Origin of the sequence: Micromonospora sp. NPDC005324 (genome assembly GCF_040607155.1) — a bacterium.
Classification (GTDB): Bacteria; Actinomycetota; Actinomycetes; order Mycobacteriales; family Micromonosporaceae; genus Micromonospora; species Micromonospora trifolii.
Genome location: NZ_JBEXGE010000033.1, coordinates 1 through 54,958 on the forward strand (window position 1 = coordinate 1; position 54,958 = coordinate 54,958).

Consider the following 54,958-nt stretch of genomic DNA (forward strand, 5'->3'; position numbering starts at 1 on the left):
CCCGCGTTGCAGACCCCCCCAAAACCCACCCCCCCCCCCCCCGCCCCACCGGAGTTGGCCCGCCCCGCCCCCGCCGCCCGGTTGGGGGGCGGCGCCGGTGGGTCTGGTCGATCAGAAGAAACGGCGGCGCTTGGCCTTCTGCGGACGCATCAGGTCCGCACCCTTTGTCAGCAACCGGGTCGCCCCGGAGGGACCACGACGGGCCTCCAGGGTGTGGCTGAGCCGGCGGGCGCCGGCCGCGGCCAGCGGCACCGCGATCGCCATCACCGCCCACTGGGCAATGCGCTTCTGGATCATGTGGGTTCACCTCCGTCAGTGGTTTCTGACGTCTCTGATACCCAGAGTGACGTGCGGGTAAGCGCGTCGGCTCAGATAACCGGGGCGACCGGGTTGGGCAGCGCACCGCCGAAGCGTCGGTCCCGCTGGGCGTACAACTCGCACGCGTACCAGAGGTGGCGGCGGTCGAAGTCGGGCCAGAGCGTGTCCAGGAAGACCAACTCGGCGTACGCGGTCTGCCAGAGCAGGAAGTTGGAGATCCGCTCCTCCCCGGAGGGGCGCAGGAACAGGTCCACCTCCGGGATCTCCGGGTGGTAGAGGTACTTCGCCACGGTCTTCTCGGTGACCTTCGCCGGGTCCAGCCGGCCGGCCGCCACGTCCCGCGCGATCGCGGCGGCGGCGTCACCGATCTCGGCCTGCCCGCCGTAGTTCACGCAGAACTGCAGGGTCAGCGTCGAGTTGTCGCGGGACATCTCCTCAGCGGTCTGCAACTCGGAGATGACGCTCTTCCACAGCCGACCGGGCCGCCCCGACCACACCACCCGTACGCCGAGGTCGACCAGCTGGTCACGGCGGCGACGGATCACGTCCCGGTTGAACCCCATCAGGAACCGGACCTCGTCGGGCGAGCGTCGCCAGTTCTCGGTGGAGAACGCGTACGCCGACAGGTACGGGATGCCCATCTCGATGGCGCCCTCGATGGTGTCGAAGAGGCTGTGCTCCCCCGCCTCGTGCCCCTTGGTGCGGGGCAGCCCGCGATCCTTGGCCCAGCGACCGTTGCCGTCCATCACCACCGCCACGTGCTTCGGCACCGCCTCGGTGGGCAGCGCCGGGGGGCGGGCCCCGGACGGGTGTGGCACCGGCGGCGTCGGCTCGCGCCGGCCGGCCTTCTTCGATCGGATCACTCGGTCACTCCCTGTTCGCGCCGTCCGCCCCGGCCTCGACGTCGCCGCGTGGCCGGAGCACCACGGCCCCGGTGCCCTCCGGCGGCGGGGCCGTGCCGGCCGCCGAGGAACCCCGGTCGACCAGCGGCAGCGAGCGTAGCGCGCGCTCCAGGTGCCACTGCAGGTGAGCCGCGACCAGCCCACTGCACTCCCGACGTACGGCGGCGTCGGTGGCGTCGGCGATCACCCAGTCGCCGGTGGTCAGCGCGGACATCAGATCGATGGTGGCCGGTGCGGGATGAGCCGCACCGGGTGGCCGACAATCCGGACAGACCGCGCCACCGGCCGGTACCGAGAACGCCCGGTGCCGCCCGGGTGTGCCGCAGACCGCGCAGGCGACCAGCGCCGGCGCCCAGCCGGCCAGGGACATCCCACGCAGCAGGTACGCGTCGAGCACCAGGGTGGTGGCGTGCTCGCCCCGGGACAGCGCCTTCAGCGCGCCGATGGTGAGCTGGAACAGCCGCAGCGACGGCTCCCGTTCCACCGGGGTCAGCCGCTCGGCGGTCTCGGCGATCGCGCTGGCCGCCGTGTAGCGCGGATAGTCGCCCAGGAACCGTTTGCCGTACAGCTCGATGCCCTCGACCTGGCTCACTGTGTGCAGGGAGCTGCCGTGGTTGCCCTTCGGGTCACCGGCGAGTTGGAGGTCGACGTGGCCGAACGGCTCCAGCCGGGCACCGAACTTGCTGGTGGTGCGGCGGATCCCTCGCGCCACCGCGCGCAGCCGGCCGTGCCGGCGGGTGAGCAGGGTGATGATCCGATCGGACTCGCCGAGCTTCTGCACACGCAGCACCACCGCGTCGTCGCGGTAGAGCTGTCGGCGATACCCGGCCATCGGGCCATTCTCCCTCGGGGTGTGAAATCAGGGTTGGTTCGGGGTGCAAGCGCGGATGAACCCCGATGCGGCCGACTCGTGCTCGGTCGTAGCGTGCTGGTCATGGCACTACAGCTGACCACCACCCCCCGCCGTCGTCGCGTCGCCGCTCCGGTCGCGCTAGGGCTCGCCACCACCCTCATCGTGCTCGCGGGGTGCGACAACCTGTCGTTCCGTCGGCTCGACTACGACAACACCGAGGCGGTCCGGATCACCACGGTCCGGCTCTCCGGAGGCTCGGGCGACGTGGTGATCCGCGGCACCGGCCCGGCGTCCGAGGTGCGGATCAAGCGGGTGGTGCGCTACCAGGGCGGCGAACCGGACAACGCCCGCTACGAGATCAAGGGCAGCGAGCTGGTGCTGGACACCGACTGCGGCTCGCGGTGCAGCATCTCCTACGAGGTGACGGTGCCCGAGGGCGTGGCGGTGCAGGGCGAGACCAGCTCCGGCAACGTCGAGCTGAGCCGGGTCGGCACCGTGGAGCTGCAGGTGAGCTCGGGCGACGTGCGGATCTCCGGCGCGTCCGGCGCGGTCGGGGTGGAAGCCCGCTCCGGCAACATCGAGGTGAGCGAGGCCGCCGCGGCGGTACGGCTGCGCGCCTCGTCCGGAGACATCACCGCACGCCGGCTGGGCGGCGCGGTCGACGCCGAGGCCAGCTCCGGCAATGTCAACGTGGAGCTGGACAAACCCGCCTCGGCCCGGGTCCACGCCTCCAGCGGTGACGTCACGCTGGTGGTGCCGCAGGGCAGCTACCGGGTCCGGTCCAACGCCGACTCCGGCGACGAGACCGTCACCGTCGCCGACAACCCGGCGGCGTCCCTGGTGCTCGACGGTTCGGCCGACAGCGGCAACCTCACGATCAGCGCGCGTTGACCTGAACCGCACGTGAACATCCAGCCGCCCGACCGAAGGCGATCGTGCCGCCGGTCGGGCACCACGACGAGGTGGGTCAGAAGCCCAGCTTGCGCAGTTGCCTCGGGTCGCGCTGCCAATCCTTCGCGACCCGCACGTGCAGGTCGAGGTAGACCCGACCGCCGAGCAGCTCCTCGATCTGCTTGCGGGCGTTGGTGCCGACCTCCTTGAGCCGACTCGCCTTGTGGCCGAGCACGATGGCCTTCTGGCTGGGCCGCTCCACGTACAGGTCGGCGTAGATCTTCATGACCTGACCCTCGGGGATCATCTCCTCCACCACCACGGCGATGGAGTGCGGCAGCTCGTCGCGGACCCCCTCCAGGGCTGCCTCCCGGATCAGCTCGGCGACCAGCACCTGCTCGGGATCGTCGGTGAGCATGTCGTCCGGGTAGAGCTGCGGCGACGGCGGCAGATATTTGGTCATCACCTCGACGAGGGTGTCCACCTGGTGCCCGGACACCGCGCTCACCGGCACGATCTCGGCGAACTCCCCCATCTTGCTGACCGCCAGCAGCTGCTCCGCCAGGCGACGCTTGTCCACCAGGTCGGTCTTGGTGACCACCGCCAGCACTGTCGCCTTCAACTCGGCCAGCTCGCCGGTGATGAACCGGTCACCGCGCCCGACCGGCTCGTCCGCCGGGATGCACAGGCCGATCACGTCGACCTCGGTCCAGGTGGACCGGACCAGGTCGTTGAGACGCTCGCCGAGCAGCGTACGGGGGCGGTGCAGGCCCGGCGTGTCGACGAGGACCAGCTGCGACTCCGGTCGGTGCAGCACCGCCCGGATGACGTGCCGGGTGGTCTGCGGCTTGTTCGAGGTGATGGCGATCTTGGTGCCGACGATGGCGTTGGTCAGCGTCGACTTGCCGGCGTTGGGACGACCGACGAAGCAGCCGAACCCGGCCCGGTACGGACGCGCCTCCGGATCCTGCACCGGGCTCACTGGGTCACCGTGCCGAGGACCGTGCCGTCCGGAGCGGCCACGTGGACCGGCGCGTCCGCCGCGAGGTCCCGTACCGCCGCGTGCCCGGCGCCGTCCAGCGTCGACGCCTCGGTCACCACCACCGCGGCCTCCAGCCGACTCGCCCCGGCCGCCACTGCCGAGGCGACCGCCAACTGCAACGCGGTGAGCGTCAGCGACGGCAGCGCGACACTGGCCGCCGCGTACGTCCGGCCGTCCTGGTCGCGGACCGCGGCGCCCTCCACGGCGCCGACCCGCGCGCGGGCTCCCCGGGCCAGGACGACGAGCTTGCCGTCCTCGGCGCTCAGTGCGCCCGACGCGGTGGGGGTGGGCCGGGCGGCAGGCGCGGCGGGTGTGTCAGGCATCGGCGGGTTGCCTCTCGTCGTCTCGATAGTTGTCCGTGTCGTCCCCGGGGCCGGCGTGCTCGCCGCGCCCCGCGGTGTCCTGCTCATCGCCCGGCTCCACCCGACTGACCAGGACGGTGTCGATCCGGTTGCGCCGGCCGGTGGTGCCCTCGGCGACCAGGCGGAGACCGGCGACCTCGGCCTCGGCACCCGGGATCGGCACCCGCCCGAGCGACTGGGCGAGCAGACCGCCGACCGTCTCCACCTCATCGGTGGGCAGGTCGGTGTCGAACATCTCGCCGAGATTCTCCACCGGCAGGCGGGCGGTCACCCGCACCGAGGAGTCCGCCAGACGTTCGACGGGCGGGCGCTCGACATCGTACTCGTCGGTGATCTCACCGACGATCTCCTCGAGGATGTCCTCGATGGTGACCAGACCGCCGGTGCCGCCGTACTCGTCGACCACGATGACCAGGTGATTGCGGGCTGCCTGCATCTCGGACAGCAGGTCGTCGACCGGCTTGGACTCCGGTACGAAGGTCGCCGGGCGCATCAACTCGGCCACCGGCAACTGCTCGGCCCCCGGGTCCCCGCCACGGGAGCGCCGGATCAGGTCCTTGAGGTAGAGCACCCCCAGCACGTCGTCGACGCTCTCGCCGATCACCGGGATGCGGGAGAAGCCGGAGCGCAGGAAGAGCACCAGCGCCTGCTCGAGCGTCTTGCCCTCCTCGATCCACACCATCTCCGTACGCGGCACCATCACCTCACGGGCGATGGTGTCGCCGAGCGCGAAGACGGAGTGGATCATCTGGCGCTCGCCGTGCTCGACAACGCCGCGCTGCTCGGCCAGGTCGACCAGCTCCCGCAACTCCACCTGGGTGGCGAACGGACCTTCCCGGAAACCGCGCCCCGGGGTGACCGCGTTGCCGATCAGGATCAGCAGCGACGCGAGCGGGTTGAGCGCCCGGCCCAGCCAGCGGACCAGCGGCGCCACCGCACGACCCACGGCGTAGGCGTGCTGCCGGCCGATGGTGCGCGGGGCGACGCCCACCACCACGAAGCTGACCACTGTCATCGCGCCGGCGGTCACCAGTGCGGCCCGCCAGCCGGCGCCGAAGCTGTCCACCGCCACGAGCGCCACCAGCGTGGTGGCGGTCAGCTCGGCGAGCAGCCGCAACAGCAGGAGCAGGTTGAGGTGCCGGACGACGTCGCCGGCGACGACCTGGAGGGTACGGGCGCCGCGCACGCCGTCGCGGGCCAGCTCGGCGGCTCGGGCCGGTGAGACCGCGGCGAGGGCCGCCTCGGTCATCGCGATCAGGCCGGCCAGCACCACCAGACCGGCCGCGAAGACGATCAGCTGAAAGTCGGGAAGGCCGGCGGTGGCGCCGGCCGCCAGTAACGGAGGAGTGGACATCACTGGGTGCGGGTCGACCGCCAGCTCGCCAGCAGCCGAGCCTGGAGTGCGAACATCTCCCGCTCCTCCTCCGGCTCGGCGTGGTCGTAGCCGAGCAGGTGCAGCACCCCGTGCACGGTGAGCAGGTGCAGCTCGTCGGCCGGCGCGTGCCCGGCGGTCGCGGCCTGCTTGGCCGCCACCTCCGGGCAGAGCACGATGTCGCCGAGCAGGGCGGGCTCGCCGCCGGCCGGTGCGGACTCACCCGGGCCGTGGTCGACGCTGCCCTCGTCCATGGGGAAGGCGAGCACGTCGGTCGGGCCGTCGCCACCCATCCAGCGGTGGTTCAGCTCGGTCATGTAGTCGATGTCGACCAGCAGCACTGACAGCTCGGCGAGGGGGTTGACCCCCATCTCGTCGAGGGCGTGCCGGGCGACGGCGAGCACGGCGTCGGTGTCGACGTCGACACCGGACTCGTTGGCGATCTCGATGGACAACTGCTTTCCTCTGCTTTAGCGGCGGCGGCCGGCCCGGCCGCCCTGGGCGGGTCGCCCAGGCACGGCGTGAACGCCCTGCGCCTGCTGGTTCTCCCGCTCGGCGTCCCAGCGGGCGTACGCGTCGACGATCTCCCCGACCAGCTGGTGGCGGACCACGTCGGAGCTGGACAACTGGGAGAAGTGCACGTCATCGACGTTTTCCAGGATCTCCCGAACCACCCGCAGGCCGCTGCTCGTCCCGCCGGGAAGGTCCACCTGGGTGATGTCACCGGTCACGACGATCTTGGAGTTGAAGCCGAGTCGGGTGAGGAACATCTTCATCTGCTCGGGCGTCGTGTTCTGCGCCTCGTCCAGGATGATGAACGCGTCAGAGAGCGTACGGCCCCGCATGTACGCCAGCGGGGCGACCTCGATCGTCCCCTGGGCCATCAGCTTGGGGATCGTCTCCGGGTCGAGCATCTCGTGCAGCGCGTCATAGAGAGGGCGCAGGTACGGGTCGATCTTCTCGTTGAGCGTGCCGGGCAGGAAGCCCAGTCGCTCGCCGGCCTCGACCGCCGGCCGGGTGAGAATGATCCGGTTGACCTGTTTGGCCTGCAACGCCTGGACGGCCTTCGCCATCGCCAGGTAGGTCTTTCCGGTGCCGGCCGGGCCGATGCCGAAGACGATGGTGTGGGTGTCGATCGCGTCGACGTATTTCTTCTGCCCGAGCGTCTTGGGGCGGATGGTGCGCCCGCGCCGGGAGAGGATGTTGAGTGTCAGGACCTCGGCGGGCCGCTCGGCGCTGCCCTGCTCGAGCATGCCGACGGTACGCCGGACGGCGTCACTGGTCAGGGTCTCGCCTTTCTCGATGAGTTCGAGGAGTTCGCTGAAGACCCGCTCGGCGAGGGCGTTGTCCGCGGGGTCACCGGTGATGGTGATCTCGTTGCCGCGGACGTGCACGTCACTGGTGACCGAGCGTTCGACGAGTCTGAGGATCTCGTCGCCTGCGCCGAGCAGATTGACCATGATCTTCGGGTCGGGCACGGTGATCCTGGTCTGCACCCGGGGCGGGCCGGGAGGTGGGGTGCCGGTCATAGGTTGGGCCGAAGGGCCCTGCGCCACCTGCTCTCGATCTCGGCGCCGGCCTGGTGGCCTGGCGTGCGGACGTTACACCCATCGTATCGGTTCAACGCCTGCCGCATCGCGCCCATTTCCGCTGGCCGCGATCAACTCCCGGCCCGGAAGTCGTACCGGTCGAAGGTCTCCTGATGGCGGGTGAACCGGTACGTCGCCCAGTGCATCCGGACCACCGCGCCGGCCTCGTCCCGGGTCAGCCGCAGCAGCTCACCGACCTCCCGACCGGAGACCACCCGGAACACGTCCGGCTGGTCCGGCAGCGGGGTGAAGATCGCCGGCGGACGTCCGGCCGGGTCACCGACCCCGCGCGCCCGCAGGGTGCCGTCGTGCCAGGAGAAGACGTACTCGGAGCCCTCACCCCACCAGCGGCCGAGCGCACCCCGCAGGGCCGCCGGCGCGGGCGCGCCGGCTCGCCAGGGCTCGATCTCTGCCGGATCGTGCTCGACCGCCGCGGCGAGCAGCCGGTGCGGCAGATCGAACACTTCGGTCGCCGTACCGGACGAGCCGAGCACCGCGGCACCCATCGCGCCTGCAGTGCCCTCACCGCCGCGGCGGCCGTACACCCCGGCGAGGAAGCCGGGCATCGCCCCGTCGTGCCCCACGTGCATCACCCGCTCCCCCTGCGGGATCAGGATCAGCCCAAGCCCGAAGCCCGCCCCCCAGAGCGTCTCGTCGGTGGTGGTCAGCGGCCAACGCATCTCGTCCAGCGTGGCCGGGGCGAGGACAGCGCCGGCCGGGTCCAGCGCCGCCGGGTCGGCCAGGAACGCCGCCCACCTGGCCATGTCGGTCGCGGTGCTCCAGAGCTGGGCGGCTGGGCCGACAGCGCCGAAGTCGGTCGGCGGTTCCGGGTACGCCTCGTCGGAGTACGCGTCGACCAGGAACCCGGTGGCCGCCGACGACCGTGGGGTCACAGTGGTGTCGGTCAGCCCCAGCGGCGTCAGGATCCGCTCGGTGAGCGCCTGCGCCCAACTCCCGCCCCGCAGCCGGGCGACGAGTTGCCCGAGTACGGCAACGCCCAGGTTGGAGTAGTGGAACCGCCGGCCGGTCGGCAGCACCCGCTCGGCCCGGTCCAACTCGGCGACCAGTTGGTCGTCGTCCGGTGCGCGCAGGCTGTCCCACACATCGCCGAACGGCTCGCGTTGCAGGCCACCGGTGTGCGACAGCAACCGGCGTACGGTCAGCTCGCCGTGCGCCGGAAGGTCCAGGTGCCGGCCCACCGGGTCGTCCAGGTCCAGCAAACCGTCGTCGCGGCACTGGAGGACCAGCACCGCGGTGAACGTCTTGGTGACCGAGCCGATCCGGAACTGGGTGCCCGGCCCCAGCGGGCTGTCGGTGCCGGTCTCGCCGACGGTGCGGCTCCAGAGCGGTCGGTCGGCCCGGTGCAGCGCCGCCGACACCGCCGGCACCCGGGCCTCGGCCTGCACCCGCCGGACCAACCGGTCCAGGTGGTCGTGCCCGCTGATGTTCGGCCCGCTCACGCCAGGTTCCGGGCGAGCATCGGGCCGAGCGGCGCACCACCGAGCAGGTGCGCGTGCGCGTGGAACACCTCCTGCCCGCCGTACGCGCCGGTGTTGAACATCAGCCGGAAACCGTCGCCGAGCAGGCCCTCGTCCTCGGCCACGGCGGCGGACGTCGCCAGCACGTCGGCGGCCAGCGCCGGGTCGCCCTGGGCCAGCGTGGCGACGTCGGCGTAGTGCTCCTTCGGAATGACCAGGACGTGCACCGGCGCCTTCGGGTCGATGTCGCGGAAGGCGAGTGTGGTGTCGGTCTCCCGGACCACGGTGGCCGGGATCTCCCCGGCGACGATGCGGCAGAACAGGCAGTCGGATCCCATCGGGGCAGTGTAAGGACCAACGGGCCGGGGTCGCGCCGGCGCCGCACGCGCCGACGGCCCGTTCGCAGGGACGGTACGGCTGAGGCAGGATGGCCGGCATGACGGATCGGGCGGTACTCGTGACCGGGGCCTCGCGCGGGATCGGCCGCGCGGTGGCGAAGGCGTTCGCAGCCGGCGGCGACCGGGTGGCCATCCACCACCGCGACTCCGCCGACGCGGCCGAGGAAGTGCGCGCGCAGCTGCCGGGCACCGGGCACGTGGTGGTCCGCGCCGACCTCACCGATCCGGACGCGGTCCGGGTCATGGTCGACCGGGCCGCCGAACAGCTCGGCGGGCTGGACGTGCTGGTCAACAACGCCGGGACGTACGGCGACCGCGACGACCCGCACCCGATCTTCGGCGCCTCGTACGAGGAGTGGCAGCAGCGCTGGCGGCAGGTGCTGGAGACCAACCTGACCGGCGCCGGCAACGTCATCTGGTGCGCCGCCCAGCACATGCGCGAACGCGGCGGGCGGATCGTCAACGTCTCGTCCCGTGGCGCGTTCCGCGGTGAGCCGCACCAGCCGGCGTACGGCGCCAGCAAGGCGGGGCTGAACGCGCTGGGTCAGTCCCTCGCGGTGGCGCTCGCGCCGTACGGCATCGCTGTCGCCACCGTCGCGCCGGGCTTCGTGGCGACCGACATGGTCACCGGGTACCTGCGCGGTGAGGAGGGCGCGGCAATCCGGGCGCAGAGCCCGTTCGACCGGGTGGGCCAACCGGAGGAGATCGCCGCCGCCGTGCACTGGCTGGCCTCGCCGCAGGCCGAGTGGGCCTCCGGCACGATCGTCGATCTCAACGGCGCCTCCTACCTGCGCAGCTGAGGTCGACATCGCAGGCATTCCACCCGCCCGGGGAGGTGGTTGACGGTTCGCGGGAGGGTAAGTCTCCTCGACATGGCCGACTCCGCGCTGCTGGACCTGACCGCCGACTACCGGGTGGCCGATGGCCACGACGACGACCCCGTCCTGCTCCGCCCCGACGGCACCCCCGTCGAGACCTGGCGCGAGGACTACCCGTACGACGAGCGACTGGACCGCGAGGAGTACGACCGCGACAAGCGGCTGCTCCAGATCGAGCTGCTGAAGCTCCAGGACTGGATCAAGGAGTCCGGCGAGCGCTTGGTGGTAATCTTCGAGGGCCGGGACGCCGCCGGCAAGGGCGGCACCATCAAACGCTTCATGGAGCACCTCAACCCGCGGGGCGCGTCGGTGGTGGCGCTCGCCAAGCCGGACGAGCGGGAAGCCGCCCAGTGGTACTTCCAGCGGTGGCTGGCGCACCTGCCGGCGGCCGGTGAGATCGTGCTGTTCGACCGTTCCTGGTACAACCGGGCCGGCGTGGAGCGGGTCATGGGCTTCTGCAGCCGCAAGGAGTACCTGGAGTTCCTGCGGCAGGCCCCGGAGCTGGAACGAATGCTGGTGCGTTCGGGCATCCGGCTGGTCAAGTTCTGGTTCTCCGTCTCCCAGAACGAGCAGCGCACCCGGTTCGCGATCCGCCAGGTCGACCCGGTCCGGCAGTGGAAGCTGTCCCCGATGGACATCGCCTCGCTCGACCGCTGGGACGAGTACACCGAGGCCAAGGAGGCAATGTTCTTCTGGACCGACACGGCCGACGCGCCGTGGACGGTGGTGAAGAGCAACGACAAGAAGCGGGCCCGCCTTGAGGCGATACGGCACGTGCTGCACCGCTTCGACTACACCGGCAAGGACCCCGAGGTGGTCGGCGCACCGGACCCGGAGATCATCGGGCCGGCGGGGCTGGATCTAGGGCCGGAGGAAGAGGTGGTGCCGGTGTTTCCCCGGCCCTAAATGGGCCCGAAGCCCACTGTCACCAGCGGCCGAGGCGGGCGGCGAGCACGCTGAGGGCCGCCACCCCGGCGGTGGAGGTGCGCAGCACGGCCGGCCCGAGGCGTACGGGTCGCCCGCCGGCCTCGGCGAAGGCGGTCAGCTCGGCCGGCGCGATGCCACCCTCCGGGCCGACCACCAGGACGATCTCGCCGGTGGCGGGCAACTCGGCTGTGGTGAGCCGGTCCTCGGCCTCCTCGTGCAGCACGAACCCGGCGGCGGCACCGGCGATCCGACGGGCCACCGTGGCGGTGGACTCGTCCGGCGCACCGGCCACCACCGGCAGCCACGGCCGGCGGGCCTGCTTGGCCGCCTCCCGGGCGGTGGCCACCCACTTCTCCCGGGCGCGTACGCCCCGGTCGCCGCGCCACTGGGTCACCGAGCGCGAGGCCGCCCAGGGCACGATCTCGTCGACCCCGACCTCGGTCATCGCCTGCACGGCCAGTTCGCCCCGGTCGCCCTTGGCGATGCCCTGCACTGTCACCAGCCGGGGTACTGGCGCGTCCGCGTACCCCCGGGAGGTGATGGTGACCTCCAGGCTGCCCCGGCCGACGGCCGTCACCACGGCGGCGGCCGTGCCACCCCGGCCATCGGCGAGCAGCAACTCCTCGCCGACGCGCAACCGCTGGACGGTGGCGGCGTGGTGCCCCTCCGGGCCGTCCACTGTCAGCGCGTCGCCGGTGGGCAGCGCCTCGACCAGGAACAGCGGTGCGGACACCTCAGGCGTGCCCGTTGAACGCATCGCGCATCCGGGAGAAGAAGCCGCCCTGCTTGGATAACTCGGCGACCTCCTCACCACGGGTCTTGGCGAAGTCGCGCAGCATCTTCTCCTGGTCCGGGTCGAGCTTGGTGGGCGTCCGCACGTCCAGGTGCACGTAGAGGTCGCCTCGGCCGGTGCCGCGCAGATGCGGCACGCCCCGGGCGCGCAGTCGCAGCGTGCTGGCCGGCTGGGTGCCGGCCTTGACGTCGACGGTCTCCTCGCTGTCCAGCGTCTTGATGGTCAGCCGGGTGCCCAGCGCCGCCGCCGTCATCGGCACTGTGACCCGGCAGTGCAGGTCGTCGCCCTTGCGGGAGTACACGTCGTGCGGGCGCTCGTGGATCTCCACGTAGAGGTCACCGGCGGTGCCGCCGCCGGGGCCCACCTCGCCCTGCTGGGCCAGCCGGATCCGCATGCCGTCCTCGACGCCGGCCGGGATCTTGACGGTCAGCGAGCGGCGGGTCCGCACCCGGCCGTCGCCGGCGCAGGTGGGGCAGGGGTGCGGGATGGTGGTGCCGTAGCCCTGGCACACGGTGCACGGCCGAGCGGAGACCACCTGGCCGAGGAAGGTGCGCTGCACCGACTGCACCTCGCCCCGACCGCCGCACGCCTCGCAGGTCGCCAGGTGCGTGCCGGCGGCCGTGCCGGCACCGGAGCAGGTGGTGCAGAGCACGGCGGTGTCGACGGTGATCGGGGCCTCGACGCCGAACGCCGTCTCGTGCAGGTCGAGTTCGAGCCGCAGGATCGCGTCGGCGCCCGGGCGGGTACGCGGGCGTGGGCCACGGGCGCCACCTCCGGCGCCACCGAAGAACGCGTCCATGATGTCCTGGAAACCGACGAACGGGCCGGCGCCTCCGGGGCCACCCGGGCCGCCGGCGCCGCCACCACCCGGGGCGAGCGGGTCGCCGCCGAGGTCGACGATCTGCCGCTTCCGGTCGTCCGAGAGGACCTCGTACGCGGCGTTGATGTCCTTGAACTTCTCCTGAGCCTCCGGGTCCGGGTTGACGTCCGGGTGGAACTGGCGCGCCAGCTTGCGGTAGGCGCGCTTGATCTCGTCATCGGAGGCTTCCCGGCTCACACCGAGAATGCCGTAGTAGTCCCTGGCCACTGCGTTCCGTGTCCTCATGTTCGTCTCGCGTTGCGCCGGTCGGCGGCCGCAGCCGGCCGCATCGGCCCTGACCAATCAGTTCTGGGCCAGCAACTCGCCCACGTAGCGTGCCACGGCGCGCACCGTGGCGATGTTGCCGGGGTAGTCCATCCGGGTGGGCCCCAGCACCCCCAGACCGCCCAGGATGGTGGTGCCCGGGCCGTACCCGGTGCTGACCACCGAGGCGGCGCGCAGGTTGTCGAACTCGTTCTCGTCGCCGATCAGCACCCGGGTCGTGCTCGGCTCGGTCTCACCGATGAGCTTGAGCAGCACGACCTCCTCCTCCAGAGCCTCGAGGATCGGCCGCAGGGAGCCCTGGAAGTCGAGCAGGCCGCCCCTGGTGAGGTTCGCGGTGCCGGCGAGCGCGATCCGCTCCTCGTGCCGCTCGACGAGCGTCTCCAGCAGGACTGTGGCGAGCGTGGTCATTGTCGGACGCAGCCCGGTCGGCGCTTCCTCGACCAGCGCCTGCACCAGCGGTGGCGTCTCGGACAGCCGAGCGTTGGCGAGCTTCTCGTTGATCAGGCGGCGCAGGTCGGTGACGTCGTCGGCGGGCACCGGCCCGGGCAACTCCACGAGTCGCTGCTCGACCCGCCCGGTGTCGGCGATCATGACGAGCATCAGCCGGGTGGTGGAGATCGGCACCAGCTCCAGGTGACGCACCGAGGAGCGGGCCAGGCTCGGGTACTGCACGACGGCGACCTGCCGGGTCAGCTGGGCGAGCAGTCGCACTGTGCGGTGCACCACGTCGTCGAGGTCGACCGCACCGACCAGGAAGCGCTCGATGGCCCGGCGCTCGGCCGGGCTGAGCGGCTTGACCCGAGACAACCTGTCGACGAAGAGGCGGTAGCCGCGGTCGGTGGGCACCCGGCCGGCACTGGTGTGCGGCTGCCGGATGTAGCCCTCCTCCTCCAGCACGGCCATGTCGTTGCGCACAGTGGCCGGGGAGACCCCGAGCTGGTGCCGCTCGACCAGCGCCTTGCTGCCGACCGGCTCCTGGGTGGAGACGTAGTCTTCGACGATGGCGCGGAGCACGGCGAGTTTCCGGTCGTCGAGACCCATCCTCCGCACCTCCTGTCGCACGTCGGCCGCCGGCGCTGTGGGCCGGCCGGGCCGTCCTGGCACTCGACTGTAACGAGTGCCAGTCTACGTCGGCGGACCCGCCGACGCGATGATCAACGGCCACCCGTCGGTGCGGCCCACGCCACCGGCGTTGAGCCGATCGGCCCGCACTGCCAGGCGGTGTCGCTCTGGTGCGGCGTTGCCACGGGCCCCTACCGTGACATCCATGACTGAACCTCCTCGCCCTCCCGGGTCGGGCGACCCCGGCAACTACCCGCCGGAGCCCACCTCCCCAGGCCCGTTCCCGTCCGCCGAGCCGCCCACCGCACCACTGTCCGGGGCGCCCGGCCCGGCCGGCTATCCCCCGGCCGGTGGCTATCCGCCGCCCACCGGTGACCAACCGCCGTCAGGCGGCTACCCTCCGGCAGGCAGCTACCCCCCGCCCGGGGGCTACCCCCCGCCCGGCGGCTACCCGGCCGGTGGGGCCTACGGCGGCCCCGGCGGCGGCTACGCCAACAACGAGGACAAGACCTGGGCGCTGGTCGCGCACTTCGGCGGCGCCCTCGGCGCGCTGGTCAGCTTCGGCCCGCTGGGCTTCGTCGCCCCGCTGATCGCCTACCTGGCCCGCGGCCAGCAGTCGCCGGCCGTCCGGGCGCACGCCCTCGCCGCCCTGAACTTCCAGATCCTCTGGTCGATCATCGCGTTCGTGCTGCTCTTCGTGAGCTGGTGCCTGCTCTTCCTGCCCAGCATCGCCGTCGTGGTGATCCAGATCCTGTTCGGGATCATCGCCGGCATGAAGGCCAACGAGGGCACCCCGTACCGCTACCCGATGACGGCCAACTTCATCAAGTGAACCGGGCCGGCCGCTCCCCCGGCCGGACCGGTTCACCGCTGCCCCTCCTCCGGGGCTGGGCCACTCAGGGCAGCAGGTCGCGGACGACCGCGTCGGCGAGCAGCCGCCCGCGCACTGTGAGCACCGCCCGGCCGGCGGCGTACTCGTCGGCGGCCAGCAGGCCGCCGGCGAGCGCCTGTTCGGCGCCGGCCCGGCCGGTGGCGTCGAGCACCGCCAGCGGGAGGCCGCTGGCCAGCCGCAGCCGGAGCATCACGTCCTCCATGTGGGCCTCGTCGACAGTGAGCACCTCCCGCGCCAGGCCGGGAGACGCGCCGGCGGCCAACCGCTGAGCGTACGCCGAGGGGTGCTTCACGTTCCACCAGCGCACCCCACCGACGTGGCTGTGCGCCCCCGGCCCCAGCCCCCACCAGTCCGCGCCGGTCCAGTAGAGCAGGTTGTGCCGGCAGCGGGCCTCCTCGGTGCGGGCCCAGTTGGAGACCTCGTACCAGGAGAGCCCGGCCGCGTCGAGCGCGGCCTCCGCGGCCAGGTAGCGGTCCGCGGCCACGTCGTCACTGGGGTACGCCAGCTCGCCGCGCCGCATCCGGGCGGCGAGCCGGGTGCCGTCCTCGACGATCAGGGCGTACGCGCTGACGTGGTCCACCCCGGCGGCCACGACCTGCTCCAGCGAGGCGGCGAAGTCCTCGGCCCGCTCCCCGGGGGTGCCGTAGATCAGGTCAAGGTTGACGTGCTCGAACCCGGCGTCACGCGCCTCCAGGGCGGCGGCGGTGGCCCGGCCGGCGCTGTGTTTGCGGTCGAGGATCGCCAGCACCCCCGGGGAGGCGGACTGCATGCCCAGCGAGATCCGGGTGTAGCCGGCGGCCCGCAGCAGCTTCAACGATTCCGGGGTGACCGACTCGGGGTTGGCCTCGGTGGTCACTTCGGCATCGGCGGCCAGCCCCCAGGTGCTGTCGATGCCGTCGAGGATGCGGGCCAGGTCGTCGGCGGGGAGCAGAGTGGGCGTGCCGCCGCCGACGAAGACGGTGTCGACCCGGGGCGGCGGGGTGTCGCCGAGCACCCGGGCGGCGAGCGTCAGCTCGGCCAGGACGGTGTCGGCGTACCCCTCGCGGCTGGCGCCGCCGCCCAGTTCGGAGGCGGTGTAGGTGTTGAAGTCGCAGTAACCGCAGCGGCTGGCGCAGAACGGGACGTGCACGTACACGCCGAAGCCACGCGCGCCGACCGCCGTGGTGGCGGTGGCGGGCAACGATCCGTCGACGGGGACGGTCTCACCATCTGGAAGGACGCCGGGCATGGCCACTAGTGTGCCCGGCATGACCTCTCCCGACGTCCTCGTGCGGGTCGCCACGGCCCGCGGGGTGACCACCCTCACCCTCGACAGCCCGCACAACCGCAACGCGCTCTCCACCGGCCTGATGACCCAACTGCTGGCCGGGCTGGCGGACGCGGTCGCCGACGAGGCGGTCCGAGTGATCGTGCTCGACCACACCGGCCCGGTCTTCTGCTCCGGCGCGGACCTGAAGGAGACCGCCGCGGCGTACGCCAGCGGCACGGTGCCGGCCGGAATGCTGGGTGACGTGCTCGCGGCGCTCTGGGAGTGCCCGAAGCCGGTGCTGGCGCGGGTCGGCGGTCCGGCGCGGGCCGGTGGGCTTGGCCTGATCGCCGCCGCCGACCTGGCGGTCTGCGCCGACGAGGCGACCTTCGCGTTCACCGAGGTACGCATCGGGGTGATCCCGGCGGTGATCTCGGCGACCGTGCTGCCCCGGCTGCACGCCCGCGCCGCCGCCGAGCTGTACCTGACCGGCGACACCTTCGACGGCCGCCGCGCCGCCGAGATCGGCCTGGTGACCGCCTCGGTCCCGGCGGACGGGCTGGACGACGCGGTACGGGGCTACTGCGACTCGCTGGTGCGCGGCGCGCCCGGGGCGCTGGCCGGCGCGAAGGAGCTGCTGCGCCGACCGGGTACCGCCGAGCTGCGCGCCGACCTGGCCCGGCTCTCCGCCGTCTCGACCGGCTACTTCCTGTCCGACGAGGGACGCGAGGGGGTGACGGCCTTCCGCGAGAAGCGATTGGCACGATGGGTGGCCGCGCTGGACGGCGGCTCCGCCGGTCAGGCCGGGTAGGCGTTGCTGTTCGTCGTCCTTTGCTCTGCTTCAACCAGCGCAACACTCGCCGTCCGGATAGCGGACAGATGGTGTTGCGTCCGCTGAAGCAGAGCAAAGGACACACGGGTCACCAGGCGGTCGCGCCGCCGTCGACCGGGTAGTTCGCCCCGGTGATGTACGACGCCCGATCGGAGGCGAGGAAGACCACCAGCTCGACGACCTCCTCGGGGCGCGCGAAGCGCTTGAGGAGCGTCTTGGCGGTGATGGCGTCCCGCGCCTCCTGGTTGTCACCGAGGTCGCGTTCGCTGGCCGGGGTGAGGGTGGGCCCGGGGCTGACCGCCACCGCCCGGATGCCGTGGGGCGCGCCTTCGAGGGCGAGCTGTCGCGTCATGCCGATGATGCCGGCGTTCGCGGCGGTGTGACCGACCATCGGCGGGACGTGGCCGCCGATCGAGCCGGCCATGGAGGCGGCGCTGATGATGACACCGCCACCGCGCCTGACCAGGTGCGGCCAGGCGAACTTCGACACGAAGTACGGAATGTCGAGTTCTCCGGTGATGGTGTAGCGCCAGTCCTCCACCGAGAAGTCGGGCATCGGGCCGAAGCGGAGCGCGGCTGCGTTGTTGTAGACCACGTCGAGCCCGCCGTAGGCGGCCGCGGCGTCGTCGACGAGCTTGCGTACCTGCTCGGGGTCGGTGAGGTCGACCGGTGCGATGCCGGTCATCTCGCCGCCGGCGCGACGGACGAGTTCGACGGTCTCGTCGTTACCGGCGACCTGGAGGTCGGCCCCGACGACACTGGCGCCCTCGCGGGCGAAGGTCAGCGCCGCGACGCGGCCCAGCCCACCGCCGGTGCCGGTGATCAGGACGACCTTGCCATCGAGCGTTCCCATGGAACTCCTCCTCGGTTGACGACCGACGCGCCCGGTATGGGTGGTAGGTCGGATTGATATGTCAACTGGGTCAAGTCCTTGACCGGTCAAACGCTTCCCGTTGTCGCTTACCCGGTGACGCTCACGACAGCCCCGCACCGGGGCCTGTGACAGATCGTTGCGGCAGGTGAGATCGCGACCGGAGCGGGAACGTCGCCAACCGGTACGCGACAGCGGAGCCGCCCCCGAACCGGTCGGAGTCGGCCAGGCTGGGCCCGAACCACTCGGACGACCCGCAGAGGGCCTGCGGGGACGTACGCTTGGCGAACTGTCGATCTGGGGGTGTGGGTGCGAACTCGGGCAACCGTGGCGGGTGGAGTGGTGCTCATCCTCGTCGCCGTGATCGCGATCTGGCTCGTCGTACGGCAGGTGGGCGACAACCTCAGGTTGCCGTTGGTGGCACGGAAGTGCACAGTGCAGGCCGACGGACGGGTCGCGCTGGACGCCGACCAGATGGCCAACGCCGCGACCATCGCCGCGATCGGCGCGAAGCGCGGAATGCCCGAGCGGGCCGTCGTGGTCGCGCTCGCCACCGCCTACCAGGAATCCGGGCTGCGCAACCTCGCCGACGGCGACCGCGACTCGATCGGCCTGTTCCAGCAGCGGCCGAGCCAGGGCTGGGGCACGCCGGCGCAGATTCGCGACCCGCGCTATGCGGCCAACCGGTTCTACGCGGCCCTGAAGAAGGTGCGCGGCTGGGAGAAGATGCGGGTCACCGATGCCGCCCAGCGGGTGCAGCGCTCGGCGTTCCCCGAGGCGTACCAGAAGTGGTCCGACGACTCCGAGGTGCTCAGCCGGGCCCTGCTCGGCGACGCCAGCGGCGCGGTCGCCTGCTCGGTGGGTCGTATCCCGGCGATGCACGGCGCGGCGGCGGCCGCGCAGCTGACCCGCAACCTGGTGCTCGACTGGGGGTTGAAGGGCACCGACCCGACCGACCCGACCGGCTTGGCGGTGACTCCGGGCGACCAGCGCGACGGCTGGCGCTACGCGCACTGGCTGGTCTCGCACGCCCAGGACCACGGGGTGAAGTGGGTCCGCTTCGGCGACCTGGAGTGGACCGCCCGCGACGGCTCGTGGGGCCGGGTGGACGGTCGGCAGAGCCCTGCCGGCCAGGTGGTCGCCGAGGTGTTCAACGAGGGTTGACCGACCCGGATCTCTTAACCGGCAGTCACCGCACAATCGGGCAATAATCGCCAAATCGCACTATTGATCACCCCGATCTCACCCTGTGCGTTTCTCTCACTGCGTGGGGTCCCACCGTGGCCCAATCCCGCACCACACCCTCCCCGACGTCGGGACAGCCGCGTTACGATCGGCGGCCTGTGCCAGAAAAGGTTTCACCTCATGGGGAGGGGTACGACGCGGTGTTCGATTACGGCGACCGGACCGGTTACGAACCGATCAGCGACACTGACCGCAAGGAGTTCCACGAGCAGGGCTTCCTCCTGCTGCGCAACGTCCTGACGGAGGACCACCGGGCGGCGCTGGAGGCGGCGGTCGACCGCGTCTACGCGGAGGAGCAGGCGAAGGGCACCACCAAGAAGGACGGGACCCTGCACCTGCTGGGCTTCCTGGAGCGCGACGAGCTCTTCGGTGAGCTGCTGACCCACCCGATCGCCTTCCCGTACATGTGGGGGCTGGCCGGCTGGAACATCTACACCCACCACAACCACCTGGACGTCACCCCGCCGGCCGCCGAGCCGGAGAAGCCGTACTGGGGTTGGCACCAGGACGGGTACCGGCAGAACTCCGACCCGGAGACGATGGACCCGAACCTGCCTCGGCCGATGTTCTCGCTGAAGGTCGCGTACGTGCTGTCGGACCTCTCCGAGACCGGCCGCGGCGCCACCAAGGTCATCCCGGGCAGCCACCTGAAGAACTCGCTGCCCCGGCCGGCGGACCTCACGGTCCAGAACCCCGACCCGGAGGGCACGGTGGAGATCACCGCCAACCCGGGCGACGCCTTCATCTTCGACCGCCGGCAGTGGCACTCGCGGTCGACGAACCTGTCGGCCATCACCCGCAAGATGCTCTTCGTCGGCTACACCTACCGGTGGATCCGTCCGCTGGACGAGCTGCACCCCGACGTGAACGGCGAGTGGTACCGCAACCGCACCCCGGTGCAGCGCCAGCTGATCGGTGAGGGCACCCACACCGCCAACTACTGGGGCATCAACTGGGACGGGTACGTCGACGACGAGATCCCGCTCCGCAAGGAGCTCATGGAGCGCGGTCAGCTCGACCGCAACATCCCCTGGCTCCGCTGATCCACTGCTCGTAGGACGGCCCCCTGCCAACGTTCAGCGATGGCGGGGGGCCGTTCCACTCGATCCTGGATCGAGCGGGATCTTGCCGATGGATGCCGGCCGCGTGGGGCGCGTCGGCCGGTCAGCTCCGGGAGGCGAGGCGTCGTCGGGCCTTCTCCCGGATGGGCTCCGGCAGGTCCTCGGCGTCGAGCAGCCGGGGCAGCAACTCCGGCTCCAGGCTGGTCGCCCGGAACACCTCGCCGATGGTCACACCGTGCGGGGGCCGGTCCACCACCTCGATCGGGTCGCCCGGGCCCACCTCCCCCTCACGCAGCACCCGCAGGTAGGCCCCGGGCAGCGCCCGGGCGGTGAACCGCTTGATCAGGTCCGGTACGCCCCAGAACCCGGCGAAGGTGGTGCAGGGTGTGCGCGGCTTGGTGACCTGGAGCAGGGCGGAGCCGACCTGCCACTGCTCGCCGATCACCGCACCGGTCACGTCGACCGCGTAGGTGGTCAGGTTCTCGCCGAAGCCGCCGGGCGGTATGGCGCGGCCCAGCTCGGCCACCCACCAGGCGGCGTCCTCCTCCGCGTAGACGTAGACCGCCTGGTCCGGGCCACCGTGATGGGCCCGCTCGCCGATGAAGTCGCCCGCCAGACCGCCGGTGAGCACCGACACCGGGCCGTCGACCGGCCGCTTGTCGATGCCGCTGCGACCGCTCGCGTCGCCGGCCCACCCAGCCTCGGTCATGATGCCCAGGTTCACCGCTGCCACCCTGCCCGTCATGACCGTCAGCCTAGTTGGCGGTCCACCGCCGGTCAGCCCTGCCGGCGGGGGTCAGCACCGGCGTCAGCCGTCGCGGGGCGGGTCAGCCCTTGACGGCGCCGGCCACCAGACCGGAGACCATCCGACGCTGCACCAGCAGGAAGAAGATGATGACCGGCAGGGTGAACAGGGTGGACGCGGCCATCACCGGCCCCCAGTTGGTGTCGTCCCGACCGAAGAAGAAGGTCATCGCCACCGGGAGCGTGTAACTGCCCTGGTCGTTGATGAACGTCAACGCGAAGATCAGCTCGTTCCACGCCGTGATGAAGGAGAAGATGCTGGTTGCCACCAGGCCGGGCGCGACCAGCGGGAAGAGCACCCGGCGGAAGATCTGGGCCCGGCTGGCCCCGTCGATCGCCGCCGCCTCCTCCAGCTCCTTGGGCACCGCGGCGACGAAGCCGCGCAGCATCCAGACCGCGAACGGCAGCGAGAAGCCGAGGTACGTGAGGATCAGGCTGGGCAGGGTGTTGTAGAGCCCGAGCCGCTGGATCATCAGGAACAGCGGGATGACCAACGCCTCCAGCGGGATCATCTGCACCACCAGCAGCATGATCAGGAAGCTGGTCCGCAGTCGGAACCGGAACCGGGCGACAGCGGTCGCGGCGAGCAACGCCACCAGGCCGCTGAGCACCACAGTGGAGACGGCGACCAGCGCGCTGTTGAGGAAGAAGTCGAGGAAGCTGACACCGGGGATCAGGTTGCCGGTCAGGATCTCCCGGTAGTGCGCCAACGTCGGGTGGGTCGGCACCGGCTGCGGGGTGGCCGAGAAGATCTCGTCGCTCGGCTTCAGCGAGGTGGAGATCATCCAGTAGACCGGGAACGCCGCGAAAAGCGCGACCAGCAGCCCGGCGCCGTTGAGGGCGATTTTCTTCACGACTCGTCCTCCTGCCTGAGCACCATCCGTACGTAGAAGCCGGTGACCACGAGCAGGATCAGCGTGAGGATCACCGCGATGGCCGCGCCGAGCCCGTACTTCGGCGGCGGTGAGAAGGCTTCGGCGTACGAGTAGATGGCGAGCATGAACGTCGGCCGGTCCTGGGTGCCGCCGGCCAGCACGAACTGCTGGGTGAAGACCTTGAAGTCCCAGATCGTGGAGAGCACGATCAGGATCCCGAAGACCGGGCGCAGCAACGGGAAAGTGATCTTCCAGAAGACCCGCCACGGGCTGGCACCGTCCACCCGGGCCGCCTCGTGCAGCTCACTCGGCACGCTCTTGAGACCGGCCAGCACACTCACCGCGATGAACGGGAACGAGTGCCAGACCACCACCAGGGTAAGGATGGCGAAGAAGAGCAGCGGCGAGTTGAACCAGCCGTAGCCGGTCCAGTCGCTGCGCCCGAACAGGCTGTTCGAGAGCCCGTCCGGCAACGCGTTGAACAGCCACGTGACGAGGCCGCTCGTGTCGTCGAAGATCCACTTCCAGACGATGGTGCCGGTCAGCGCCGGCGTGGCCCAGGCGAGCATCACGCAGCTGGCCACGAACGTCGCCATCTTGCGACCGAGCCGGTTGAGCAGCAGCCCCACCAGGGTGCCGAGCACCATGGTGAGCAGGACGTTTGCCGCTGCGAACAGCACCGTGTTGCGCAGCACTGTCAGGAAGAACGGGTCGGAGAGGATGTCGGCGTAGTTGCCGAGCCCCACCCACGGCCACTCCCGATCGCCGCGCAGTTGACGGACGCTGTTCAGCCGGTAGAAGGACATCACCACCACCTGGCCGAGCGGCCAGAGCAGCAGCACGCCGATGATCAGCAGGGCGGGCAGGAGCAGCAGGTAGGGCAGGCGGTCCACCCGGCGACGCCGCCGCGCGGGGGTCTCCCGCGCGGCGGCCACCTCCGGGCTCTTTGTCTGTGAGCTCACTTGCTGTTCAAAATGCCTTCCATCTCACCGGCCGCGTCGGCGGTAGCCTTCTCGACCGTCTTCTGACCCTTCATGACCGAGCTGTTCATCGCCTGGGTCACCGTCTTCGTCCGGCTGACCTCCACCCACTTCGGGGTGAGCGGCGTGAGCTTGGTGTTCTGCATGGTGGTGGCGAACGCCGCCATCACCTTGTCGTTCGCGTACGCGTCACCGGAGACCAGGTCCTGGTAGACGGGGAAGAAGCCGAGGCTGCTCGCGAAGCTCTGCGCGTTCTTCTTGTTCAGCAGCACGGTCAGGTAGTCCCAGGCCAGGTCCTGCCGCTCGCTGTCCTTCCAGATCGCCACGTCCGAGCCGCCCGCGAAACCGGGCGCCGCCTTGCCGTCCGGGCCGGGGATCGGGAACGTACCCCAGACCTTCTCGATCTCGGGGTTGTCCTTCTTGATGGCGCCCTGCTGCCAGCTACCGGCGAAGGCCATCGCGGCCTTACCGGTGGCGAACTGGGTACGCGCGTCGATCTCGTTCCAACCCGCCGCCGCCGGCGGGGCGACCTTGTGCACGGTCACCAGGTCGGTCCAGAACTTGACGGCCCGCTGCGCCTCGGGCGTGGTGTAGCCGGACTTCCAGGTGCCGCCCTGGTTGCTGGCGATCTCGCCGCCCGCGCCCCAGAGGAAGGAGTAGAAGGGCAGCTCGGAGTTGCCGGGCAGCGCGATGCCGTAGGTGCCCTTCTTCTTCGCCTGCACGGCCTTGGCCACCGTGACCAGGTCGTCCCAGGTCTTCGGGGGCTGCACGCCGGCCTCGGCGAACCAGTCGGTGCGGTAGTAGATCGCACGCACACCGGCGTACCAGGGCACGCCGTACTGCTTGCCGTCGAGCTGCGCGTTGCGCACCAGGTCGGGCAGCAGATCCTTGCCGTCGGCCCAGCCGCCCATCCGACCACTCACGTCGGCGAGCGCCTCCTGGGCGGCCCAACCCTGAGTCTCGGTGTTGCCCAGCTCGGTGATGTCCGGTCCCTCACCGCCGGCGAGCGCCGCCTGGAACTTCTTGGGCGCCTCCAGCCAGGGGATGTACTGCACGACCACGTCGGTGTCGGGGTGCTTCTGGCGGAACTCGGCCTCGACGCCGTCGAGGAAGGAGTTCTGCGCGTCCCCGCCCTCGCCCATCATCCAGACCGTGAGCTTGCTGTCGTCGGCCGCGTCGTCGCCGGAACCTCCACAGCCGGTCAGCACCATCGCGGCCGAGGCCACCATGGCGGTGACCGGGGCCAGCCGCTTCCACCTGTTCACGCCACTTCTCCCCTCGCGCCGCTTGGAACTAACCTTCTCCGCCGCACCCTAGTACGGAGAATTCCTTTACGACAGTGGGCGGGACTGGCCGAAGCGTGGCGACCGTACCGCAGTGGCCCGACGACCGGCACTCCAACATCCGGCCAAAGTCGGGCCTTTCAGCACGAAAGAGCGCCCGGCTCTCGGCCGGGCGCTCTTTCCAGTCGTGCTGTCCTAGCGGTGGTGCGGTGTCGCCAGAATGTTGCCGGGTCGTTATCGGGTGACGCTGCGGCGGCGACCCACACCGGCCACCAGCGCGACAGCGATCGCGGCCACCACTACCTGCACCAGCAGCTCGGCCCAGTCGATGCCGTTCGTCTCGGTCGCGATGCCGATGGCCCGCGCCAGCACGGTGCCCAGCAGCGCGGCGCCGACACCGATCAGCAGGTGCAGCCAGATCGGCATGTTCTGCCGGCCCGGGACGACCAGGCGGCCGAGCGCGCCGACGATGAGACCAACAACGATCGCAGTGATGATGCCCCACACGGTGAGCTCCACGGCCACCCTCCTTCAAAGAATGTCTGACACACGGTGCGTGTGCTTCCTGTCGTGACCGTTAATTGCCCGACCCACCTAAAATCCAAACCGACTTCGATCACCAAACGATCACGACTTGGCCAACAAGGACAGGTTCCACCGCGACATCACCACAACCGAGTCGATCACCGCGACCCAGCCCGCCGAAGACGCCCGACAGAGCCCCCGGAGACGTCGGGCGGAACGCCGATGGGCGCCCGACCTGTCGGTCGGGCGCCCATCGGAGGTGTCGCGGTGGTACGGGTTGGCGCTGTGGTGTTATCGGGTCACGCGGCGGCGGCCACCGACACCGGCCACCAGCGCGACAGCGATCGCGGCCACCACGACCTGCACCAGCAGCTCGCCCCAGTCGATACCGTTCGTCTCGGTCGCGATGCCGATGGCCCGCGCCAGGACGGTGCCCAGCAGGGCCGCGCCGATGCCGATGAGCATGTGCAGCCAGATCGGCATGTTCTGCCGGCCCGGGACGACCAGCCGGCCGAGCGCGCCGACGATGAGACCGACAACGATCGCAGTGATGATGCCCCACACGGTGAACTCCACGGTCGCCCTCCTTCAAAGAATGTCTGACACACGAGGTGTGTGCTTCCTGTCGTGACGGCTAAGTGCCCGACCCACCGAAATCCCAAACCGACTCACCTCAAAGGACAACGTCAGTTGTCAATGCTGTGGCGGTGCGTCGGTTCGCGCGTGAGTACGTCCACACAGGTAGGGGCCCATCTCGTCGACCCGCCGACCCCACGACAGCCACCGAAAAATTTTCCGCACCGGGTGGTCACACTCGCCGCGCACACCCGAGAAACGCGACGCGCCCGGGTGCGGATGGCACCCGGGCGCGTACGGCGGCGTCGACTACTTCTTGCCGGCGGCCTTGCCGTCACCGGAGTCGGAGGAGAGGGCGGCGATGAAGGCCTCCTGCGGCACCTCGACCCGGCCGACCATCTTCATCCGCTTCTTGCCTTCCTTCTGCTTCTCCAGCAGCTTGCGCTTACGGCTGATGTCGCCGCCGTAGCACTTGGCGAGCACGTCCTTGCGGATCGCCCGGATGGTTTCCCGGGCGATGACCCGGCTGCCGATGGCCGCCTGGATCGGCACCTCGAACTGCTGGCGCGGGATCAGGGTGCGCAGCTTGGCGGCGATGGTGACGCCGTAGTTGTACGCCTTGTCCTTGTGCACGATGGCGCTGAACGCGTCCACCGGCTCGCCGTGCAGGAGGATGTCCACCTTCACCAGCTCGGACGCCTGCTCGGCGGTGGGCTCGTAGTCGAGCGAGGCGTAGCCCTTGGTGCGGCTCTTCAACTGGTCGAAGAAGTCGTAGATGATCTCCGCGAGGGGCAGCGTGTAGCGCAGTTCCACCCGGTCGGCGGAGAGGTAGTCCATGCCGAGCAGGGTGCCGCGCCGGCCCTGGCAGAGCTCCATGACCGCGCCCACGTAGTCGTTCGGCGTCAGCACTGTGGCCCGGACCACCGGCTCGTACACCTCGGCGATCTTGCCGGTGGGGTACTCGCTCGGGTTGGTGACGACGATCTCCTCGCCATCGTCAGTGATCGCCCGGTAGACGACGTTGGGCGCGGTGGAGATCAGGTCGAGGTTGTACTCGCGCTCCAGCCGCTCCTGAATGATCTCCAGGTGGAGCAGGCCGAGGAAGCCGCAGCGGAAGCCGAAGCCGAGCGCGCCGGAGGTTTCCGGCTCGTAGTCCAGGGCGGCGTCGTTGAGCTTGAGCTTGTCCAGAGCCTCACGCAGGTTGGGGTAGTCGGACCCGTCGATCGGGTAGAGGCCGGAGTAGACCATCGGCTTCGGGTCCTTGTAACCACCCAGAGCCTCGGTCGCCGGCCGACTGTTGATGGTGACCGTGTCACCGACCCGGGACTGCCGGACGTCCTTCACACCCGTGATCAGGTAGCCGACCTCGCCGACGCCGAGCGCCTCGGCCTTGACCATCTCGGGTGAGATGACGCCGATCTCCAGCAGCTCGTGCACCGCCCCGGTGGACATCATCTTGATCCGGTCGCGGGCGCTGATCCGGCCGTCGATGACCCGGACGTACGTGACGACGCCGCGGTAGACGTCGTACACCGAATCGAAGATCATCGCCCGGGCGGGCGCCTCGGCGTCGCCGACAGGTGGGATGAACTGCCGGACGATCTCGTCGAGCAGGTACGGCACGCCCTCGCCGGTCTTGCCGGAGACCCGGATGCAGTCGGCGGGGTCGCCGCCGATAAGGTGGGCCAGCTCCTCGGCGTACTTCTCCGGCTGCGCGGCCGGCAGGTCGATCTTGTTGAGCACCGGGATGATGCGCAGGTCGTTCTCGAGAGCCAGGTAGAGGTTGGCCAGGGTCTGCGCCTCGATGCCCTGCGCGGCGTCGACCAGCAGCACGGCACCCTCGCAGGCGGCCAGCGACCGGGACACCTCGTAGGTGAAGTCCACGTGCCCCGGGGTGTCGATCATGTTGAGCACCGCCTGCTCACCGGCCCGCTCACCCTCGCGGATGGTCCACGGCATGCGGACGGCCTGGCTCTTGATGGTGATGCCGCGCTCGCGCTCGATGTCCATCCGGTCCAGGTACTGCGCGCGCATCTGCCGCGGGTCGACCACGCCGGTGAGCTGCAACATCCGGTCGGCCAGGGTCGACTTCCCGTGGTCGATGTGGGCGATGATGCCGAAGTTCCGGATGCGACCGGGGTCGGTGGCACCAGGGGCGTTCGCGCCGGGATCGAGCTTCGGTGGCACAGCGGTCCGTTCTGGTCGGCTGACGTGAACAGGCCGGCGCGCCGCCGACCCCCTCTATGTTCCCACGCCGCCGGGGTGCGCCCACTGCGCGGGCGATGGAACGGCCCGAGGACCCCTCACTCCATCGGCGGCTCGACGAAGAGCGCGGCCAGCCGGGGCAGCCGCCGACGTGCCTCGTCCTCGTCGTCGAAGTCCCAGAAGTCGTTGAGGTCCGGCGTCCGCACCGGGTCGCGGTCCGCCGGCAGTTCGGTAGCCGTGGCCTTGCGGTACGCGTCCCAGGGCACCGAGAGCATCGGCTCGGCGGAGAACTCCTCCCCGCTGAGCGACGCCGCCCGCACCTGGGGCAGTTCGGCCAGCGAGTCCGGTTCGGCGACCGCGCGGGCGAAGACGGCCCGACCCTGGGTCATCAGCCAGCCCCGGAAGTGTTCGAAGCCGTCGGCCGAGGCACCACCGTTGATCAGGTACGCCGCGCCCCACAGATCCGCCTTGTGCGAGGCGGCCAGCACCCGCGTCTGGTGCCGGGCGTACCCGATGATGTCCTCCGGGTCGCGCTCGGCGAGCAACGCCACGGCCCGCGCGGCGACCGGGCCGGGTTCGCCCCCGCCGCCGGCCCGCGCCTCGTCGATCAGCTTCCAGAAGTCCTCGGTCCTCATGGCTTGGCAGTCTGGCAGTGTCGCCGTGCGTCGCGCACGTACCCCGGGGCAGCATGGTGGGATGTCCTCTCCCCTGCTGCCGCCGGTGCCGTACCACGCGAGCGCCCTGCGCCCGTCGTGGCCGGCGTTGCCGGCGGCGCTGCGGGCCGCGGTCGCCGAACGGCTCGGCGCGCCGGTGGTCACCGCCCGGGTCGCCGGCGCGGGCTTCACCCGGGGGTTCGCCGCCGTGCTCGACACCGCCGACGGTGGTCGGGCCTTCGTCAAGGCCGCGCCCGCCGCCGAGCAACCGCATCTGGTCGACTGGTACGCCCGAGAGGCCGCGATCCTGGACCGGCTGCCGGCCGACCTGCCGGCGCCCCGCCCCCGGTGGACCCTCTCCGCGGCCGGTTGGTTCGTGCTCTGCACCGACGCGGTCGACGGGCACACCCCGCACCTGCCCTGGGTGCCCGCCGAGGTGGACGCCACCCTCGCCGGGTACGCGCGAGTCGCCGCCGCCCTGGCCGACCCGCCGGCCGAGCTGACAGCGCTCGGCCTTCCGCACCTGGCCGACCTGGCCCGGTCGGACATCCTCTGGTGGGAGGAGGTCGCCGCCGGTCGCGAGCCGACCCCAGCACTGCCCGCGCCGCTGCTGGGCCGGCTGCCCGAGCTGGTGGAGTTGGAGTCCCTCCTCCCCCGGTACGCCGAAGGAGCGACCGGGCTGATCCACGGTGATCTGCGGATCGACAACGTGCTGATCGACTCGGACGGCCGAGCCTGGTTCTGCGACTGGACCTGGGTCTGCTCCGGGCCGGCCTGGTTCGACCTGGCCGGCCTGCTGCTCACCGCGTACGCCAGCGGGCTGGACGCGGACCGGCTCTTCGCCGCGCACCCGGCCACCGCCGGCGCGCCCCCGGACGCGTTGGACGCGACACTGGCCGCGCTGGCCGGCTACTACCTCACCGGCGCTGCGGCGGCACCGCCGACGGCCTCACCGCACCTGCCCGCCCACCAGCGGTGGAGCGGCGAGCAGTCGCTCGACTGGCTGGCCCGCCGCCAGGGCTGGCGGTGAGCCGCCGCCCTGGCCGAGGGCGTAACCTGGTCCCCGACGGGCCGGGTCCGTCCGCGCGAAGGCCGAGCCGTTTTGGCTCGTCCCCGGCGACCTGGTAACCTGGCTCTTCGCGCAGCGGTGACGCATGTTCGTCATCACGCGCAATAAGCTGACCAACCCGAGCTATCAAGACGAGGCTGTCGCGTGGCGAACATCAAGTCCCAGATCAAGCGCAACCGGCAGAACGAGAAGGCCCGGCTGCGCAACAAGTCGGTCAAGTCGTCGCTGAAGACCGCCGTCCGGAAGTTCCACGAGGCTGCCGAGGCCGGTGACGTCGAGAAGGCGACCGCGCTCATGCTGGACGCCTCGCGCAAGCTGGACAAGGCCGTCAGCAAGGGCGTGATCCACTCCAACCAGGCCGCGAACCGCAAGTCCGCGATCGCGAAGCGCGTGGTGTCGCTCTCCGTCTGACGACTTCACCGTCAGACTGATTCGGAAAGCCCCGGGCCCCGGCCCGGGGCTTCCGTGTGTCCACAGGCCGGCCGTGTCCATGCGGCCCGGCGTTTCTGTGGGTGGGCCCGGGCGGGGTCGGCGCTCAGTCTGACGGGTTGGCCCGCCGGGGCGGCGGCACCGGGTCGGCGGTGATCATCACGCCGGGAACGCTGTGCGAGACCCACTCCACCCGGGCTCGGCCGACCACCGGTTCCATCTGCCGGCGAAACCGGTCCCGTTCCTGCTCGGGCACGAGCGCGGCGGAGCGGACAACGATCGCGGCCACCATGTCGTTGAGCTTCACCATGGCGGCCACCACGACCGGCAGCACCAGCACCGCCCACCAGCTGACCAGCTCGGCGAGGGCGAGCAGCACCGCCAGGGCGATGGCACCCTCGAAGAAGAGGAAGCACAGCACGCCGCCGGGGTTGACGAACCGGAGGCCGAGGAGCCGGGCGTAGAGCGGCCGGTAACGATCCTCGTCCACGGGAATGGTGGCCCACGCTGGGCGGTTCGCCCCCGTCACCTGGCGCTGCCCTGCCGGGCCGCCGCAACCGAGAAGACCGCGCGCTCCAGGGCGTACGCCCGGTCGTCGGAGCCACCCTTGACGGCCGCGTTGCACTCGGCGGCGACCTGCATGGCCCGGACCAGGCCCTCCGGCGTCCAGCCCCGCCCCTGCCGCTGCGCCCGCTCGATCTTCCAGGCGGGCATTCCGAGGCTGCTGGCGAGCTGGTACGCGCTACCCCGTCCGGCCGATGCCACCCGGGCCACCGTGCGCACCCCGTCAGCCAGGGCGTCGGCGATGGGCACCGGGTCGACCCCGACGTGCAGGGCCCAGCGCAGCGCCTCGAGCGCCGCCGGCACGTCGCCGACCATCGTGGCGTCCGCCACCGTGAAGCCGGTCACCTCGACCCGGCCCCGGTAGTAACGGGAGACCGTCTCGGCGTTGATCCGCCCATCGGTGTCGGCGACCAGTTGGGAGCAGGCGGCGGCCAGCTCACGCAGGTCGTTGCCGACCGCCGCGATGAGCGCCTCGGCGGCGTCGTCAGTGCACTTTCCGCCGGCCCGGCGGATCTCGTCGCGGACGAAGGCCAGCCGGTCGCGGTGCCCCTTGAGCTTGGCCGCCGGGACCACAGTCGCGCCGGCCGCCCGCAGACCGTCGGCGAACGCCTTGCCCTTGGCACCGCCCAGGTGCAGCACCAGCAACTGGACCTCGGGGTCGGGATTCTTCGCGTACGCCAGCAGCGCGGCGACCAGGTCCTTGCGGGCGTCCTGGCCGGAACGCAGGATCAGCAGCCGCCGCCCGCCGAACAGCGAGGGGCTGAGCATCTCGGCGATCTCGCCGACGGTGAGCGCGCTGGCCTGGTACTCGCGGACGTCCACCTCGGGGTCCACACCGCGAACCTTCGCGACAGCTTCGGTGACCGCGCGCGTGGCGAGCAGTTCCTCGTCACCGAGGACGAGCAGAATGGGGGCGAGGCTGGCGGGGGTCACGCCGCCCATATTCGCACGGCCTGCGGCGGGATCGTGCCTGCTCATTCGCTGCTTGATCGGCGCAGCCCGCACACAGCGCAAATCAAGACATCAAGCGCAATTCTCCGCTTAATCCGCAAGTCGCCCATCCAATCGGAAGCCGTCCACCTTGATCCACACGGGATCAAGGAAACTGCGGTATCGGACCGCCGGTGATACCCCGGGTTCAATGATCCCGAGTCGATCAGCGACCATGGGGCCATCGCGGGTCCAGGCTGTCGACCTGTGCTCAGGGCCGCCGGCCTGCGGGCACACCTCGCCGGGCTACCGCCAGACCGTCGCCCGTCCGGACCGCAGCCACGTCGCCGTCCGTGTCGGTGCGCAGCACCCGTACGCCGCCCCTGCCCAGTTGGGCGAGCAGCCCCGGACTCGGGTGCCCGTAGGTGTTGCCCGCGCCCACCGGCACGAGCGCCACCGTCGGCCGCACCGCGTCGAGGAAGCCCTGGTCCTGGTACGCCGACCCGTGGTGCGCGACCTTCAACACGTCCGCCCGTAACTGGCCGGGAGCAGCCCGCGCCACCATCGCATGCTGCTCCTCGGTCTCCGCATCGCCGGCCAGCAGGATCCGCACCCCGGCCACCGTGGCGCGCAGCACCAGCGAGTTGTTGTTCGGGTCGGACCTGGTCCCGGCCAACGGGTACGGCGGGCCGAGCACCAGCAGGTCGACCCCGCCCACGGGATGGCGAGCGCCGGCCACTGTGGTCAGCAGCGCGGCCCGCCCGCCGGTGGCCGCCGTCCGAACCAGGTCCCGACCGCTCTCCGGGTCGGTGGACGACGGCGTCAGTACGGCACCCACCCGCCGCCCCCGGAACACCCCGGCCACCCCGCCCACGTGGTCCGCGTGGAAGTGGCTGATCACCAGCAGGGGCACCTCCCGTACGCCGAGCCGACGCAGGCAACCGTCCACCGCACCCGGTTCCGGCCCGGCGTCCACCACCACGGCCCGGCCGGGGTCGACCGGGAGCACCAGCGCGTCGCCCTGCCCCACCGCGCAGGCCACCACCACCCACCCGGCGGGCGGCCAGCCGGCAGCCACCAGCCGAACCGGCAGGGCACCCAGCACGGCGGCAACCCCCACCACCGCCACCAGCCGGCGTACGAGTGGCCGGCGAACCGCGATCAGCAGCGCGACGGTCAGCCCGGTCAGCAGCAGGGCACCGGGCACCCCGCCCGGCCACGGCAGAGTGCCACCTGGCAGTCGAGCACCGTGACGGGCGATGACCACCAGCCACCAGGCCGGCCAACTTGCCAGCCACGCGACGAACTCGGCACCGGCCGGCCAGATCGGCGACACCACGGCCGCCAGCACGCCCAGCACGGTCGCCGGCGCTATGGCCGGCACCGCCAGCAGGTTCGCCGGCACCGCCACCAGGCTCACGGTGCCGGAGATTCCGGCGACGACCGGACCGCAGGCGAGTTGGGCGGCCGCCGGCACGGCCAACGCCTCGGCCAGCCCAGGCGGGACACCTCGCCGACGCAACCCGTCCCGCCAGCGCGGCGCGAGCAGCAACAGGCCGCCGGTGGCCAGCACGGAGAGGGCGAACCCGGGGTCCCCGGCCAACTCGGGGTCGACGAGCACCAGCACGGTGACGGCGGCGGCCAGCGCGGGCAGCGCCGCCCGAGGTCGACCGGCGGCGAGCGCGGCCAGCCCGATCGCTCCCATCGTGGCTGCCCGTACGACGCTCGGCGACGGGCGGACCAGAATGACGAAGCCCACCAGCGCCACCCCACACAGCGCGGCGGCGAGCCACGGGCCGGCGCGCGACCATCGGGCCAGCAACAACACCGCACCCACCACGATCGCGACGTTGCTCCCCGAAACGGCATTTAGGTGGGTCATCCCGGTGGCCTGGAAGTCCGCCTCGACGGCGGGCGGCAGTCGGCTGGTGTCACCCACCACCAGCCCGGGCAGCAGCCCACCGGGGTCGTCGGGCAGCGGCGCGCAGGCTCGTTGCAGGCCGGTACGCAGCGTCCCGGCGGCGCGCTGCGCCCAGGACGACTCGCCGTGCCGTTCCGGTGGGCCGTTGGTGCTGAGCACCGCTGCGGTGAGGTCGCCGCCGCGCGGAACGCCGAGCCGGCCGTCGACGGTGAGGCGCTGCCCCGGCAGCAGGCCCCGCCACGCCGGATCGGTCGCCAGGACCAGTAGCCGCACCGACGCGTGGATCCGTCGACCGTCCGGGCCGGTGAGCCGGACCAGCTCGGACGACACCAGCAGCATCCCCGGCCGCCCGGCGCTCCGGATCGGGCGCGGGTCGTCCCGGACGACCAGGTCGGCGGTGATCGGAGCACGTTGCTCGGCGAGGGCACGGATCGCCGGCGCGTCGCGAACGGCGAGCCGGGCGGCGGTGGCCGCACCACCGCAGACCACACCGAGACCGACCGCCACTGCCACCCACCCGTAGCGCCGCACCACGGCTCGAGGGCTGCCGAGGCGGCCGAGCAGATGAACGGCACCAATTGCCGTCAGACCGGCCGCTGCGCCGGCCACCAGCAGGACGGTGCGGCTGCCAAGGTGCAGCCCGGCGAGCGCCGTGAGCCAGGCCGCCACGGCGAGCCCAGCCAGTCGCAGATCCGGCGGCTCGGACCGGGCCCCGCCGGCCGGCGGCGCGACCGGAGCCGGCCCAGCCGGCGACCAGGGCTGGGGCCCGCCCACCTGGGGCGGGCCAGCGGCGACGGCGGAGCCGCTCACACCGTCACCAGATCCTTGAGCTGCTCGTAACGAGCATCGCCGATCCCGTCGACCTGGCGTAGGTCGCCAACTGACTTGAACCCGCCGTGCTGATCTCGATGGCTGAGGATCCGTTGGGCGAGCACCGGCCCCACCCCGGGCAGCGTGTCGAGCTGCGCGAGCGTGGCGGTGTTGAGATTCAGCGGCCCGGCGGCGGGTGCCGCCCCACCCGCCGCTGGCCCGGCCGCACCACCCGGCATTGGCGGTGGCGTCACCCCGACCACTATCAGCTCGCCGTCGCTGACCTTGCGGGCGGGGTTGAGCAGCGCCACGTCGACCCCGGGCAGCGCGCCGCCGGCCGCCTGCACGGCGTCGGCGAGACGGGACCCGGCCGGAAGGCGTACCAGACCGGGTTTTCGGACCTTGCCCGCGACCGCCACCACCACCTCGCCGGAGCTGGACACACTGGGGTCACCCGCCTGCGCGGCCGACGCGGCCCCGCTGGCCAGCGGGGCGACCGGTTCCGCCTGCGGCCGGCCCTGCCAGGCCCAACCTGCCGCGCCCGCAACCACCACCACGGCGACCACCGCCAACGCCCGCACACCGCGCCGCCCAGGGTCGAACGCCCCGGGGCCGGGCAGCCGCGACTCGGGCGGGACCGCAAGGCCATCCGATGTCGGCTCCGCGACCAGCCCGGCGGGCTGGGAGGACAGCCCGTCCACGGGCTGCGAGCCGACCAGGGACGACGGGGGTACGCCCGTGAGCGGCGCCTCCGGCCGGGGCGGCGGCGCGACAGCCGCCTCCGTCAGCCGGCGCAGGCGCTGGCGTACCTCTGTCTCCTCGTCGTGCGACACAACGCGACGCTATGGCGGCGGCCGGCATGGCGAAGGTGACGGGCCCTGTCCTGTGGACAACCACCGCCACTGTGGACAACGCCCTGATCATGCCCCAATCTGCTATGTAAGGGGTCGACTACCGCGCGAGGTCTGGGCGGCCGGTCTGGTCGCGGACGCCCTACTGTCCCTCCCCCATCGCTGCGCTCGCCCGCACCGAATCCGACGGACGCGTCAACCTACGCGCGAGGGTGATCAGCCTCGACGGTAAGACAGTTCTCGACGTACACGAGTGGGCGGTGGATCCGATCACCCTCGGGACCTCCGTCGCCGCCGTCCTGCTCCGGCAGGGCGCCCGTGACCTCCTCGACCTGTCCGCGCACGCCTGAAGCAGCGAGGCTGACGGCCGGTGGGGCAGCCGCCCCCACCGGCCGACGGGCCTGCTACAGGTACGGCCGCGTGATGATCTCGATGGCGTGGCCGGCCGGGTCGAAGAAGTAGAAGCCCCGGCCACCATGCTCGGTGTTGGTCTCCCCCTGCCGCTTGAGCTGCGGGTCGGCCCAGTACGTGATGCCACGCTCCTCGACGAACGCCAGGCACCGCACGAACAACTCGTCGTCGACGAGGAACGCGTAGTGCTGCATCTGGATGTCCACCGGCGGCTCGGCGAACTGGAGCAGCACACCCTCATCCAGCTGGACGTTGGCGAACGGCCCCCACGAAGGCGCCTCCGGCAGCTCGAACAGCTCCCGGTAGAACGCGGCCGAGGCGCTCTTGTCCTTGCTGGCGATGATGGTGTGGTTGAACGTGACTGTCATCCGTACCGTCTTCTTTCCGGTCGATCCGAAGACCCGACCGGGGGCCCACAGCGTTCACCCAGCCACGCAGATGACGAAGCCCCGAGGGCACCGACGCCCCGGATCCCGCACGAGAGACGCATACGACGCATCGATCTCGGCGTGGTGGCTGAAGTAGCCAGAACCTCCGGGGGTAGGCCCATCTGGGGCGCGCACGGAGGCTAACACAGCCGCGCGGCCAGGCTCATTCACCGCTTCTCGAGCATGACCGAGGCGACTTCTGCCATCAGCGCCAACGCCCAGTCGAGTTGTCGGCAGTCGTTGCGTCCTCGGCACTCCAGGCACCCGCCCGCCCGCCACGGCCGGTCGAGCGCCCGAGTCCAGTGAACATCCAGTAACCGCCTGGCCATGAACAGTTCGGTCGCCGTGGACACCGGTTCGTCGACTGGCATGGGCGGCACCTCCGTGTGATCCGAAGTAGCCCGCCCTGGGGGCCAAAGCCTTGCGACGCGTTCCCTCAGGGCGGGCGGACCGGATACCTCAGGAGTGCTGAAGTCCAGGAGCACCCGATCGCCATCTCACTGTATCCACTGTCTCACTGTAGTCAAGTTCTCACTATCTCCACTTTGCCGCGTTGCCACCTTGTCCCGATCACGTCCGGGCTGGAAACATGATCTCCGCTGAAGTCCGGGAGAGCCGCTCATGCCGACGAGACCACCGCACTACCGCCGCGTGGCGGATGACATCGAGCAGAAAATCCGCTCGGGCGAATACTCGCCTGGCCAACAACTGCCATCGGTTTCCGAGATCGGTGAGCTGTACAACGTGGCACGCTCAACGGCCTATCGAGCCGTCAAGGAGCTGCACGAGCGGAACCTGATCTACGGTCAGCAGGGCCAGGGCGTCTTCGTCGCCGACAGCTAGAAGCCGAGCGATCTAGGCGGTCAGCGGGCCTCTGGGTCGAGGCCCAGTACGGCCCGTCCGCCGTCCACCGGCAGCGTCACCCCGTTGACGAAGCTCGCCGCGGGCGACAGCAGGTACGCGACCGCCTCGGCCACCTCCTCGGCCCGCCCGATGCGACCCACCGGGTGCAGGCGGGTCAGCTCGGCGTCGATCCACTGCGCCTGGCTGGGCTCCTGTGTGGCGAGGAATTCGGCGTGCCGCTCGGTCGCGATCGAGCCGAGCGCGACCGCGTTGGCGCGGATGCCGTGCCGCCCGTACTCGACGGCCAGCGCCCGGGTCAGCCCTTCCACGGCGGCCTTCGCCGTGGCGTACGGCAACGCACCGGACACCGGTCGATGAGCCTGGTGCGACGAGACGTTGACGATCGCGCCGCCAGCGGCGCGGGCCAGGAAGCGGCGGACGGCGACCGCGGCGCCGACCACGGCTGGGCGCAGGTTCAACCCGATCAGGTCCAGCACCGTGTCGGCCGAGGCGCTGTGCAGTGTGGCGTCGCGGAACACCGCCGCGTTGTTCACCCAGCCGGTCAGCGGCGCGGCGTGGTCCGCCAGCTCGGCGGCGCGCTCCGCGACCTGCTCGTCGGCGGCGTCTCCGACCACCGCGACGAGCCGATCGGCGGCCGGATGGTCGGCCAACCAGTCGACCGCGTCGGCGTCGTGTTCCAGGACGACGATGGTGGCGCCGGTCGCCACCAGCCGTTCCACCACGGCCCGGCCGACACCGCGACCGCCTCCGGTCACCACGCACGACGTGTGCACCGGCTCAGCCTTCCGGTCGGCGGTGGACGACCACGCAGGCCAGGCCAGGCCCGGCGTGAGCGGCGACGACGGCACCCGCCTCGGACAGGTAGGTGTCGTGCAGCCGGTCACCGAACCGCTCGGTCAGCGCGGCGCGCAACGCCTCGGCCCGTTGGGGCGCGGCCAGGTGGTGCACCCCGAGGTCCACGTCGTCGCCGTCGGCCGCCTCGACGGCCAGGTCCACGAGACGGGCCACACCCCGGCTGGCGGTGCGGACCTTCTCCCGCAGCACGATCGCCCCGTCCGGCATGTGCATGATCGGCTTGACGGAGAGAGCCGTGCCGACCAACGCCTCGGCTGCGTTGATCCGGCCGCCCCGGCGGAGGAACTCCAGCGTGTCGACGTAGAACCAGACGGTGGTGCGGGCGATGGCGGCGAGCGCCGCGTCACGTACAGCCGCAAGGTTGGCGCCGGCTTCGGCGGCGGTGGCGGCGGCGATGGCCGGAAAGCCCAGCCCCATGCCCGCCGAGCGGCTGTCCACGACCTCGACCCGGCCGTCCAGGTCGGCGGCGGCGAGCCGGGCGGCCTCGACAGTGCCGGACAGCGCGGCGGAGATGTGCACCGAGACGATCCCGTCGGCGCCGGCGTCGAGCAGTCGGCGGTACGTCCGGGCGAACTGCTCGGGTGCCGGGCGGGAGGTGGTCGCCGTGACCCGGCGGGCGCTCAGCGCCAGTGTCGCGTCGGCCGGCTGGGTCTCCACCCCCTCCAGCCCCTCCGCGCCGTTGAGCACGACGGTCAACGGCACGACGGTCAGCCGGTGCGCCTGCACCAGCTCGGGCGGGAGGTAGGCGGTGGAGTCGATGACAACCGCGACGGGCATGCCCGGCACGCTAGCCGATCGAGACCCCCAACGCCGAAGCGCGAGCGATCAGATCGCGTCGACGGCGACCGGGGCGGTGATCAGGCCGACGTTGTGCGCCCGCAACTGCCACCCACGAACGTCGTCGTGGCGCAGCTCGGTCCAGTGGCAGTTGGCCAGCGAACCGATGGTGCGCAGCACGGCAGTGTCCCAGCCGAGCAGGTGACCGATGCCCTGCCGGGAGCCGCCACCGTGGGTGGCGATCACCACGGTGCCGCCCGGGGCCGCGTCGGCTGTTTCCCGCAGCGCGGCACCGACCCGCTCGCCGAGGTCGTGCAGGGGCTCCAGATCCGCGCCCGGGTCGGGGTCGCCGGCCCGCCAGCGCGCGTACTCCTCGGGAAAACGCTCGGCGACCTCGGTGAGGTGCAGACCCTGCCACTGACCGAAGTGCCGCTCGCGCAGCCTCGCGTCGGTGCGAACCGGAAGACCAGTCAACGCGGCGAGCGCGGCGGCGGTCTCCGCGGCGCGGCTCAGGTCGCTGGCCACGATCGCGTCGGGCCGCAGCGCCGCGAGCAGCGGCGCGGCGGCGCGAGCCTGGTCGCGACCAACCTCGTTGAGGGGTACGTCGGTCTGCCCCTGCACACGGTTGGCGGCATTCCAGTCGGTGTTGCCGTGCCGCCAGACGATCAGTCGGGTCATTCGGCTGCGGCGGACCCGCTGGCGTCGGCCTCGACCAGGTCGCGGTCGAGGAACGGGATGGTGGGGCAGTCCTTCCAGAGGCGGTCGAGCCCGTAGAACTCGCGCTCCTCGGTGTGCTGGACGTGCACCACGATGTCGACGTAGTCGAGCAGCACCCAACGGCCACCACGCTCGCCCTCGCGCCGCACCGGCTTCGCCTTGTCCGGCAGCTCCAGCAGGCTCTCCTCGATGGCGTCGACGATGGCCAGCACCTGACGCTCGTTGGGGGCAGCGGCGAGCACGAACGCGTCGGTGATGGCGAGCTGGTCGCCGACGTCGATGATCGTGATGTCCTGCGCCTTCTTGTCGGCGGCGGCCTGGGCGGCCGCGACAGCCAGCTCGTGAGCGCGTTCGGAAATCGTCACCGTTCTCCTTTGATCAAGCGTGCGATCCTCCAAGCGTCTCATACCCGGCGGCACCCCGATCGTCCAGTTCTGGTCGGTTAGCGCCACGAACCTGGGCATAACGGGTGCGCTCAGCGCTGATAGAGGCTCCGCTTGGCGATGTACTGCACCACACCGTCGGGCACCAGATACCAGACCGGCTCGCCTCGGGCGACCCGAGCGCGACAGTCGGTCGATGAGATGGACATTGCGGGCACCTGGATCAGGCTGACGGTATCCGCCGGGAGGTGCTTGTCACTCAACGGGAAACCGGGCCGGGTCACGCCGACGAAATGGGCCAGCTCGAAGATCTCGTCCAGGTCCTTCCAGGACAGGATGCGTTGCAGAGCATCCGCGCCGGTGATGAAGAACAACTGCACCTTCGGGCCGTACTCGGCCTGAAGGTCACGCAGCGTGTCGACGGTGTAGGTGGGCCCACTGCGGTCGATGTCGACCCGGCTGACCTGGAAGCGAGGGTTGGAGGCGGTGGCGATCACGGTCATCAGGTACCGGTCCTCGGCCGGGCTGACCGGCTCGTCGGCCTTCTGCCACGGCTGCCCGGTGGGTACGAAGACCACCTCGTCCAGGCCGAACCGGTCCGCCACCTCGCTGGCCGCGACGAGGTGCCCGTGGTGGATGGGATCGAAGGTGCCACCCATGATCCCGATCTGCCGGATATCTTCCTCCACCCAATGATCGTAGGCCGAGCGTCGTGGCCGACCGTCCCGGCCCGGCACCGCCGTACGTCACCCCACCCCAGCCCAGCCCACGGTCCAGCGCGCCGCGACCACCCCAACGTCCCGCGGTGATCGACTCGGCTTCCTGGAACTCGACCCTTCGGGAAGACCCGGACACCGCGACTTCATGAAAGCCGAGTCGATCAAGGGAGGGCCGCCGCACACAGGGCGCCGCACGCAGGGTCGCAGCAGTCGCCGCGTAGGCGTATATTCGTTGACGAGTAACCGTCGACGAGCGAGGGTGTGGTCATCGTGGCGAAGCGCCGCAAGGTCGGCAACCTGCTGGCGCTGGCCGTGTTGTCCGCCCTGGCCCAGAGGCCGATGCACCCGTACGAGATCGCCACCGCACTGCGCGCCTGGGGCAAGGACCAGGACATGGAGTTCAAGTGGGGGTCCTTCTACACGGTGATCGGCAACCTGGACAAACACCACCTGATCGAGGCGGTGGAGAGCGTGCGCGAGGGCCGACGCCCGGAACGCACCGTCTACCGGATCACCGACGCGGGGCGGGCGGAGCTGGTCGACTGGGCCCGCGAGCTGGTCTCCACCCCCATGGCGGAGCATCCCCGCTTCCGGGCCGGGTTGTCCGTGCTCGCCGCGCTGCACCCCGACGAGGCCACCGGCCTGCTGCGGCAACGACTCGACCTGCTGGAGGCCGCGATCCGTCAGGACCGCGAGACGCTCGACGCGCACCTGCGGGAGGTTCCACGGCTGTTCCTGGTGGAGTCGGAGTACGACCTCGCCATGCGGGACGCGGAGGTGGCCTGGCTGCGGGCACTGCTCGCGGAGCTGACCTCGGGCAGCTATCCCGGGTTGGGCGCCTGGCGGGCCTTCCACGAGACCGGCGAGATGCCGGCCGAGCTGACCGAGTTGGCCGAGAGGACGCACACCCCGAAGGCCAGCCCCGACACCCCGACGACCAACACCCCGGAGGCCAGCACCGACAGCACCGGCTGAAAAGCGGCCCCGGCGAGGTGCGCCAACACCTCACCGGGGCCCTGACCCCGAACCGACGCCTGGGAAGGCACCCGGCCCGAAGCGGCAACCACGAGGATAACCGGGCTCCCTCCCAGGTCCGCGCGCCAGCGCACCGACCACGCCAGGTCCGTGCGCCAGCGCACCAACGACCACACCCAGGGAGAGACCATGACCACGGTACGAACCGCGATCGTCATCGGCGGCGGCATCGCCGGGCCGGTGACAGCGCTCGCGCTGCGCCGCGCCGGCATCACCGCAACCGTCTACGAGGCGTACCCGACCACGGCCAGCGGCATCGGCGGCACCCTCGCCCTCGCGCCCAACGGCGTGGCGGCTCTGCGTACGGTCGGCGCGCACCAGGCGGTGACGGCGATCGCCACACCGATCGACCGCAGCGCCCTGGCCGTCGGCCGCCGCCGCATCGACATGCCCACGCTGACCGGGGTGCCGCCGCTGCACGTGGTGCACCGGGCCGAGCTGTACCAGGTGCTGCACGACCAGGCATTCGCTGAGGGCGTGCCGTTCGCGTACGGCAAGCGGCTGGTCGACGCCGAGCAGACCGGCGACGGCGTGACCGCACGTTTCGAGGACGGCAGCACCGCGACCGCCGACATCCTCGTCGGCGCGGACGGGATCCGCTCCACGGTTCGGGGGCTCATCGACCCGGCCGCGCCCGGCCCCCGGTTCACCGGTTTACTCGGCTTCGAGGCGGTCGCCCGGCACGAGGTGGACGCCGAGCCGGGCACCATGACGTTCGCGTTCGGCCGACGCGGCTACTACCTGTACTGGCCGGAGCCCGGCGGCGGCACCCGGTGGGGGGCCAACCTGCCACAGCAGCGGCCGATGAGCCTCGTCGAGGCCCGGGCGGTGCCGGCGGAGCAGTGGCTGGACACCCTGCGCTCCACCTACGGCGACGACGACCCGGGCCGGGAGCTGATCGCCACCAGCGACGCCGACGGCCTCCAGGTGGTCGGGTCGTTGCAGATCATGCCGCCCGTGCCGCACTGGCATCGGGGCCGGATGGTGCTGGTCGGCGACGCGGCGCACGCGCCGTCGAACAGTTCCGGGCAGGGCGCGTCACTGGCCATCGAGAGCGCTGTACAACTCGCCCGTTGCCTGCGCGACCTGCCGGACGTCCAGGCGGCGTTCGCCGCGTACGTGCGGCTGCGTCGTACCCGGGTGGAGAAGGTCGCGGCCCGTGCGGCCCGGATCAACCACGCGAAGGCCCCCGGTGCGGTCGCGCGGACGCTGATGCCGTTGCTGATGCCGCTGATGGTGCGCACGGTGCTGGACCCGGAGAAGACCGTCGCCGACGAACAGCGCTACGTCATCGACTGGGACGCGCCGGTCACTGCGGAGCCCGCCCTGCGCTGAGCTGTGGCTGGCTGCGGGGTGGCCGACCAGCCACCCCGCAGCGGCCACCCCCCGCAGCGGTCAGGCCGAGGCGGCGGCCACCGCCGTCCGGGCGACCAGCGCGCGACGCAGGTCGTCGTCGGCGTCGGTCACCACCCGGCGCAGGCCGGGGGTCAGGTCGTCGCGGGCCAGCAGCGCCGCGGCCGCCTCCCGGGTGGGCTGCGCCACGGCGTAGCGGGGGAACGCCAGGGCGGCCACCCGGTCGGCCGTCCACTGGGTACGCCGGTGGGCGGCGGCCGGCATTTCCGCGAAGTATCGATCGACGTACGCGGCGGTCAGGTCAACCTGTTCGGGTTGCCAGAAACCCTCGGTGATCGCCTCCAGCAGCCGACTGGACAGCTCGGTGTCCCGCACGATGATCTCCCAGGTCGCCTGCTTCGCCACCGGGTCGGGCAGTGCCGCCCGGCAGTGGGCGGCCCGTTCCGCGCCCGTCGAGCTGTTGTCGGCGGCCGCCTCGATGGCGATCTCCGCCTCGCCGGCGGCGCCCAGCACCACCAGGCGACGCAGCACCGCCCAGCGCAGCTCCGCGTCGACCTTCAGACCGGCCGGCACGTCACGGCCGGCGAGCCAACCGACGAGCAAATCAGCGTCGGTGGTCGCGGCGATCCAACCCCGTACGGCGGCGAGCTGCAACGACTCCCCGGCCGGCGCGCCGTCGAGCAGCCGCTGGCACGTCCCGGCGACCCTGGCCAGCGCCGTCGAACGGGTCAACGGGTCGAGGTAGCGGTCGACCAGGGACCGGCTGAGTGTCAGCACGTCCTCCGCGATGATCACCTCCGTCTCGACGGGCAGCGCGGCGGCCATCAGATCGACCAGGCCGGTGACCGGCCGCTCGCCGTCGGTCGCCGCGTCCAGTGCCTCGCGCCAGAGCACCGCCCGGGCCAGCGGATCGGTCAGACCGGGCAGCACCTGCGGGACGGCGTCCGCCGACGCCGGGTCGAGGCGCACCTTCGCGAAGGTGAGGTCGCCGTCGTTGAGCAGCAACAACCGGGCCGCCGGCTCGCCGGTCAGCGCAGCGAGCACGGTGCGGCCCCCGTCGGCGTTCGGGTCGATGTCCACCTCGTCGCGCCGCCCGGTGCCGTCCATCGAATAGCGGCCCACGCCGATCCGGTGTGGGCGCAGCACCGGGTACGACTCGGGCGCGGTCTGCACCACTGCCACCTCGGTGTAGCGGCCGTCGGCGTCCACGGCGACCTCGGCACGCAGCGTGTTGACCTGCGGGCGCCGCAACCACAGCTCGGCCCAGTCGGACAGGTCCCGCCCGCTGCTGGCGGAGAGGCTGGCCAGAAGGTCGGCCAGGGTGGCGTTGCCGAAGCGGTGCGCGGCGAAGTGCGCGTTCAGGCCGGCGAGGAATGCCTCGTCGCCGAGCCACGCGACCAGCTGCCGCAGCACGCTGGCGCCCTTGGCGTACGAGATGCCGTCGAAGTTGAGCAGGCCCGCCTCGGCGTCGACGACCTCCTGCGGGGCGATCGGGTGGGTGGAGGGCCGCTGGTCGGCGGCGTAGCCCCAGGCCTTGCGACGCATGGCGAAGGTGGTCCAGGCCTGGTCGAAGCGGGTCGCCTCGGCGCTGACCCGGGTGCCGAGGTACTCGGCGAAGGACTCGTTCAACCACAGGTCGTCCCACCAGCGCATGGTGACCAGGTCGCCGAACCACATGTGGGCCATCTCGTGGGCGATGGTCCCGGCCCGCTGCTCGCGCTGCGTGTCGGTGACGGCCGAACGGAACACGTAGTCGTCGCGGAAGGTGACCAGACCCGGGTTCTCCATCGCGCCGCCGTTGAACTCGGGCACGAACGCCTGGTCGTACTTGCCGAACGGATAGCGTTCGGTGAAGAGCTGGTGGAACCGGTCCAGGCACTGCCGGGTGATGGTGAAGATCTCGTCGGCGTCGGCGTCCAGGTGCTCGGCGAGCGACCGACGGCAGTAGATGCCCAGCGGTATGCCGTCGTGCTCGGCCCGCCGGACATGGTACGGCCCGGCGATCAGCGAGAAGAAGTACGTGGCCAGGGGCGCGCTCGGGGCGAACTCCCAGCGCCCGGGGGCCGGGTTGGCGGCCAGCTCGGCGTTGCCGGCGACGAGCCACTGCGGCGGCGCGGTGACCGAGAGGGTGAACGGGGCCTTGAGGTCGGGCTGGTCGAAGGCGGCGAAGATGCGCGGCGCGTTGTCGAGGAAGGACTCGGCGTAGAGGTAGGTCTCGCCGTCGGCCGGGTCGACGAAGCGGTGCATCCCCTCCCCCGTCTTGGAGTACGCCATCTCGGCCTCGACGACGAGCGTGTTCTCCTCGGCCAGGTCGTCGAGCGGCAGCCGGTTGTCGGTGAGCAGGCCGGGATCCAGGTCGCGGTCGTTGAGGCGTACACCGCGCAGTTTGGCGGGCTTGACCTCGACGAAGGTCGCGGCGCCGGCGGTGGCCCGGAACCGGATCTCGACGCGGGAGCGGAACAGGTCGCCGTCACCGGTCAGGTCGAGGTCCACCTGATAGGACTCGACAGTAATCGCCGCGCCACGCGCGGTCGCCTCTACACGGGTCAGGCTCGGCATCCGCTTATCCTGCCCGATGGGGATCGGCACCCGGTCACCACACGACCCTCGGCACTGGAGGAAAGAACCATGGCGCAGCACCCCAAGGGCGACTTCGACCTCTCTCGAGCGGTCTGGCAGCGGGCCGAGGGGGACACCTCCGACAGCGCCGTCGAGGTTGCCTTCGTCGACGACCTGATCGGGATGCGCAACTCGGCCGAGCCGAACGGGCCGGTGCTGGTCTTCACCCAGGCCGAGTGGGACGCCTTCGTGGCCGGCGCGCAGGACGGCGAGTTCGACCTGGACTGACGGTGCCCGCCGACCCGTCGGCGGTGGATCGCCGTGCCGGTGCCCGTGGTCGGGACACCGGCACGGCCACGCCGGCGGGCTGGCCGGCTGGCCGGCGCACTCCCGGATCGACCACCCGGGGGCTGATGGTCAACCATCGCCGGGAGCGTCGCCGTCGCCCCAGCCGAGGCCACCCGGCCCCGGGGCATGGTGGAAGCCCGGATGGTCGGCCACGTCGACGCAGCGCTCTGCGTCCGGGCCGACCGCGCCGCAGAACAGCCGCTCGGCCCGCTGCCAGGCGTCCGCCGGCGACAGGGCCGCCGCACCGAGTGCCACCTCCGAGCGGAGCAGACTCAGCGCCTCCGCGTACGCCACGGCCAGCTCGCGGGCCTCGGCCGGGCCGGGCGCGGTGAAGCCCAGGTGCACTGTGAAGAACCGGTGCGGGCGGGTGGGCCGCCGCGGCGGCCCGATCAGTGACCGCCCGTCGCGGCCTCCGCCGAGTGCCCCGGCCGCTCGCCGCTGCCGCCAGTGCGGCGATCTGTTGTCGCGCATCCGCCCTCCCCGTGCTCGTCCCACCAGCAGCAAACCAGGTTCCGCCGCCCCTGGGAGGGGCCAGCCGGCGGGGTTCAGCGGCGTCGACGGGGGTAAGCGCGCTGGCAACCGGCGACCAGCCGCACCTGCGCGTGAGGAGACCCGATGGCGACCATGCCGGCCGACCGCAGCCCGGACAGCACCCTCGCGCTGCTCCGCGCCGGTTACCGGTTCATCGGCGAGCGCTGCGAGCGGTACGGCAGCGACGTCTTCAAGACCCGGATCCTGCTCGCCCCGACCATCTGCCTGCGCGGCCGGCCGGCGGCGGAGCTGTTCTACGACACCGACCGCTTCCAACGCGCCACAGCGATGCCGCTGCGGGTGCAGCGGACCCTGACCGGTCGGGGTGGGGTGCAGGGGCTGGACGGGCCGGAACACTCCGACCGCAAGGCCATGTTCCTGTCGATCATGACGCCGGCGGCGATCCAGCGGCTCGGTCAGCTCTTCGACGACGAGTGGCGGAACCGGGTCGCCGCCTGGGAGGGCGCCGGCCCGGTGTCGCTCTACGACGAGCTGGGTCGGCTGCTGACCCGGGTCGTCTGCGCCTGGGCCGGGGTGCCGCTGCCCGCGTCGCAGGTCGAGCGCCGCACCGTCGAGCTGCACGCCATGATCGAGGCCCCGGCCGTGCTGGGACCCCGGCACTGGCAGGGACGGGTCGCCCGGTACCGCGCCGAACGCTGGCTCGCCGACCTCATCGAACGGACCCGGGTCGGTTTCGCCCCGGCGCCGGCCGGCAGCGCCCTGGCCGTGATCGCCGAACACCGGGACGGGCACGGCAACCTCCTGCCCCGGCGGATCGCGGCGGTGGAGCTGCTCAACGTGCTGCGCCCGGTGGTCGCCGTCGACCAGTACATGACCTTCGCCGCGCTCGCTCTGCACGACCATCCGGCCTGGCGGGAACGGGTCCGTGACGACGACGAGGCCACCGAGCAGTTCGTCCAGGAAGTACGCCGTTACTACCCGTTCTTTCCGATCGCGGCAGCCCGGGTCCGGCGGTCCTTCGACTGGCAGGGCCACCATTTTCCCCGCGGCCGGCGGGTGCTGCTCGACCTCTACGGCACCAACCACCACCCGACGCTCTGGCCGCAACCTGAGCTGTTTCGCCCGGAGCGGTTCGCCGGCCGCCGGGTGGACCCGTTCGAACTGATCCCGCAGGGCGGCGGCGATCACTGGGCCGGGCACCGCTGCGCCGGCGAGTGGATCACGATCGACCTGATGAAGCGGACGGTCACCAACCTGACCACCACCATGCGCTACGACGTGCCGGTCCAGAACCTCGCCCTGGATCTGCACCGGATGCCCGCGCTGCCGCCCCTGGGGCTGACCCTCACCAACGTCCGCCGCGTCGGCTGACCCCGCCTCGCCGATCGCAACGACCGGCGGGGCGGGTACGCCCAGCCGTCGAAACGATCCAGTTGTTTGATCGACGCAGATGCGGGCAGATGCTGCTCACACCGACCGCGACCCTGGCCGCCACGGAGTTGCCATGTCCTCGTTCAGCCCTACTGGAGACGTCCGGCCCACCACCCGCCGGTGGGAGGTCGAGCACGAGGGCGCCGGCACGTCGCCGGTCCGCCCACCGATGACGTACGTGTTGCCGCTGCGCTGGCACACCGACACCGGCCTGGCCGAGCTGACCGACTACCTGCGTTGGCTGGGTGACCGGGTGGAGGTGCTCGTGGTCGACGGCTCGCCTGCGCACCTTTTCGCCCGGCACGCCGAGGCGTGGCGGGGGCTGGTCCGGCACCTCCCGCCGGACCCGAATGAGCGCGGGCTCAACGGCAAGGTGCTCGGCGTGCACACCGGGGTCCGCGCGGCCGGCCACGAGCACGTGGTGATCGCCGACGACGACGTCCGGTACGACGAGTCCGCGCTGAGCGCGGTACACCGGCTGCTGAGCCGGGCCGACCTGGTACGACCGCAGAACTACTTCGACCCGCTGCCCTGGCACGCCTGGTGGGACACAGGTCGCACGCTGCTCAACCGGGCGCTCGGGGCGGACTACCCCGGCACCCTCGCCGTGCGGCGCAGCACCTTCCTCGCCATGGGCGGGTACGACCCGAGCGTGCTCTTCGAGAACCTGGAGCTGATCCGCACGGTGCGCGGGTACGGCGGCACCGAGGCCGCCCCGGCCTGGCTGTACGTCCGACGGCTACCTCCGGACGCCGCGCATTTCCGCGGTCAACGGGTCCGCCAGGCGTACGACGATCTGGCTCAGCCGGCTCGCCTGCTGACCGCGCTCGCGGTGCTGCCGGCGCTGGCGACGGCGATCGCGTCGCGCCGGCCCAGGCTGCTGCTCGGCGCGGTGGCCGGCGTCGTGGCCCTGGCCGAGACGGGTCGCCGCCGCGCCGGCGGCACCCGGGTGTTCCCGCCGGCCACTGCGCTGGCGGCCCCACTCTGGCTGTTGGAACGCGGTGTGTGCGGCTGGCTGGCGGTCACCCAACGCCTCCTGCTCGGCGGCGTCCGCTACGGCGACACCCGAATCCGCCGAGCCGCCAACCCCGCCCCGCGCAACCCGCAGCTCCCCGCGATCGTGCACTTCCTGCTGGGACAAAACCGCCGGTAGGCCCACGAAACGTCAACCGAACCCGCAAGATCGGCGCTCACCCCAGCACGACAGCTCGCGGCCACCGAGGGTGACCGCGAGCTGTCGTGCTGTTCTGGGGTGGGGTCAGGAGATGGCGCGGTCCTTGACCTGGTGCGCGGCGGACTTCGTGTCGTCCTTGACCGCGTGCACGGCGTCCTGAGCGGTGGACTTCACCGACTCGGCGGCCTGCTGGGCCGGCTCGCGCAGCTCGCTGGCCACCTCGCTCAGCTTCTCCTTCACCGCCCCGCTGTGCTCGCTGACCTTCGCCTTCACCTGGGCGGCGGCCTCCTGCTCGCGGCGGGAGGCCGGGATCAGCGACGAGGCCAGCCAGCCGACCCCGAACGCGATCAGGCCGGCGGCGAGAGGGTTGCCCTGGGACTTCTGCCGGATCACCCGCGGCGCGCTGTGGGCGGCGTCGCTGACAGTGGCCGCCGCCGAGTGCGCGGCGTCGCTGACGCTGGAGGCCGCCGACGAGGCGCGGTCACCCACCGAGTGGGCGGCCTGGCCGGTGCCGTGACCGAGGTCAGACGCGGTTCCCATGACCTTGTCCCTCACATTCTGCAGAGCGGAACGGGCCCGCTGCTTGCGGTCGTCGACGATGCGGCTGGGGCTGACCTTGTACGCCAACGCATCCACATCGGAGCTGAGGCTGTTACGGGTGGCTTCGATCTCCCGGCGGATCTGATCGGGATCTGTGCTCATCGGGTGACTCCCTCCGGGTGCGGCTTGAGCGCGTCGGGGATCCGCTGCACGCTGTCGTTGGTCTGCTTGAGCCCGCGTACGTGCTGGGCGTTCTTCTTGGCCATCGAGTAGAGGACCGCGGCGGCCACGGCCCAGATCACGGCCACGATCAGCGCGGCCAGGCCGGAGTCCATGACGTTGTCCAGGAACTGCCAGATGGCGATGGACACGAAGAGGGCCACCATGTAGCCACCGAAGCCGGCACCGCCGAAGAGGCCCGCGGCCTTGCCGGCCTTCTTGCCCTCCTGGCGGATCTCGGCCTTGGCCAGCTCGACCTCCTGGCGCATCAGCGTCGACAGGTCAGTGGTGACCTGACGCATCAGGTCGCCCAGCGAGCTGCTCTTCACCTCCGACGCGGTGTGCGGGGCACCCGCGTCGGGGTGGTAACCGGAGTCCAGTCCGGACCCCTGCGTCGGCATGCTCATGCCGTCGCCTCCCTTCGGATGACGTGGATGCTCACGGGCGGGGGCTGCCGCTGGACGGCACGCCCGGCAGCGGGTCGGTCTGGGTCACCGGCGGCAGCGGCTGACCGGTGCCGGAGTGCTCCGGGTAGTCGCCCCGGCCGGGCTCGGTGTAGCTGCCCGGCGTCGGTGGCGTGTGCGTACCGGGGGTCGGGTCGAGGTAGCCGCCCGCCGGGACGGCGTCCGGCACCGCGCGGGGCGCCGGCGGAGCCGTCGGGATCACGGCGGTCTGCTCCGGGTCGTACGCCCCGGCCCCCCGGTAGGACGAGGAGCCGTTGCCGGAGTCGTCGCCAGCGGCCGAGATGCCACGGGTCAGCCGACCGGCCAACACGCCGAGGACCGCCGCGCCGACCAGGAAGGTGCCCGGGTTACGCCGCGCGTAGTCGCGTACCTCGGAGATCAGGTCGCCGGGCTCGCGCTCCTCGAGCCAGCCGGCGACACCGTGCACCCGGTCGGCGGCCTGGCGGGCCAGCTCGCTCACCGGGCCGGCCTGGCCACCCTGCTCGGCCATCGAGCGCATCTCGTCGCCCAACGAACGCAGCCCACCGGCGGCCCGGCGCTGCTGCTCGCCGGTCTGGCTGGCGAGCTGGCTGCGGGCCTCGCCGTACAGGTTGCGGGCCTGCCGGGCCGCCTCACGGCCGACCTCGGTGCCCTGCTCCTTGGCAGTCTGGGCGACCGCGCCACCAGCCTGCGCGGCCTCCGACCCGACCTGGCGCGCCTGGTCGCGGACGCCACCGCCGTTGGTCGACTGCTCCCCGTACGTGGAAGACGTAGGTGAAAGATCGTTAGTCATGATTTCCCTTCCGCTCGGAAAGTCGTCGCGGTTGTGCTGGGGGATGCGGCGCGTTGCTGCCGCCGCTGACCATTCACCTACCCTGCGTTTCGGCTTCCATACCTCTTCATGCATTTATCTGCGCGACCCACCGGTTGGTCTTCAAAATGGAGGATCGTCGGGCTGCGTCACGTCGCCGCTGCGGACAGTGAGGTTCGCGAGGCCGGCAGATCCACGAAGGGGGCAGCGATGGCACGAGACGCACGAGGCGGCCGAGCGGCCGGCCCCCGACCCCGGGTTCAACTCGCCGCGCTGGTCGTGGCCGGGGTCTTCCTGCTGATCGGCGTCCTCGGCTTCATTCCCGGCATCACCACCGACTACGGCGAGCTGCGGTTCGCCGGGCACCACTCGGACGCCCACCTGCTCGGGCTGTTCCAGGTGTCGATCCTGCACAACGTGGTGCACCTGCTCTTCGGGCTGGTCGGCCTGGTGCTGGCCCGCAGCGTCGCCGGGGCCCGCGTGTTCCTCGCCGCCGGTGGCGCGATCTACCTCGCCCTCTGGCTGTACGGCCTGGCGATCGAGGCGGTCAACCCGGAGGGCGGGGCGAACATCCTGCCGGTCAACGACGCCGACAACTGGCTGCACCTCGCGCTCGGCTTCGGGATGCTCGCACTCGGGCTGCTGCTGTCGAACCGGGCCGGCACCGGCGGACGCCTGGACAACCCCGCCGACCGGCACTGACCTGGGTTTCGTGATCGCGCCTGGGTGTCGTGCTCGCGCCGGCTGAAGCGCGGCGTGGCAGCGACGGCGCGGCCGTCAGGCCGCGACCGGCAACCGCTTGGCGAAACAGACGCTGTACGGGTTGCCCACGTACTCGCCGTAGACCGGGATCCGCTCGTAGCCACACGAGGTGTACAGGGCGACAGCGGCCGGCAGGTAGGTGCCCGTCTCCAGGCAGACCACCGAGTGCCCCTGCCGGAACGCGCACTCCTCCAGCGCGGCGAGCAACTGGCGACCGATCCCCCGCCCCCGGTGTGCGGGCCGGACGTACATCCGCTTGACCTCGCCGGTCTCGGCGTCGAGCGCCTGGAGCCCACCGCAGGCGACCGCCCGACCGTTCACCACCACGGCCAGGTAGCGGACGTCGTCGTGGGGGACGAAGACCTGCCCGTCCAACCCACCATCGGCCTCGCGCAGCTCACGCTGCTGCGCGGTGACCATGGCGGCGATCTCCGGATCGATGGCAGGACGGGACTCGATCAGCACCACCCCACGCTAGGACGCGTGGATTTCGGGGAGGTTTCCGGAAATCAACCCCACCACGGAGCGCAACGAACTACTCGGCGTCGTCCTCGTCGTCGATGGCATCGTCGGACGCGTCCGCGCCCACCTCGTCCGCCGACCGCACCCGGCGAGCCTTCCGGGCGGCGAGCCGATCCGCGGCGGAGGCCCGGTTGGACTTCTCCTCCAGGCGGACGTCGGTGCCCCGGTTGCCGGGTACGAAGTCCACACCGGCGAAGAGGGTCGGCTGCCAGTCGAACTCGCGCAGGCCGATCCGGACCAGGTCACCTGGCTGCGCGCCGGCCTTGGCCAGCTTGTCCTCCACCCCGAGCCGGGCCAGCCGGTCAGCCAGGTAGCCGACCGCCTCGTCGTTGTCGAAGGTGGTCTGCTTGACCCAACGCTCCGGCCGGACACCGCGCACGGTGAACGAGCCGTCCGTTTCGGCCGTGATGGTGAAACCGTCGTCGTCCACGGCGGTCGGGCGGATGACGATCCGGGTCGGCTCGGCGGGCGGAGCGGCCTTACGCTCTGCGTCGACCAACTCGGCCATCGCGTAGGTCAGCTCCTTGAGCCCCTCCCGGGTGGCTGCGGAGACCTCGTACACCTGGTAACCGCGCTCCTCCAGGTCGGGGCGCACGATATCGGCGAGGTCGCGGCCGTCCGGCACGTCGATCTTGTTGATGGCGACCAGCCGTGGCCGGTCGGTCAGGCCACCGTACTGGCTCAGCTCGGCCTCGATGGCGTCGATGTCGGCCACCGGGTCACGGCCGGGCTCCAGGGTCGCCGAGTCGATGACGTGCACCAGCACGGCACAGCGCTCGATGTGCCGCAGGAACTCCAGGCCCAGGCCCTTACCGGTGGCCGCGCCGGGGATCAGGCCCGGCACGTCCGCGACGGTGAAGGTGTGGTTGTCCATCCGAACCACGCCGAGGTTGGGTACCAGGGTGGTGAACGGGTAGTCGGCGATCTTCGGCTTCGCGGCGGAGATCACCGAGATCAGCGACGACTTGCCGGCGGACGGGAAGCCCACCAGGCCCACATCGGCGACGCTCTTCAGCTCCAGCACGATGTCCAGTTGGTCGCCGGGCTCCCCCAGCTCGGCGAAGCCGGGCGCCTTGCGCTTGGCGTTGGCCAGCGAGGCGTTGCCCCGCCCGCCGCGCCCGCCGCGGGCGACCTCGAAGGTGGTGCCGGCGCCGACCATGTCGGCCAGCACGGTGCCATCGGAGGTCTGCACCACGGTGCCGTTGGGCACCTTCAGCACCAGGTTGTGGCCGTTGGCCCCGTCCCGGTTCGAGCCGGCGCCGCCCTTGCCGTTGTCGGCCTTGACGTGCGGGTGGAAGTGGAAGTCGAGCAGCGTGGTCACCTGCGGGTCGACCACCAGGGACACGCTGCCCCCGTGCCCACCGTTGCCGCCGTCCGGCCCACCGAAGGGCTTGAACTTCTCGCGGTGGATCGAGGCACAACCGTGCCCGCCATCGCCGGCCTGCAGATGCAGAACGACCCGGTCAACGAACGTTGCCACGGCGTCAATCCTTCCAGCGAGGCTCGACCTCGCACTTCGCGAAAAAGGCTAAGCGGGCCGGGACCCGTAGGTCCGCGGCCCGCTTAGCCCGAGAACTACTGCTGCGGAACGATGCTGACGGTCTTGCGACCGCGCTTGGTGCCGAACAGGACCGCACCGGCGGACAGCGCGAACAGCGTGTCGTCGCCGCCACGGCCGACCAGGTCACCGGGGTGGAACTTGGTGCCACGCTGCCGGATGATGATCTCACCGGCGCTGACAACCTGACCACCGAAGCGCTTCACGCCGAGTCGCTGGGCCGCGGAATCGCGACCGTTACGCGAGCTGGACGCACCCTTTTTGTGAGCCATTGGAGGACGACCTACTTCCCGCTGGAGATGCCGGTCACCTTGACCTGGGTCAACGGCTGGCGGTGACCCTGGCGCTTGTGGTAGCCGGTCTTGTTCTTGAACTTGTGGATCCGGATCTTCGGGCCCTTGGTGTGCGCGGCGATTTCGCCGGACACCGCGACCTCGGCAAGCTTCGCCGCGTCGGTCACCAGGTCGTCACCGTCGACGAGGAGCACCGCGGTGAGCTTCACCGCGTCACCGGGGGCACCGGTGAGCTTCTCGACCTCGATCACGTCGCCCTCGGCGACCTTGTACTGCTTGCCGCCGGTCTTGACGATCGCGTACATCGGAGGCGGACTCCCTGTCGTTGAGGCTGCTGGCGGTCGTCCCCGCGGCGGCTCGCCGGGTAGCAGAGCACGGCGGCGCGGGCACACGGGAACTCGGCACACCAAAGGTGGGCCGCAGGCAAGAGTACGCCATTGCTGGCCCGGACCCCAAACCGGCCCGCCCTGCTCAGCGCGCGCAGAGCTGGTCGAGGCGCTGCTGGAGCCGGTCGAGTTCGGTTTCGTCGATCGACTCGACGTCGGCACCGAGCGCGGAAACCTCGGTTCCGAGGTCCGTGAGCAGAGTCTTGAGCTGCGGATCGTCGGTCCGGTCCGACTGCTCCCGCAGCACGGCCCGCCAGTCGGCCAGCGCCGCCACGGCCCGTCCCCGGGCGGCCTCGGCCGCGCGACTGTCCCCCGCACCCACCGCCGCGAGCATCTGACCCAGCTCCGCCACGTACGTCCGGACGGCAGTGGTGCCGGCCTCCTGCGCGGCGACGCAGACCTGGGTGGCGTTGCCACCCGCCACGCCACCGCTGGCCGGCATGCCGGTCGGGCCGGGAGGGGTGCCAGCGGCCGCCGAGCCGGCGCCCTCGGCGGTTCCAGCGGTGGAGCAGCCGGCCGCGCCGGAGAGCATGGTGAGCAGCGCGGTGACCGCGAGCAGACGGCGCATCTTCTTCTCCTGACCCTGGGACGGCCGATCGAGGACCGGGTGGCCGCAACGACGAGGTCCCTCCCCCGTCACTTTGCCGGGAGAGGGACCTCGTCAAACACGTGGCCGGTCAGGCGCTCAGGGGCGGGTCCGCCGACGGGCGCCACCGCGACGCGACCGGCGACGGCCGCCACCACCCTCGGTGGTCTCCTCGTCGCCCTCCCCGTCGGCGAGCGCGTCCGGGTCGTCAGCCGCGGCCAGCCGAGCCGACTCACCCTGCTGAGCGTCGGAGATCGCCGGCGCGGCGGCGGTGTCCGACTCGTAGCGGGACAGGTCGTAGCCCATGGTGTCCTGGTAGTCGACGTCCGGCTCGGTCCTGGCGTCGGTGTCGGTGTCGACGACCTCGACGGCGGTCCGCTCGGCCGCGACCGGGGCGCTCTTGCGCGCCCGGCGACGGGACGAGGTGGTGGCAGCCTGCTCGGCCGCCGGAGCGGGAGCGACCGCCGAGGCGACCGCCTTGACCTTCTCCCCCGCACCGGCGGGGCGCGGCTTCTCCGGCACCGGCTCGGTGTGCATGATGACGCCCCGGCCCTTGCAGCACTCGCAGGTCTCGCTGAACGCCTCCAGCAGGCCCGCGCCGATCCGCTTACGGGTCATCTGCACCAGGCCGAGCGACGTGATCTCGGTGACCTGGTGCTTG

Annotated in this window: 63 protein-coding genes (1 of these 63 cut by a window edge); 17 read left to right on the forward strand and 46 right to left on the reverse strand. The window is 71.4% G+C overall.

The features are described from left to right. Nucleotides 1-111: 111 nt before the first annotated feature. From ABZS40_RS27550 to recO, 3 genes are all read right to left on the reverse strand, one after another. Complete coding sequence (locus ABZS40_RS27550) at nt 112-297, reverse strand: hypothetical protein (RefSeq protein WP_238660698.1); 186 nt, start codon at nt 295-297, stop codon at nt 112-114. A gap of 71 nt (nt 298-368) precedes the next feature. Beyond that, nucleotides 369-1,181, reverse strand: a complete 813-nt coding sequence (locus ABZS40_RS27555; RefSeq protein ID WP_091409745.1) for an isoprenyl transferase — start codon at nt 1,179-1,181, stop codon at nt 369-371. A gap of 4 nt (nt 1,182-1,185) precedes the next feature. Next, nucleotides 1,186-2,052, reverse strand: coding sequence for a DNA repair protein RecO (recO, locus tag ABZS40_RS27560; RefSeq protein WP_354946403.1), 867 nt, complete (start codon nt 2,050-2,052; stop codon nt 1,186-1,188). A gap of 102 nt (nt 2,053-2,154) precedes the next feature. Here recO and ABZS40_RS27565 point away from each other — a divergent pair, with 102 nt between their 5' ends. Continuing rightward, nucleotides 2,155-2,964, forward strand: coding sequence for a DUF4097 family beta strand repeat-containing protein (locus tag ABZS40_RS27565; RefSeq protein WP_354946404.1), 810 nt, complete (start codon nt 2,155-2,157; stop codon nt 2,962-2,964). A gap of 76 nt (nt 2,965-3,040) precedes the next feature. Here ABZS40_RS27565 and era read toward each other — a convergent pair whose 3' ends face one another. The 7 genes from era to ABZS40_RS27600 all read right to left on the reverse strand — a co-directional run bounded on the left by era (nt 3,041) and on the right by ABZS40_RS27600 (nt 9,145). Further along, nucleotides 3,041-3,946 carry a GTPase Era gene (gene era, locus ABZS40_RS27570; protein WP_181548813.1) on the reverse strand — a complete coding sequence of 302 codons (906 nt, stop codon included), beginning with the start codon at nt 3,944-3,946 and terminating at the stop codon, nt 3,041-3,043. Continuing rightward, a complete protein-coding gene (locus tag ABZS40_RS27575; RefSeq protein ID WP_112619633.1) occupies nt 3,943-4,329 on the reverse strand; it encodes a cytidine deaminase in 387 nt (128 codons plus the stop codon). Before ABZS40_RS27575 ends, era begins: the two co-directional genes overlap by 4 nt. Next, nucleotides 4,322-5,746: a hemolysin family protein gene (locus ABZS40_RS27580; RefSeq protein WP_354946463.1), complete on the reverse strand. Its 1,425-nt coding sequence runs from the start codon at nt 5,744-5,746 to the stop codon at nt 4,322-4,324. Before ABZS40_RS27580 ends, ABZS40_RS27575 begins: the two co-directional genes overlap by 8 nt. Then, on the reverse strand, nt 5,722-6,195 hold the full coding sequence (ybeY, locus tag ABZS40_RS27585) for an rRNA maturation RNase YbeY (protein WP_030491788.1): 474 nt from the start codon (nt 6,193-6,195) through the stop codon (nt 5,722-5,724). The genes ABZS40_RS27580 and ybeY overlap by 25 nt, the downstream gene beginning before the upstream one ends. A gap of 15 nt (nt 6,196-6,210) precedes the next feature. After that, a complete protein-coding gene (locus ABZS40_RS27590; RefSeq protein WP_354946405.1) occupies nt 6,211-7,269 on the reverse strand; it encodes a PhoH family protein in 1,059 nt (352 codons plus the stop codon). 131 nt (nt 7,270-7,400) lie between these two features. Further along, the gene (locus tag ABZS40_RS27595) at nt 7,401-8,789 is read right to left on the reverse strand and encodes a serine hydrolase domain-containing protein (RefSeq protein WP_354946406.1); all 1,389 of its coding nucleotides are present in this window, start codon (nt 8,787-8,789) and stop codon (nt 7,401-7,403) included. Next, entirely contained in the window at nt 8,786-9,145 is a 360-nt protein-coding gene (locus tag ABZS40_RS27600) for a histidine triad nucleotide-binding protein (protein WP_196919275.1), read from the reverse strand. Before ABZS40_RS27600 ends, ABZS40_RS27595 begins: the two co-directional genes overlap by 4 nt. A 98-nt stretch (nt 9,146-9,243) precedes the next feature. Between ABZS40_RS27600 and ABZS40_RS27605 the strand changes: the two genes are divergently transcribed. Beyond that, nucleotides 9,244-10,005 (forward strand): SDR family oxidoreductase, encoded by a 762-nt coding sequence (locus tag ABZS40_RS27605; protein ID WP_354946407.1) that lies wholly within the window; start codon nt 9,244-9,246, stop codon nt 10,003-10,005. 72 nt (nt 10,006-10,077) lie between these two features. Further along, nucleotides 10,078-10,989 carry a polyphosphate kinase 2 gene (gene ppk2, locus ABZS40_RS27610; protein ID WP_354946408.1) on the forward strand — a complete coding sequence of 304 codons (912 nt, stop codon included), beginning with the start codon at nt 10,078-10,080 and terminating at the stop codon, nt 10,987-10,989. A gap of 19 nt (nt 10,990-11,008) precedes the next feature. On the opposite strand, the gene ABZS40_RS27615 is transcribed toward ppk2, so the two are convergent. From ABZS40_RS27615 to ABZS40_RS27630, 4 genes are all read right to left on the reverse strand, one after another. Further along, nucleotides 11,009-11,743: a 16S rRNA (uracil(1498)-N(3))-methyltransferase gene (locus ABZS40_RS27615; protein ID WP_354946409.1), complete on the reverse strand. Its 735-nt coding sequence runs from the start codon at nt 11,741-11,743 to the stop codon at nt 11,009-11,011. A 1-nt stretch (nt 11,744) separates the two neighbouring features. Then, on the reverse strand, nt 11,745-12,890 hold the full coding sequence (gene dnaJ, locus ABZS40_RS27620; RefSeq protein WP_181518639.1) for a molecular chaperone DnaJ: 1,146 nt from the start codon (nt 12,888-12,890) through the stop codon (nt 11,745-11,747). Nucleotides 12,891-12,965: 75 nt separating this feature from the next. Next, nucleotides 12,966-13,988: a heat-inducible transcriptional repressor HrcA gene (gene hrcA, locus ABZS40_RS27625; RefSeq protein ID WP_354946410.1), complete on the reverse strand. Its 1,023-nt coding sequence runs from the start codon at nt 13,986-13,988 to the stop codon at nt 12,966-12,968. Nucleotides 13,989-14,072: 84 nt separating this feature from the next. Then, nucleotides 14,073-14,216 carry a hypothetical protein gene (locus ABZS40_RS27630; RefSeq protein ID WP_354946411.1) on the reverse strand — a complete coding sequence of 48 codons (144 nt, stop codon included), beginning with the start codon at nt 14,214-14,216 and terminating at the stop codon, nt 14,073-14,075. Between ABZS40_RS27630 and ABZS40_RS27635 the strand changes: the two genes are divergently transcribed. Then, nucleotides 14,215-14,841, forward strand: a complete 627-nt coding sequence (locus tag ABZS40_RS27635; RefSeq protein WP_354946412.1) for a DUF4870 domain-containing protein — start codon at nt 14,215-14,217, stop codon at nt 14,839-14,841. The genes ABZS40_RS27630 and ABZS40_RS27635 overlap by 2 nt on opposite strands. A gap of 64 nt (nt 14,842-14,905) precedes the next feature. Here the strand turns inward: ABZS40_RS27635 and hemW are convergent, their stop codons facing one another. Continuing rightward, a complete protein-coding gene (hemW, locus tag ABZS40_RS27640; RefSeq protein WP_354946413.1) occupies nt 14,906-16,129 on the reverse strand; it encodes a radical SAM family heme chaperone HemW in 1,224 nt (407 codons plus the stop codon). A 19-nt stretch (nt 16,130-16,148) separates the two neighbouring features. Here hemW and ABZS40_RS27645 point away from each other — a divergent pair, with 19 nt between their 5' ends. After that, a complete protein-coding gene (locus tag ABZS40_RS27645; protein ID WP_354946464.1) occupies nt 16,149-16,958 on the forward strand; it encodes an enoyl-CoA hydratase-related protein in 810 nt (269 codons plus the stop codon). Nucleotides 16,959-17,067: 109 nt separating this feature from the next. Here ABZS40_RS27645 and ABZS40_RS27650 read toward each other — a convergent pair whose 3' ends face one another. Continuing rightward, the gene (locus ABZS40_RS27650; RefSeq protein WP_354946414.1) at nt 17,068-17,832 is read right to left on the reverse strand and encodes an SDR family NAD(P)-dependent oxidoreductase; all 765 of its coding nucleotides are present in this window, start codon (nt 17,830-17,832) and stop codon (nt 17,068-17,070) included. 321 nt (nt 17,833-18,153) lie between these two features. On the opposite strand from ABZS40_RS27650, the gene ABZS40_RS27655 reads away from it, so the two are divergent. Both ABZS40_RS27655 and ABZS40_RS27660 read left to right on the forward strand, forming a co-directional pair. Then, on the forward strand, nt 18,154-19,014 hold the full coding sequence (locus tag ABZS40_RS27655; RefSeq protein WP_354946415.1) for a hypothetical protein: 861 nt from the start codon (nt 18,154-18,156) through the stop codon (nt 19,012-19,014). Between the two features lie 221 nt (nt 19,015-19,235). After that, on the forward strand, nt 19,236-20,138 hold the full coding sequence (locus tag ABZS40_RS27660) for a phytanoyl-CoA dioxygenase family protein (protein ID WP_354946416.1): 903 nt from the start codon (nt 19,236-19,238) through the stop codon (nt 20,136-20,138). Between the two features lie 121 nt (nt 20,139-20,259). On the opposite strand, the gene ABZS40_RS27665 is transcribed toward ABZS40_RS27660, so the two are convergent. The 8 genes from ABZS40_RS27665 to ABZS40_RS27700 form a co-directional block, all read right to left on the reverse strand. Next, a complete protein-coding gene (locus ABZS40_RS27665) occupies nt 20,260-20,865 on the reverse strand; it encodes an MOSC domain-containing protein (RefSeq protein ID WP_354946465.1) in 606 nt (201 codons plus the stop codon). Nucleotides 20,866-20,983: 118 nt separating this feature from the next. After that, nucleotides 20,984-21,814, reverse strand: a complete 831-nt coding sequence (locus tag ABZS40_RS27670) for a carbohydrate ABC transporter permease (RefSeq protein WP_354946417.1) — start codon at nt 21,812-21,814, stop codon at nt 20,984-20,986. After that, complete coding sequence (locus ABZS40_RS27675) at nt 21,811-22,797, reverse strand: sugar ABC transporter permease (protein ID WP_354946418.1); 987 nt, start codon at nt 22,795-22,797, stop codon at nt 21,811-21,813. Before ABZS40_RS27675 ends, ABZS40_RS27670 begins: the two co-directional genes overlap by 4 nt. Then, entirely contained in the window at nt 22,794-24,080 is a 1,287-nt protein-coding gene (locus tag ABZS40_RS27680) for a sugar ABC transporter substrate-binding protein (protein WP_354946419.1), read from the reverse strand. Before ABZS40_RS27680 ends, ABZS40_RS27675 begins: the two co-directional genes overlap by 4 nt. A 252-nt stretch (nt 24,081-24,332) precedes the next feature. After that, nucleotides 24,333-24,617: a GlsB/YeaQ/YmgE family stress response membrane protein gene (locus tag ABZS40_RS27685; protein ID WP_088951950.1), complete on the reverse strand. Its 285-nt coding sequence runs from the start codon at nt 24,615-24,617 to the stop codon at nt 24,333-24,335. Nucleotides 24,618-24,914: 297 nt separating this feature from the next. Continuing rightward, entirely contained in the window at nt 24,915-25,199 is a 285-nt protein-coding gene (locus tag ABZS40_RS27690; protein ID WP_238660678.1) for a GlsB/YeaQ/YmgE family stress response membrane protein, read from the reverse strand. 309 nt (nt 25,200-25,508) lie between these two features. Beyond that, on the reverse strand, nt 25,509-27,386 hold the full coding sequence (lepA, locus tag ABZS40_RS27695; RefSeq protein WP_354946420.1) for a translation elongation factor 4: 1,878 nt from the start codon (nt 27,384-27,386) through the stop codon (nt 25,509-25,511). Between the two features lie 116 nt (nt 27,387-27,502). Further along, nucleotides 27,503-28,039 carry a DUF4240 domain-containing protein gene (locus ABZS40_RS27700; RefSeq protein ID WP_354946421.1) on the reverse strand — a complete coding sequence of 179 codons (537 nt, stop codon included), beginning with the start codon at nt 28,037-28,039 and terminating at the stop codon, nt 27,503-27,505. A gap of 61 nt (nt 28,040-28,100) precedes the next feature. Between ABZS40_RS27700 and ABZS40_RS27705 the strand changes: the two genes are divergently transcribed. Together ABZS40_RS27705 and rpsT are read left to right on the forward strand one after the other, a co-directional pair. After that, nucleotides 28,101-29,087, forward strand: coding sequence for a phosphotransferase (locus ABZS40_RS27705; protein ID WP_354946422.1), 987 nt, complete (start codon nt 28,101-28,103; stop codon nt 29,085-29,087). 183 nt (nt 29,088-29,270) lie between these two features. Beyond that, complete coding sequence (gene rpsT, locus ABZS40_RS27710) at nt 29,271-29,537, forward strand: 30S ribosomal protein S20 (RefSeq protein WP_196929927.1); 267 nt, start codon at nt 29,271-29,273, stop codon at nt 29,535-29,537. Nucleotides 29,538-29,661: 124 nt separating this feature from the next. Here rpsT and ABZS40_RS27715 read toward each other — a convergent pair whose 3' ends face one another. The 4 genes from ABZS40_RS27715 to ABZS40_RS27730 all read right to left on the reverse strand — a co-directional run bounded on the left by ABZS40_RS27715 (nt 29,662) and on the right by ABZS40_RS27730 (nt 34,613). After that, complete coding sequence (locus tag ABZS40_RS27715) at nt 29,662-30,084, reverse strand: hypothetical protein (RefSeq protein WP_354946423.1); 423 nt, start codon at nt 30,082-30,084, stop codon at nt 29,662-29,664. Further along, nucleotides 30,081-31,061: a DNA polymerase III subunit delta gene (gene holA / locus ABZS40_RS27720; protein WP_354946466.1), complete on the reverse strand. Its 981-nt coding sequence runs from the start codon at nt 31,059-31,061 to the stop codon at nt 30,081-30,083. Before holA ends, ABZS40_RS27715 begins: the two co-directional genes overlap by 4 nt. 259 nt (nt 31,062-31,320) lie before the next feature. Continuing rightward, on the reverse strand, nt 31,321-33,744 hold the full coding sequence (locus tag ABZS40_RS27725) for a ComEC/Rec2 family competence protein (protein WP_354946467.1): 2,424 nt from the start codon (nt 33,742-33,744) through the stop codon (nt 31,321-31,323). A 32-nt stretch (nt 33,745-33,776) separates the two neighbouring features. Further along, nucleotides 33,777-34,613, reverse strand: coding sequence for a ComEA family DNA-binding protein (locus ABZS40_RS27730; RefSeq protein WP_354946424.1), 837 nt, complete (start codon nt 34,611-34,613; stop codon nt 33,777-33,779). A gap of 230 nt (nt 34,614-34,843) precedes the next feature. Here ABZS40_RS27730 and ABZS40_RS27735 point away from each other — a divergent pair, with 230 nt between their 5' ends. Further along, nucleotides 34,844-34,981 carry a hypothetical protein gene (locus ABZS40_RS27735; RefSeq protein ID WP_354946425.1) on the forward strand — a complete coding sequence of 46 codons (138 nt, stop codon included), beginning with the start codon at nt 34,844-34,846 and terminating at the stop codon, nt 34,979-34,981. A gap of 54 nt (nt 34,982-35,035) precedes the next feature. Here ABZS40_RS27735 and ABZS40_RS27740 read toward each other — a convergent pair whose 3' ends face one another. Both ABZS40_RS27740 and ABZS40_RS27745 read right to left on the reverse strand, forming a co-directional pair. Then, on the reverse strand, nt 35,036-35,410 hold the full coding sequence (locus ABZS40_RS27740; protein ID WP_354946426.1) for a VOC family protein: 375 nt from the start codon (nt 35,408-35,410) through the stop codon (nt 35,036-35,038). Between the two features lie 227 nt (nt 35,411-35,637). Further along, entirely contained in the window at nt 35,638-35,841 is a 204-nt protein-coding gene (locus ABZS40_RS27745; RefSeq protein ID WP_354946427.1) for a hypothetical protein, read from the reverse strand. A gap of 280 nt (nt 35,842-36,121) precedes the next feature. Here ABZS40_RS27745 and ABZS40_RS27750 point away from each other — a divergent pair, with 280 nt between their 5' ends. Then, a complete protein-coding gene (locus tag ABZS40_RS27750) occupies nt 36,122-36,313 on the forward strand; it encodes a GntR family transcriptional regulator (protein WP_244236754.1) in 192 nt (63 codons plus the stop codon). Between the two features lie 20 nt (nt 36,314-36,333). Here the strand turns inward: ABZS40_RS27750 and ABZS40_RS27755 are convergent, their stop codons facing one another. The 5 genes from ABZS40_RS27755 to nadD form a co-directional block, all read right to left on the reverse strand. Next, complete coding sequence (locus ABZS40_RS27755; protein WP_354946428.1) at nt 36,334-37,107, reverse strand: SDR family oxidoreductase; 774 nt, start codon at nt 37,105-37,107, stop codon at nt 36,334-36,336. Between the two features lie 4 nt (nt 37,108-37,111). Further along, nucleotides 37,112-37,966, reverse strand: coding sequence for a DegV family protein (locus ABZS40_RS27760; protein WP_354946429.1), 855 nt, complete (start codon nt 37,964-37,966; stop codon nt 37,112-37,114). Nucleotides 37,967-38,014: 48 nt separating this feature from the next. Further along, the gene (locus ABZS40_RS27765; protein ID WP_354946430.1) at nt 38,015-38,644 is read right to left on the reverse strand and encodes a histidine phosphatase family protein; all 630 of its coding nucleotides are present in this window, start codon (nt 38,642-38,644) and stop codon (nt 38,015-38,017) included. Then, a complete protein-coding gene (rsfS, locus tag ABZS40_RS27770; RefSeq protein ID WP_354946431.1) occupies nt 38,641-39,048 on the reverse strand; it encodes a ribosome silencing factor in 408 nt (135 codons plus the stop codon). The genes ABZS40_RS27765 and rsfS overlap by 4 nt, the downstream gene beginning before the upstream one ends. A gap of 110 nt (nt 39,049-39,158) precedes the next feature. Then, complete coding sequence (gene nadD / locus ABZS40_RS27775; RefSeq protein ID WP_354946432.1) at nt 39,159-39,755, reverse strand: nicotinate-nucleotide adenylyltransferase; 597 nt, start codon at nt 39,753-39,755, stop codon at nt 39,159-39,161. Nucleotides 39,756-40,055: 300 nt separating this feature from the next. On the opposite strand from nadD, the gene ABZS40_RS27780 reads away from it, so the two are divergent. Continuing rightward, a complete protein-coding gene (locus ABZS40_RS27780; RefSeq protein WP_354946433.1) occupies nt 40,056-40,760 on the forward strand; it encodes a PadR family transcriptional regulator in 705 nt (234 codons plus the stop codon). 189 nt (nt 40,761-40,949) lie between these two features. After that, complete coding sequence (locus ABZS40_RS27785) at nt 40,950-42,155, forward strand: NAD(P)/FAD-dependent oxidoreductase (protein ID WP_354946434.1); 1,206 nt, start codon at nt 40,950-40,952, stop codon at nt 42,153-42,155. A gap of 60 nt (nt 42,156-42,215) precedes the next feature. On the opposite strand, the gene pepN is transcribed toward ABZS40_RS27785, so the two are convergent. Then, complete coding sequence (pepN, locus tag ABZS40_RS27790; RefSeq protein WP_354946435.1) at nt 42,216-44,732, reverse strand: aminopeptidase N; 2,517 nt, start codon at nt 44,730-44,732, stop codon at nt 42,216-42,218. A gap of 69 nt (nt 44,733-44,801) precedes the next feature. On the opposite strand from pepN, the gene ABZS40_RS27795 reads away from it, so the two are divergent. Next, nucleotides 44,802-45,020, forward strand: coding sequence for a DUF397 domain-containing protein (locus ABZS40_RS27795; protein WP_124817462.1), 219 nt, complete (start codon nt 44,802-44,804; stop codon nt 45,018-45,020). Between the two features lie 129 nt (nt 45,021-45,149). Here ABZS40_RS27795 and ABZS40_RS27800 read toward each other — a convergent pair whose 3' ends face one another. Beyond that, nucleotides 45,150-45,551 (reverse strand): hypothetical protein, encoded by a 402-nt coding sequence (locus ABZS40_RS27800; RefSeq protein ID WP_354946436.1) that lies wholly within the window; start codon nt 45,549-45,551, stop codon nt 45,150-45,152. Between the two features lie 144 nt (nt 45,552-45,695). Here ABZS40_RS27800 and ABZS40_RS27805 point away from each other — a divergent pair, with 144 nt between their 5' ends. Together ABZS40_RS27805 and ABZS40_RS27810 are read left to right on the forward strand one after the other, a co-directional pair. Further along, entirely contained in the window at nt 45,696-46,943 is a 1,248-nt protein-coding gene (locus ABZS40_RS27805) for a cytochrome P450 (RefSeq protein WP_354946437.1), read from the forward strand. A 133-nt stretch (nt 46,944-47,076) separates the two neighbouring features. Next, nucleotides 47,077-48,156 carry a glycosyltransferase gene (locus tag ABZS40_RS27810; protein WP_354946438.1) on the forward strand — a complete coding sequence of 360 codons (1,080 nt, stop codon included), beginning with the start codon at nt 47,077-47,079 and terminating at the stop codon, nt 48,154-48,156. 105 nt (nt 48,157-48,261) lie between these two features. Here the strand turns inward: ABZS40_RS27810 and ABZS40_RS27815 are convergent, their stop codons facing one another. Genes ABZS40_RS27815 through ABZS40_RS27825 form a run of 3 tightly spaced genes read right to left on the reverse strand, consistent with a single transcriptional unit; the run spans nt 48,262 to nt 50,172 of the window. Then, nucleotides 48,262-48,879 (reverse strand): DUF3618 domain-containing protein, encoded by a 618-nt coding sequence (locus ABZS40_RS27815; protein WP_354946439.1) that lies wholly within the window; start codon nt 48,877-48,879, stop codon nt 48,262-48,264. Continuing rightward, nucleotides 48,876-49,343, reverse strand: a complete 468-nt coding sequence (locus ABZS40_RS27820; RefSeq protein ID WP_354946440.1) for a phage holin family protein — start codon at nt 49,341-49,343, stop codon at nt 48,876-48,878. Before ABZS40_RS27820 ends, ABZS40_RS27815 begins: the two co-directional genes overlap by 4 nt. A gap of 31 nt (nt 49,344-49,374) precedes the next feature. Then, complete coding sequence (locus ABZS40_RS27825; protein ID WP_354946441.1) at nt 49,375-50,172, reverse strand: hypothetical protein; 798 nt, start codon at nt 50,170-50,172, stop codon at nt 49,375-49,377. Between the two features lie 228 nt (nt 50,173-50,400). On the opposite strand from ABZS40_RS27825, the gene ABZS40_RS27830 reads away from it, so the two are divergent. After that, a complete protein-coding gene (locus ABZS40_RS27830) occupies nt 50,401-50,892 on the forward strand; it encodes a DUF4383 domain-containing protein (RefSeq protein WP_354946442.1) in 492 nt (163 codons plus the stop codon). A gap of 75 nt (nt 50,893-50,967) precedes the next feature. On the opposite strand, the gene ABZS40_RS27835 is transcribed toward ABZS40_RS27830, so the two are convergent. The 6 genes from ABZS40_RS27835 to ABZS40_RS27860 all read right to left on the reverse strand — a co-directional run. After that, nucleotides 50,968-51,417, reverse strand: a complete 450-nt coding sequence (locus ABZS40_RS27835) for a GNAT family N-acetyltransferase (protein ID WP_354946443.1) — start codon at nt 51,415-51,417, stop codon at nt 50,968-50,970. A 70-nt stretch (nt 51,418-51,487) separates the two neighbouring features. After that, the gene (gene obgE / locus ABZS40_RS27840; RefSeq protein ID WP_354946444.1) at nt 51,488-52,954 is read right to left on the reverse strand and encodes a GTPase ObgE; all 1,467 of its coding nucleotides are present in this window, start codon (nt 52,952-52,954) and stop codon (nt 51,488-51,490) included. Between the two features lie 95 nt (nt 52,955-53,049). Beyond that, on the reverse strand, nt 53,050-53,304 hold the full coding sequence (gene rpmA, locus ABZS40_RS27845) for a 50S ribosomal protein L27 (protein WP_007464062.1): 255 nt from the start codon (nt 53,302-53,304) through the stop codon (nt 53,050-53,052). Between the two features lie 11 nt (nt 53,305-53,315). Then, nucleotides 53,316-53,630: a 50S ribosomal protein L21 gene (gene rplU, locus ABZS40_RS27850; protein ID WP_007464063.1), complete on the reverse strand. Its 315-nt coding sequence runs from the start codon at nt 53,628-53,630 to the stop codon at nt 53,316-53,318. 166 nt (nt 53,631-53,796) lie between these two features. Further along, nucleotides 53,797-54,279 (reverse strand): hypothetical protein, encoded by a 483-nt coding sequence (locus tag ABZS40_RS27855; protein WP_354946445.1) that lies wholly within the window; start codon nt 54,277-54,279, stop codon nt 53,797-53,799. 117 nt (nt 54,280-54,396) lie between these two features. Beyond that, on the reverse strand, nt 54,397-54,958 hold the end of the coding sequence (locus ABZS40_RS27860) for an Rne/Rng family ribonuclease (RefSeq protein WP_354946446.1). 2,567 nt of this gene lie beyond the right edge of the window; the window shows 562 of its 3,129 coding nt (coding positions 2,568-3,129); its start codon lies beyond the right edge, outside the window; it ends in the stop codon at nt 54,397-54,399.

Coding starts and splice junctions, on each gene's coding strand:
- ABZS40_RS27550 (WP_238660698.1), bottom strand. CDS start 297: ATGATCCAGAAGCGCATTGCCCAGTGGGCGGTGATGGCGATCGCGGTG.
- recO (WP_354946403.1), bottom strand. CDS start 2,052: ATGGCCGGGTATCGCCGACAGCTCTACCGCGACGACGCGGTGGTGCTG.
- ABZS40_RS27565 (WP_354946404.1), top strand. CDS start 2,155: ATGGCACTACAGCTGACCACCACCCCCCGCCGTCGTCGCGTCGCCGCT.
- ABZS40_RS27575 (WP_112619633.1), bottom strand. CDS start 4,329: ATGCCTGACACACCCGCCGCGCCTGCCGCCCGGCCCACCCCCACCGCG.
- ABZS40_RS27590 (WP_354946405.1), bottom strand. CDS start 7,269: ATGACCGGCACCCCACCTCCCGGCCCGCCCCGGGTGCAGACCAGGATC.
- ABZS40_RS27600 (WP_196919275.1), bottom strand. CDS start 9,145: ATGGGATCCGACTGCCTGTTCTGCCGCATCGTCGCCGGGGAGATCCCG.
- ABZS40_RS27605 (WP_354946407.1), top strand. CDS start 9,244: ATGACGGATCGGGCGGTACTCGTGACCGGGGCCTCGCGCGGGATCGGC.
- ppk2 (WP_354946408.1), top strand. CDS start 10,078: ATGGCCGACTCCGCGCTGCTGGACCTGACCGCCGACTACCGGGTGGCC.
- hrcA (WP_354946410.1), bottom strand. CDS start 13,988: ATGGGTCTCGACGACCGGAAACTCGCCGTGCTCCGCGCCATCGTCGAA.
- ABZS40_RS27635 (WP_354946412.1), top strand. CDS start 14,215: ATGACTGAACCTCCTCGCCCTCCCGGGTCGGGCGACCCCGGCAACTAC.
- ABZS40_RS27630 (WP_354946411.1), bottom strand. CDS start 14,216: ATGGATGTCACGGTAGGGGCCCGTGGCAACGCCGCACCAGAGCGACAC.
- hemW (WP_354946413.1), bottom strand. CDS start 16,129: ATGCCCGGCGTCCTTCCAGATGGTGAGACCGTCCCCGTCGACGGATCG.
- ABZS40_RS27645 (WP_354946464.1), top strand. CDS start 16,149: ATGACCTCTCCCGACGTCCTCGTGCGGGTCGCCACGGCCCGCGGGGTG.
- ABZS40_RS27650 (WP_354946414.1), bottom strand. CDS start 17,832: ATGGGAACGCTCGATGGCAAGGTCGTCCTGATCACCGGCACCGGCGGT.
- ABZS40_RS27665 (WP_354946465.1), bottom strand. CDS start 20,865: ATGACCGAGGCTGGGTGGGCCGGCGACGCGAGCGGTCGCAGCGGCATC.
- ABZS40_RS27700 (WP_354946421.1), bottom strand. CDS start 28,039: ATGAGGACCGAGGACTTCTGGAAGCTGATCGACGAGGCGCGGGCCGGC.
- ABZS40_RS27705 (WP_354946422.1), top strand. CDS start 28,101: ATGTCCTCTCCCCTGCTGCCGCCGGTGCCGTACCACGCGAGCGCCCTG.
- holA (WP_354946466.1), bottom strand. CDS start 31,061: ATGGGCGGCGTGACCCCCGCCAGCCTCGCCCCCATTCTGCTCGTCCTC.
- ABZS40_RS27740 (WP_354946426.1), bottom strand. CDS start 35,410: ATGACAGTCACGTTCAACCACACCATCATCGCCAGCAAGGACAAGAGC.
- ABZS40_RS27745 (WP_354946427.1), bottom strand. CDS start 35,841: ATGCCAGTCGACGAACCGGTGTCCACGGCGACCGAACTGTTCATGGCC.
- ABZS40_RS27760 (WP_354946429.1), bottom strand. CDS start 37,966: ATGCCCGTCGCGGTTGTCATCGACTCCACCGCCTACCTCCCGCCCGAG.
- ABZS40_RS27765 (WP_354946430.1), bottom strand. CDS start 38,644: ATGACCCGACTGATCGTCTGGCGGCACGGCAACACCGACTGGAATGCC.
- ABZS40_RS27785 (WP_354946434.1), top strand. CDS start 40,950: ATGACCACGGTACGAACCGCGATCGTCATCGGCGGCGGCATCGCCGGG.
- pepN (WP_354946435.1), bottom strand. CDS start 44,732: ATGCCGAGCCTGACCCGTGTAGAGGCGACCGCGCGTGGCGCGGCGATT.
- ABZS40_RS27795 (WP_124817462.1), top strand. CDS start 44,802: ATGGCGCAGCACCCCAAGGGCGACTTCGACCTCTCTCGAGCGGTCTGG.
- ABZS40_RS27800 (WP_354946436.1), bottom strand. CDS start 45,551: ATGCGCGACAACAGATCGCCGCACTGGCGGCAGCGGCGAGCGGCCGGG.
- ABZS40_RS27805 (WP_354946437.1), top strand. CDS start 45,696: ATGGCGACCATGCCGGCCGACCGCAGCCCGGACAGCACCCTCGCGCTG.
- ABZS40_RS27810 (WP_354946438.1), top strand. CDS start 47,077: ATGTCCTCGTTCAGCCCTACTGGAGACGTCCGGCCCACCACCCGCCGG.
- ABZS40_RS27815 (WP_354946439.1), bottom strand. CDS start 48,879: ATGAGCACAGATCCCGATCAGATCCGCCGGGAGATCGAAGCCACCCGT.
- ABZS40_RS27820 (WP_354946440.1), bottom strand. CDS start 49,343: ATGAGCATGCCGACGCAGGGGTCCGGACTGGACTCCGGTTACCACCCC.
- ABZS40_RS27825 (WP_354946441.1), bottom strand. CDS start 50,172: ATGACTAACGATCTTTCACCTACGTCTTCCACGTACGGGGAGCAGTCG.
- ABZS40_RS27830 (WP_354946442.1), top strand. CDS start 50,401: ATGGCACGAGACGCACGAGGCGGCCGAGCGGCCGGCCCCCGACCCCGG.
- rpmA (WP_007464062.1), bottom strand. CDS start 53,304: ATGGCTCACAAAAAGGGTGCGTCCAGCTCGCGTAACGGTCGCGATTCC.
- rplU (WP_007464063.1), bottom strand. CDS start 53,630: ATGTACGCGATCGTCAAGACCGGCGGCAAGCAGTACAAGGTCGCCGAG.
- ABZS40_RS27855 (WP_354946445.1), bottom strand. CDS start 54,279: ATGCGCCGTCTGCTCGCGGTCACCGCGCTGCTCACCATGCTCTCCGGC.